Origin of the sequence: Pseudomonas sp. TUM22785 (assembly GCF_028198105.1) — a bacterium.
In the GTDB taxonomy this organism is placed as follows: Bacteria; Pseudomonadota; Gammaproteobacteria; order Pseudomonadales; family Pseudomonadaceae; genus Metapseudomonas; species Metapseudomonas solani.
Map to the genome: position 1 here is coordinate 4511643 of NZ_CP116239.1, position 56758 is coordinate 4568400.

Consider the following 56758-nt stretch of genomic DNA (forward strand, 5'->3'; position numbering starts at 1 on the left):
ACAACCGCCGCTGGAACACCCGCGCCCTGCTGGTGGACGATGACGTGCCGATCCGCGACCTGCTCTGCGACTACCTCGCCCGCTTCAATATCGAGGCCGTGGGCGTCGACGATGGCGAGGCGATGCGCGAGGCACTGGCCAGCGCCCCCTTCGACGTGGTGGTGCTGGACCTGATGCTGCCCGGCGAAGACGGCCTCTCTCTGTGCCGCTGGCTGCGCGGCGAGTCCGATATCCCGATCCTCATGCTCACCGCCCGTTGCGAGCCCACCGACCGCATCATTGGCCTGGAACTGGGCGCCGACGACTACATGGCCAAGCCCTTCGAGCCCCGTGAGCTGGTGGCGCGCATCCAGACCATTCTGCGCCGCGTGCGCGACGACCGCGAAGGCCTGCGGGCCGACCAGCGCGCCAGCATCCGCTTCGATGCCTGGCGCCTGAACGGCGTGCTGCGCCAGCTGCAATCCCCCGAAGGCCTGGTGGTGCCGCTGTCCAACGCCGAGTTCCGCCTGCTCTGGGTGTTCCTCGAACGCCCGCGCCGGGTGCTCAGCCGCGAGCAGTTGCTCGACGCCGCCCGGGGCCGCTCCATCGAAGCCTTCGACCGCAGCATCGACCTGCTCGTCTCGCGCCTGCGGCAGAAGCTCGGCGATGACCCCAAATCCCCACGTCTGATCAAGACCGTACGCGGCGAGGGCTACCTGTTCGACGCGAGGGAGATTGGCTGATGCGCCAGGCCGACACGCTGTTCGCACGCCTGTTCGGCATCTTCCTGGCCGCCATCGTCCTCGCCCACCTGCTGGCCTTCCTCTGGTTCCAGCAATACGGCAACCCGCCGCCGCAGCCCCAGCCCGGCCCGCCCCATGCCACCGATGGCCCGCGCCCCGGCCAGCCGCCGCCCCCGCGCCCGCTGTTCGGTGGCCCCCTGGTGCCGCTGACCTTCCAGCTGCTGACCCTGATCGTCGCCGCCTGGTACGGCGCCCGCGTGCTGTCGCGGCCCATCCAGCGCCTGGCCAGCGCCGCCGACCGCCTCAGCGAAAACCTCCAGGCCCCGCCCCTGGATGAACGCGGCCCGCGCGAGGTGCGCCAGGCCGCCCACGCCTTCAACCTGATGCAGCAGCGCATCCGCGAGCAGGTGGCCCAGCGCAGCCGCATGCTTGCCGCCGTCTCCCACGACCTGCGCACCCCCATCGCCCGGGTCAAGCTGCGCGTGGAGCAGGTGCCGGATGCCCAGCTGCGCAGCCGCATGGACCAGGACCTGGGGGAAATGGTCGCCATGCTCGACGCCACCCTCAGCTACCTGCACCAGCAGCGCGCCGACGAAGCGCTGCAGCTGTTCGATCTCCAGGCCCTGGTGGAATCCATGGCCGAAGACGCCCAGGACCGTGGCGCCGATGTGCGTGCGGAAGGCCAATGCGCGCCGCTGCGGGCCCAACCCATGGCGCTGCGCTCCTGCGTCAGCAACCTGGTAGAAAACGCCCTGCGCTACGCCGGCCATGCGCGGGTCCGCCTCAAAGACGGCCCCACCGAGGTGCGCATCCACGTCAGCGACCGTGGCCCCGGCATCGCCGCCGAACAACGCGAAGCGGTGTTCGAGCCGTTCTTCCGCCTCGAAGGCTCGCGCAACCGCAGCTCCGGCGGCGTCGGCCTGGGCCTGACCATCGCCCGCGAAGCCGCCCGGCGCCAGGGCGGCGACCTGGTGCTGGGCGAAAACCCCGGCGGCGGCCTGCTGGCCACCCTGAGCATCCCCCGCGCCTGAGCCCCGTCTCCACGCTGATACAAAGCGCATAAACCCCCGACACGCTTGCGCCTGAACCTGCGAGAACCGGAGAACCCACTCCGGCCTTGCCATCACGCACAGGAGTGACTCCCATGATCAGTGGCGTCAGTGGTTACTCGGGCTATAGCAGTTACAGCAGCTACAGCTCGGCGCTCTCCTCGAAAAGCACCGCCAGCAGCAGTAGCAGCAGTGGCGGCTGCGCTTCGGGGCAATCGAAACTGCAGGAGAAGCTGTTCAGCCTGCTGGACAGCAACGGCGACGGCAGCGTCGCCAAGGACGAACTGAGCACCGCGCTGGCCAACGCCAAGGAAAGCGACAGCGGCATCACCATCGATATCGACGAGTTGTTCGCCCAGCTGGATGCCAACAGCGACGGCTCCATCGACCTCGACGAAACCGCCGCCCTCACCCCGCCCCCACCGCCCCCTCGCGGCGGCCCAAACCCCGAGGACCTGTTCGCCGAACTGGATGCCGACGGCAATGGCGCCATCGACCAGAGCGAGCTGACCAGCGCCCTGGGCGACGACAGCGGCATCGACAGCAGCGAGCTGTTCGCCAGCCTCGATGCCAACGGTGACGGCAGCCTCAGCGTCGACGAAACCGCCGCCCTCGCCCCGCCGCCTCCACCGCCGCCGGGTGCGGGCTTCGGTGGCGACAGCGACGAGCTGTTCAGCTCCCTGGATGCCGATGGCAACGGCAGCATCAGCCAGGACGAGTTGAGCAGCCTGTTCGGCCAGAGCGGCAGCCAAAGCGACACCAGCAGCACCAGCGCCAGCAGCGACGATGTCTACGCGCGCCTGGCCGCCGCCCTGCTCAAGCAGTACGAAAGCAGCGCCGGCACCTACGAGGCCCGCGTCGGCAGCCAGCTCAGCATCGCCGCCTGAGCCCGTCCCGCGAAAAGAAACCGGCCGCTGCGTGAGTGCGTAGCGGCCGGTTTTTTGTTTCGGCGATCAGCCCGATGGTGGCTTCGAATCGATGGGTTTCGCTGCGCTCTACACCATCCTACGGAAGTGGTTCCACGGAGTTCGTAGGATGGGTAGAGCCGTGCGAAACCCATGCTGTGTTGGCCGACACTCGCGGTGTGGCTGATGCATTCGAATCGATGGGTTTCGCTGCGCGCTACGCCATCCTACGGGGCGGTATTCCACCCATGAAAAAGGGCCGGCGCCTGGTGGCGGCCGGCCCTCTGGGAATACCGAGGGAGGGTTATTCCTCGATCGGCATCGGGGTTTCTTCGTCCGGGAAGGCCGGCTGCTCGCCGCCCATGGCGCCGCCCAGGCCACCGGCGCTGGCCATGACCAGGCCGGCGAATTCCTCGACCGTCATCTTCTTGCCGTTGAAGTCCACCTGGCCGTCGGCGTAGTGCAGGCGGGCGCGGATGTCGTTGCCTTCCAGGGCCACGAGCTGGGTGGACAGGAGCATGCCGCTGGCCATCTCGGTGGTCATGGAGGCCTGCTGGGCGATGGCTTCCTGGTCGTCCTGGCCCTGAAGCACGGCCTGCACGCTGACCAGATCGCTGATCATCGGTTTGGACAGGCTCAGGTCCAGGTCGAGGCTGGTGATGGCTTCACGGGCGATCTGGTCCGGCGGCAGGTCGAAGGACGCCGGCTTGGCCAGTTGCATGGCCAGGCTGAAGCGGCTCTCGCCATTGGCGGTCTTCAGGCTCAGGCGCTCGAGGGCGAACTGCGGCTTGCCTTCCAGCAGCTTGATGAGGTCGGCCTTGGCCTGCTCCTGCTGGGCTTCGGTCAGGTCCTCGAGGGTCGACTCGCCGGCCTGGCCAACCTGGCCGACCTGCTGGTACAGCGCGCCGTAGAAGTCCGCCAGGGACTTCAGCGCCACCGAGTCGAGGCTCTTCATGGTCCAGACCATCTGCGCGCTGCCGATGGGCTTGTCGGCGTAGCTGATGCTGCCGGCGTCCAGGGTCAGGCTGCCTTCGATGTTGCTGCCGTTCTCGCGGGTGTCCTGGCGCTGGGCCAGGTCGGCGAGCACCACGGCCGGGTTTTCGCCGATGGCGACGTTGGCGGTCTTCAGGCTGAAGTCGCTCTTGCCCACGTACAGGCCACTGGCGGCGCGGCTCTGGTCGCTGGCCAGGGACAGGCCCTGGAACAGCACGTGCACCGGCTCGCCCTGTTCGGAAACGGCGTCGACCTTGAGGCTGTCCATGGTGCCGATGGCGGCGACGCGGTTGCCGCCGGCATCGCTGCGCACTTCCAGGTTCAGCCCGGAGAAGCTCAGGTGGGACTCGTCCTCCATCTGCATGTCCAGGGGCAGCAGGGTCAGGCTGCCGCTCATGGAGCGGTCGTAGCCGATGCTGACGTCACCGACCAGGGGCGAGGCGCCCTTGCTGGCGGCGAACCACTTCTCGACGCTGGGGCTGGATTCCAGGGCGTAGTTGCTGGCGGCCATCACCGGCGCCAGCTTGAAGGCCTTGAGGCGCGACAGCGGGAAGGGGCCGTGCTCGATCTTGTCGACGAACAACAGCTCCGCGCCCTCGCCTTCCCCACCGACGTGCACGCGGTAGTGCGCGGTGCTGGTGAACACGCCCTGCTCAAGGGAGACCAGTTCCAGGGTGGCGGAGGTGCCGAAGGCCGGCGCGGACTGCTTCAGTTGCGCGTTGGCTTCCTTGATGGAGGTGTCCAGCACGGCGGGCAGCTGGGTGCCGGTGTACCAGGCACCGGCGCCGGAAACGGCGGCGATGGCGACGACTGCGCCCAGGGCGATCTTTGCGGTTTTGCTCATGGTTCGACTCGCGGAATATCCGTGTGAATTGTTGCTTCCCTGCATCCGCAAGCGGAGCCGATGCAAAGCGGCGCGGAAAAATGCGGCGAAAAGGCTATCACCGTGCCACTGCGCTTCCAAGCCAGCAGAGCCCCCAGATTGCGGTTCTGCTGGCCAGTCGTGGTTTAGCTGGGGTCCGGCTCCCGGGGCTTGTCGGTCGACTCGGGCAGGGGCCGGCCGATCCAGTCGGAAATCAGGCTGTAGGCCACCGCCAGCAGGGTCGGGCCGAGGAACAGCCCCATGAAGCCGAAGGCGAGGATGCCACCGAACACGCCGAGCAGCACCACCACCAGCGGCAGGTTGCCGCCCCGGCTGATGAGGTAGGGCTTCAGCACGTTGTCCACGCCGCTGATGATGAAGAAGCCCCAGATCGCCAGGAACACGCCGTAGCCGTACTCGCCGTGCCAGAACAGCCAGGCGGTGGCGGGCACCCACACCAGCGGCGGGCCCATGGGGATCAGGCTCAGGGCGAAGGTGACCAGGCCCAGCACCAGCGCCCCCGGCACACCGGCGATCCAGAAGCCGATCAGCGCCAGCAGGCCCTGGGCGGCGGCGGTGCCGATCACGCCGTTGACCACCCGCTGCACGGTGCCGGCCACCAGCTCCAGGTAGTGCGGGGCGCGGTCGCCGATCAGGCGTTCCAGGGCGCGCTCGGCGAACAGCGCCATGCGCGGGCCGTCGCGGTAGAAGAAGAACACCAGCACCAGGCTCAGGGCCAGCTCCAGCATGCCGCCGCCGAGCTGGGCGCTGCGCGCCAGGATCCAGTTGCCGGCCTGGCCCATGTAGGGTTTGAGGCTGGTGAAGAAGGCCGCGCCCTGGGCGTCCACACGCTGCCACAGGGCCACCAGGCGGTCGCCCACCAGGGGCATCTCGGCCAGCCATTCCGGCGGCTGCGGCAGGCCTTCCACCTGGACGTTCTTCACCAGTTCGTTGGCATCGCGGATGTGGTCGGCAAGGTTGAAGCCCATCCACACCAGGGGCACCGCCACCAGCAGCATCCAGCCGGCGGTGAGCACGGCGGCGGCCAGGGACACGCGCCCGTCCAACCCGCGGGTGAGCAGGCGCATCAGCGGCCAGCTGGCGAAGGCCAGCACGGCGGCCCAGAACAACGCCGACCAGAACGGCGCCAGCACCCAGATACAGGCCCCCAGCAAGGCGAGCAGGAGTATCTGCACCAACAGGCGATCGTTATTCAGCATGAACAAAACACTCCGTGGAAAAACGCAAACGTGGCGCCATCGGGCGCCACGTCAAGCAAGCATGGACGCTGTGCCTCAGCGCAGCCACTCCAGGTGCAGGCCGTCGTTGGCCGCATCCCCCAGTTCCAGGCGCGCGGCGCGCACGCCCTGCTCCACCAGGGCCTGCCTCCAGGCTTCGGCGCCCTCGCCGGAGAGGCTCGCGCGCAGGGTGCTGTCGAGGTTGAGGCTGCGTGCCAGCAGCGTCGCCCAAGCGGGGGTCGGCGCTGCCGGCAGGCCGGTCAGGTGCAGCTCGCCGCTGGTCTTCAGCTCGCGCATCAGGGTGGCGGGTGTGGGCAGGATTTCGCCCAGCGGTGTGGCGGCGTCCAGTTGCTCGGCATGCAGGTAGGCGCGGCGGTTGCCCCGGGTGATGGCGTAGAGCGCCAGCAGGCTGTCCTGCTGCGGCTCGGCCAGGCGCACCAGCAGGTAGGCCTGCTGTTCGTCCGGGCCGTAGAGGCGCGCGTTGCCGAACACCGAGTTGGCCCACAGGCTGCTGGAGCCGCAATCACGGCCCTGGCACCAGTAGAGCGGCACCGCGCCCTTGTCGAGCAGGGCGGTGCGTGCGCCGTCGAAGGCCTCGCCCGAGCTGTGGCCGCTGGGCAGCAGGTAGGTGACCGACGTCTGCCGGCCCTGGGCGTCGATCTTCTGTTCGAAGCGCAGCTGGTTGCTGATGCGCCGGATCGAGCCCTGGGGGTAGATGCGTTCCTGGTCGGCGGCTTCCTTGAAGTCGACGATCTCGGCGTGGGGGAAGCGCGGCAAGGCGCTGAGGTCGTGGCTGTCGGGCAGGTCGGCGGCGTGGGCGGCAGCCACCTGCAGGGACGCGGCCAACAGCAGGCCGGTAACGATGAGAGAGCGCATGCGCATCCTTAGCGAATCAACATGGACTGGCCGGTCTTGACCACCGTGTCGGCGGACTCCTGGCGCTTGGGTACCTGCAGGCCGCGCTGAACCGCCGGGCGGGCCTCGATGGCCGCGAGCCAGCGTTGCAGGTGGGTGAGCCCCTCCACCGACACACCGGCCCAATCGTGCAGGCGCACCCAGGGGAAGGTGGCGATATCGGCGATGCCGTAGTCGCCCGCCAGGTACTCCACCAGCGCCAGGCGCGAGTCGAGCACCTCGTACAGGCGGCGGGTCTCGTGCTGGTAGCGGTCGATGGCCGGTTGCAGGGTTTCCGGGAAATAGCGGTAAAAGACGTTGGCCTGGCCCTGCATCGGCCCGACCCCGCCCATCTGGAACATCAGCCATTGCATGGCCACGGAGCGGCCCTTGGCGTCGCCGGGCAGCAGTTGGCCGGTTTTTTCGGCCAGGTAAACGAGGATGGCGCCGGATTCGAACACCGCGAAGTCGCCGTTATCGCGGTCGACGATGGCCGGGATGCGGCCGTTGGGGTTGATCTCGAGGAAGGATGGCGCCTTCTGTTCCTTGCGCTCGAACGAGAGGCCATGCGCCCTGTAGGGCAGGCCCAGTTCTTCGAGGGCGATGGAGACCTTGTGCCCGTTGGGCGTGGCAGCGGTGTAGAGGTCGATCATCCGGGCTCTCCTTGGGAAGGCGCCCAGCCTTCCCGGTTGCCCCGATCAAGTCAAGGCGAGGCGAAGAAGCTATTGAAACAGTCTGCTACGGCCTGGGCGCCGTTTTCATCATTGAGGTGCAGGTGATGGCCACCGGGTTTGTGATGCACCTCGAAGCCTAGACCCTGGAGCAGCTCGGCGATACGCGGCTCGGCACGGATCTGCCCCTCCTCCGCCAGCACCAGGGACGTGGGGCAGCGCACCGCGCGGACGAACTCGGTGGCGTGGGCGAAGGTCAGGCGCATCAGCGACGGCAGGGTCAGGCGCATGTCGGTGCGCCAGGTGTAGCCACCCGGCACCGGCATCAGGCCGCGCCCGGCGAGCAGTTCGGCGGCCTCGCGGCTGACCGCCACCACACCCTTCATACGTGCTTCCACGCCGCGCTCGACATCGGCGTACACCGGCTTGCGCTTATCGCGCAGCGCCAGCCGTGCCTTGAGCGCATCGCCCAGGCGCTTGGGCGCGCCGTCGGCTTCGCCGGTATAGGGGATCAAGCCGTCGATCAGCGCCAGGCGCTCGATGCGCTCGGGCAGGGAGCCGGCCACCAGCACCGAGACGATGGCGCCCAGGGAGTGGCCCATCAGCGAGAAACGCTCCCAGCCCAGTTGCTCGGCCACCAGCAGCACGTCCTCGGCGTATTCCCACAGCTGGTAGCTGGAGCCCGGCGGGTAGTGCCCGGAATGGCCATGGCCGGCGAAATCCAGGGCGACGATGCGCAGCCCCTGGAGCTTCGGCGCCAGGCGCGCGTAGGTCATGGCGTTGTCCAGCCAGCCGTGCAGAGCCAGCACCGGCTGGCCGTCCTCGGGCCCGAAGATGTGTGCCGCCAGCTCGACATGGGGCAGGTTCAGGCGGATTTCCTCGACGTGCGCGCTCATGCGGGCTCCCGGTCGGTGCGCTGGCCCTGCCAGCGGTTGAAGAGGTTCTTCAGCAGTTCGGCGGTGTCCTGCGGGCGCTCCAGGGGGAACATGTGGCCGCCGGGCAGGGACAGGTATTCGCCCTTGGGCACGCGTTTCACCAGGCGCGCATGGTGGGGCAGCACCACGCGGCTGTGGCGCCCGCGCACCACCGCCAGAGGTACGGCGAGCTGCTGCGGGCGGCCCGGGCTGCTGTGGGGCACGCTGCGGTAGATGCTGATCTCGGTGGCGGGGTCGAACTTCAGCCGCAGGCCGCTGCCTGTTTCGGTGAAGCCGTGGCGCACGTAGGCGTCCAGGCAATCCGGGTCGAAGCGGCGGAACAGCGATTTGCCGGAGAAGTACAGGCGCGCCTCGTCGAGGTCGGCGAACTCCTCGCGCCGGCCCAGGGTGCGCCCGGCCGGGGTGATGCGGTCGATGAAGCCGAAGCGCTTGGCCGCGCGGATGACGATGCGGTCGGCCAGGGTCAGCACCGGCGAATCGAGCATGGCCACGCCGCGGTACAGGTCCGGGCGGCGCAGGGCCGCGTGGTAGTGCAGCACGCCGCCGAGGGAGTGGCCAACGCCGAACACCGGCTCGCCCTGGGCTTCGAGGTGGTGGATGAGCTCGTCCACCAGGTTTTCCCAGTTGTCGTTGACCGGGAAACGCGGGTCATGGCCGTGCTGCTCCAGGTGCTGGATGCGGAAGTCCGGGCCCAGCGCCGCGAACAGCTTGGCGTAAGTGGCCGACGGGAAGCCGTTGGCATGGGCGAAGAAAATCGTCTGGGACATGGCAGTGCCGGCTGTTTGGGGACTGCCGGGGATTTTCCGGCAGCCCGGCGATGCCGGCAATGACCGTAACTGCCAGTGATGATGGCGCTATTGCCACCGCCGGGGTGCGTCAGTGCCCGGCGCGCAGGCGAGCGGGCGGCAGGCCGTAGGTGCGGCGGAACAGCCGGGAGAAGTGCGCCTGGTCGTAGAAGCCCAGCTGCAGCGCCACCTGGCTCAGGGGCTGGGTGCCGCGCAGTACCAGCGGCAGGGCCCGTTCCAGGCGCAGCTGGGTCAGCCATTGCTGGGGCGGCAGGCCGCAGTGATGGCGGAAACGCCGCAGCGCCTGCCAGGGGCTGAGGCCGCAGAAACTCGCCAGCTCTTCCAGGGACGGCGGCGACTCCAGGCGTGACTCCAGCCACTCGCGCAAGCGTTGCCAGGTCAGTGCATCGAACCCTCGCTCCGGCTCACGCACCCGCAGCGTCGAGCCCTGCCCCAGCAGGCAGGCCAGGGCCGGCCACAAAGCGCTTTCCAGGGCCAGGGCCGAGCCCCCGAAGAACCCCGCATGCACCGCCTGCAGGTGCCGCTGCAGCACCGGCTCGCGCAAGGTGCTGCTGGTCAGGCGCGGTGCGCCCTGGTGGCCATCGCTGAGGCTGCGGCTGGCGGCGTCCAGCCAATCCGGTTCGATGGCCAGGATGCGGATGCGGTAGCCCTCCCCGCCCAGGCTGGCGCCGTCGTGGATCTGCTCCGGCGCCATCAGCACGGTATCGCCACGCCCGGCCAGGCAGCGCTCGCCACCACTGACGAAGCGCTGCTGCCCGCTCAGCAGCAGGCCCACGTGGTACTCCAGGTGGAAATGCCGCGGAAAGGCGAAGTCGTGGTACTCGGCGTCGATCAGGCGGACGCCGGGCAGCGCGCTGGGAAGGTGGCTGGTGTGCTCCATGGCGCCACTCTACCGTGCGGAACGGGTGCTCGGCTTGGATGAAATTGCAGCCGCCCCCCACTCACCCCTTCGGCGGCTGCTCGCCCAGGGGGACGATGGCCATGGTCAGGCGCGAGATGCAGCTGGGCTTGCCGTCGTCGCCGCTGAGGCGGATGTCCCAGACGTGGGTGGTACGGCCCAGGTGCACCGGGCGGGCGACGGCGGTGACGCGGCCGCTGCGCAAGCCGCGCAGGTGGTTGGCGTTGACCTCCAGGCCCACGCAGTAGAAGCGGCTGGTGTCGATGCAGAGAAAGCTGGCGGTGGAGCCGAGGCTCTCGGCCAGCACCACCGAGGCGCCGCCGTGAAGCAGGCCATAGGGCTGGTGGGTGCGGCTGTCGACCACCATGCTGGCGGTGATGGATTCGTCGTCGAAGGCTTCGAAGCGGATGTCCAGCAGGCCACCGATGGTGCCCTGCTGGGAGGCGTTGAGTTTTTCGAGGTCAGGGGTCTGGCGCCACAGGCTCATGTCGGCTCCTTGGAAGTTTGCCGCCGGGGCGGCCAGGGCACCCGGCGGTCAGGGGTCACTCGTGCCAGAGCACCGCCTGGCGGCGCTCGATCCATTCGGGGAAGCGCGAGCCGTAGGTGCCCTCCACCACGCTGCGCTTGATCTTCAGGGTAGGCGTGAGGAAGCCGTTGTCGACCGCCCAGACCTCCTTCACCAGCACCAGGCCGAGCAACCGCTCGTGCTTGTCGAGCGCCTCGTTCACCTGCTCGAGCAATTCGCGGAGGCTGCCCTCCAGCTCGGCGCGGGTACCGTTGGCGGCCTCGTGGCGACCCACATCGGAAAGCACGCACAGCGCCATCGGTTGCGGCAGGCCATCGCCCACCACGCACACCTGTTCGATGCGGGTGTGCACCGCCAGGCGGTTCTCGATGGGCGCCGGGGCCACGTACTTGCCCTTGCTGGTCTTGAAGATTTCCTTGATGCGACCGGTGAGGCGCAGGTTGCCGGCGGCGTCCTGCTCGCCCTTGTCGCCGGTGCGCAGGAAGCCGTCGGGGGTGATGGTCTCGGCGGTCTTCTCCGCATCCTTGTAATAGCCCTGCATGGTGGCGCCGCTGCGCACCTGCACTTCGCCATCGTCATGGATGCGCACTTCGACGCCGGGGCTGTTGCGACCGATCCAGCCGGTCATCTGCTCACCGGGGCGGCACACGTGGGAATAGCCACAGTTCTCGGTCATGCCGTAGACCTCGAGCACGTCCAGGCCCAGGCGCTTGTACCAGTGCAGCAGCGCCTCGGGCACCGGCGCGGCACCGCACAGGGCCACGCGCACGGCATCCAGGCCGAGCCCGGCGAGCACCTTGCGGCCGACGATACGGCCGATGATCGGCAGCTTGAGCAGGCGCTCGAGCTTCTGCGCCGGCATCTTCGCGTAGACGCCCATCTGGAACTTGGTCCAGATGCGCGGCACGCCGAAGATGGCCGTGGGCCGCGCACGCTTGAGGTCTTCGAGGAAGGTATCCAGGCTTTCGGCGAAGAACACCGTCTGCCCGGCATAGAGGGAAGCCATCTCGACGAACATGCGCTCGGCCACGTGGCACAGCGGCAGGTAGGACAGCAGGCGGTCTTCTTCGCTGGTCTTGAACAGCTGCACGCCATGCCCGGCGGCGAAGGCGAAGTTGCCGAAGGTCTGCATCACGCCCTTGGGCGTACCGGTGGTGCCGGAGGTGTAGATGATGGTGGCCAGCTGATCGGCGCTGGTCTTGGGGTTGTCGCGGATCGGCGACTCCGCCTGCAGCTCGCTCCAGTGGTAGCTGAAGTTACCCTCGGGGTGGATCGGCAGCGCGATGGTGGCCACGCCTTCGGGAATGCCACCGGCCATGGCGGGCCAGTCGTCCAGCTTGCCGATGAAGGCCAGCGCCGTTTCCGAGTGGGCCAGCACCTGGTTCACCGACTCGGCGGTGAGGTTCGGGTAGAGGGGAACGGAGATGTGCCCGGCCATCCAGATCGCCAGGTCCGCGACTATCCAGTGGGCGCAATTCTTGGAAATGATGGCGATTCGGCTGCCGGGCGGCAGGTCGCGCCCTCTCAGCCAACTGGCGGCGCGTCGCGCCTGGTCGCCGACATCACCCCAGGTCAGCTCCTCGACCCTGCCGCCGGACAGCGGTTGGACCAGGTAGCGTTTGTTGGGATGACGTGCTTCTCGCTCGAAAAACATCTCAAGCGGCAAACGGACTGCATCAGCCACAGGGCCTCCTCCTTTTTTGTTTTTCTGGGGACAACCAAGCACTTGCTTGGGCGAATATTCCACGCAGTACGGAGCGGCGCAAGTTAAGAAATGTATCGGGCTCGGACACAGCTTCCGAGAGGCTCTGGGGCGGGGGTTTCAGCGGGAAAATAGAAGAAAATCGATGGTTGTGCGGAGATTGCGTCGGCCCGATCGAGGCGGCGCAGTGACGTGTTTCGCGGAAGGAAACACGTCACCTCGCGGTTGCAGGGGCGTTCGAGCACGCCCGGTATGAGCGCCCACATCGAACACATACCCATGACCCCTACAGCATGGGTTTCGTACCTCTACCCATCCTACGAATCATGGCGACGCGCCCGTCCAGCCGTAGCCGGGATCAGTTCGAGGGGGCGATGAACCAGGCTTCCAGTCCGGGTTTGTCGGTCTGCTGGCCAGGCCGGTAGATGTAGCCGGAGACCCGTGCGTAGTTATCCCAGTCGGTGCGCCAGAGCATGGTGCCCTGGTACTCCTGGCCGTTGCGCTTGAAGTCGATGCGCAGCCCCGAGGCGCCGTCCACCAACTCGGAATCCTCGAAGTGCGCCTTGCCGGTCCAGCTTTCCTCGCCCACGGTCCAGGCCAGGGACAGTTCGCCCTCGTCCTGGTAGATGTCCAGCTCGCCGGTGTAGGGCTTGCCGGTGTCGATGTCGCGGCCGACGATCCAGTAGTTGCCGATGAAGAAGGAAGCATCCGGATGGTCCGCCGCCTGCACGGCGGAACCGGTGAACAGGGGTACCAGCGCCAGCAGGGCGCGGAGGGTGATGCGTCTGAGCATGGGGGTCGTCCTTGAGGGCGTGGTCAGATCCGGTGGGCGTGGTGCAGGGAGCGCAGCTCCATCAGCCCCGCCAGGGCCATGTCGCCCTCCAGCTCGGCGAGGCTGGCGGTGCCCATGGGCAGCGGCTGCTGGCGATGGCCGTGGAGCAGCAGGCCGGCGAGTTCACCGACGAAGGGGTTGTGGGTCACCAGGAGCAGCTCGCCCTCCTCCCGCTCGGCCAACTGTGCGAGGGCTTCGCGCGGGTCGCTTTCGGGCGTCAGCCAGGGCAGCGTGATGATCGCGCCCTGGAAATCCAGCGCCTCGCGCACCAGTTCGGCGGTCTGCTGGGCACGCAGGTAGGGGCTGGCGATGATCCGCTGCAGCGGCCGGCCGGCCAGGCGTGCGGCGGCATGCAGCACTTCCTGGCGGCCATTGCGGGTCAGCGGGCGTTCGGCATCCGTGGCGGCGCGGGGCTCGGCCTCACCGTGGCGCAGCAGCCACAGCCTCACAGCTTGGGCTCTTCGTCTCGTACCGGGTGCGGCGCCGGCGGCACCGAGTGAGCGGCCTCGCCTTCCGGCGCGCGTGGTGCGGGCCAATCGGCGAAGGGCCAGGGCTTCTCTTCGGTGTTGAAGGTGCCGAAGCGGCCGATCTGCATCAGGTACTGGCTGAGGCTGTCGCCGAAGCCCATCAGGCCGCCATTGGGTGCGCCATAGAAGGCGCGGTAGCCAAGCTGCGCCAGGACCACCACGCCGAGGACGATCTCGGCCAGTTGCCAGACGACGACGAAGATCAGCATCCACAGCACGCGCAGCAGGATGGACTCGCGCTGCAGGTCTTCGCGCTCTTCACTCATGGGAATCTCCTTGTCCTTGATCGGCAGGGCTCAGAAGCCGCTGGTGGGAATGAAGTCGACATCGGTCTTCGGCTCGGCGCGCATCAGCGCTTCGATCACCTGGGCCAGCGTACGCCCCTCGAAAAGAATGGCATGCAGGCCCGCGACCAGCGGCATGTACACCTGCAGCTCTTCGGCACGCGCCTTGAGCACCTTGAGGGTGTTGACGCCCTCGGCCACCTCGCCGAGGCGGGCGACGGCGTCTTCCAGGCTCAGGCCTTCGCCCAGGGCATGGCCGACCTGGTAGTTGCGGCTCTTGGGCGAGGAGCAGGTGACGATCAGGTCGCCGACGCCGGCCAGGCCGAGGAAGGTCATGGGGTTGGCGCCGAGCTTCACCGCGAAGCGGGTCATTTCCGCCAGGGCGCGGGTGATCAGCATGCTCTTGGTGTTCTCGCCCATGCCCAGCGCGGCGGCCATGCCGGCGATGATGGCGTAGACGTTCTTCAGCGCGCCGCCCAGCTCGACGCCGAAGCGGTCGGCACTGGCATAGACGCGGAAGGTCTTGCCGTGCAGCGCGGCCTGCACCTGCTGGCACAGCTCGGCGTCCTCGCTGGCGACCACGGTGGCGGTCAGCGCGTGGTCGGCCACTTCGCGGGCCAGGTTGGGGCCGGACAGCACGCCGATGCGCGCCTCGGGGGCGATGTCTTCGAGTATCTGGCTCATCAGCAGGAAGCTCTGCGCCTCAATGCCCTTGGTCAGGCTGACCAGCATGCGGCCCTTCAGCTGGCCGGCCACCGGCTCGAGCACCTTGCGCAGCGCGCTGGAGGGGATGGCGACGAAGATCAGCTCGCAGCTGGCGAGCACCGCATCCAGGTCGGTGGTGGGCTCGACGCCGGGGTGGATCTTCACCCCCTTGAGGTAGCGCGGGTTCTCGCGGTTGGCGCGGATCGCCTCGGCCTGCTCCGGGTCGCGCATCCACTGCTGCACGCTCTTGCCGTTCTCGCCCAGGAGGTTGGCGATGGCGGTGCCGAAGCTGCCGCCGCCCAGCACCGCGATCGATTGCTGTTGAGTCATAACCAGTCCATGTAGAGCCATCGGGGATGGCGGGTTGCGCGCATTATACGGAGGGCCGAGCGACCAGCCAGTCTCAAACTCGCCATCTGCCACTGGTCAAGTCCGAATCCAGGCACGACAATCCAGCCCTCTATGACCGCAGCGGACGAACGAGGTGCCACACCCGCCGCGACGGATGCCATTCGACCAGAGCGCAGGCCCAGCTAGAGTTTCACCATGCCATCACCTTTTCCATGGACGAGCCTGTCACGAGGCACACGGATGATCCGCCGCCCAGCTCTCCCCCGCTCCACCGCCAGCGCCCGTGCCGGGAGCTGCCGATGAGCCTGCGCCGCGGCTGGGACATCCACACCCGTACCCAGCTGATCAGCCTGGGCCCGGCCCTGCTGCTGACGCTGCTGCTCACCGGCTTCTTCACCTTCGCCCGCCTCCAGGACCTGCGCCAGGAGCTGAACCACACCGGCCAGCTGATCGCCAACCAATTGGCGCCGGCCGCCGAATACGGCGTGATCGCCGGCAACCTGCCGGTACTCGAAGGCCTGCTCAAGGCCACCCTGGACACCCCCCACGTGCGCTTCCTCGAAGTGCGCGACCGCGAGGACAACATCCTCGTGTATGTCGAGCAGCCCGGCAGCCTGGATCGCGCCGGGCCCCAGGTGGAGGTGTTCCACGCGCCCATCCGCATGCAGCAGATGAAGCTGGACAGCGAAACCCTGTTCCACAGCGAACGCAGCAACGGCAAGCTCGCCAGCGGCTACCTGGGCCGCGTGGTGGTGGGCATGTCCAACGATGCGTTCAGCAGCCGCCAGCAGGAAATCCTCCTCAAGGCCACGGTGCTCGCCCTCTTCGCCCTGGTGCTCACCTTCCTGTTGGCGCGGCGCCTGGCCACCCGCCTGTCGCAGCCCATCAGCGCCATGGGCGAAGCGGTGGAGGCCATCCAGGGCGGCAACTACCAGGCCAGCCTGCCGGTGGTGGACGAAGGCGAGCTGGGCGACCTGGCCCGGCACATCAATAACCTCGCCAGCGGCCTGGACAAGGCCAGCCGCGAGCAGCAGCAGGCCATCGACCAACTGATCACCGCCCGCGAAGAGGCCGAGCAGGCCAACCGCGCGAAATCCGACTTCCTGGCGATGATGAGCCACGAGCTGCGCACGCCCATGAACGGCGTGCTGGGCATGCTGCAACTTCTTGAAACAACGGAACTGAACCAGGAGCAGGCCGAATACGCCGCCCTGGCCGCCGAGTCCACCGAGCACCTGCTCAAGGTGATCAACGACATCCTCGACTTCTCCCGCATCGAGCGCGGCGCCCTGGAGTTGGAGCGCATCTCCTTCAACCTGCTGGAGCTGGTGCAGGGCTCGGTGCAGGTGTTCCAGCACAGCGCCTCGCAGCGCGGCCTGGCGCTGACCCTGGAGACCCAGGAAGGCCTGGAGCAAATCGAGGTGCAAGGCGACCCGACGCGCATCCGCCAGATCCTGGTCAACCTGGTGGGCAACGCGCTGAAATTCACCGAGGACGGTGGCATCCGCGTGCTCACCCAATGGCAGCCGCTGGACGACGAGGTGCTCTGGCTCACCTGCGCCGTGCACGACAGCGGCATCGGCATCCCGCCGGAACGCCTGGAGCACATGTTCGACGCCTTCCAGCAGGCCGACAGCTCCATCTCCCGGCGCTACGGCGGCACCGGACTGGGCCTGCCCATCGCCCGCACCCTGGCCGAGCGCATGGGCGGCACCCTGCGCGCCGAGAGCCTGGAAGGGCGGGGCTCGATCTTCACCCTGGAAATCCCCCTGCCGTTCCGCCAGCAGGAGCACCGCGCCAGCCAGGGCAACGGCAACGAAGCCAGCAACGGCGCGGGCCAGCAGGTGCTGCTGGTGGAAGACAACCCGGTCAACCAGACGGTGATCGAAGCCATGCTGCGCAGCCTCGGCTACCGCGTCAGCCTGGTGGGCGACGGCGCCCAGGCGGTGCAGAGCGCCTCGCGACAACACTTCTCGGCGATCCTCATGGACTGCCGCCTGCCGGTGCTCGACGGCTACGAAGCCACCCGACAGATTCGCAAGATGAATGGTGGCGCCCGCACGCCGATCATCGCCCTCACCGCCAACGCCCTGCAGGGCGACCGCGAAGCCTGCCTGGAAGCCGGCATGAACGACTACCTGGCCAAGCCCTTCAAACGGGCCGACCTGCAGCGCGTCCTGCAGCGCTGGCTGGGCGGCGCGACGGATTGCCCCCCCGACCTTCGGTGAGTGGGCAACAGTGCTAAAGTGCGGCAGGCTTGCGTCACAAAAGCGCCAGGGCAAAGGCGCAAGCGTCCCTGATTCAAGTGAACGACTGTACTCTGTGACTTTCACCGCAACGCAACAGTCTATGACTAGTCTGCCGATTCGACGCCTGTGCGCGCGGCGGTGTGGACGTAATGCCAAGCCCTGCGTACGGGGACCATTGAGGAGCTCGCATGACAAAACAAAACGCCTATTCCCGGGAAGATCTGCTGCGCTGCAGTCGCGGTGAGCTGTTCGGCCCCGGTAATGCGCAACTGCCCGCCCCCAACATGTTGATGATCGATCGCATCGTCCATATCAGCGAAACCGGCGGGAAGTACGGCAAGGGCGAAATCGTCGCCGAGCTCGACATCAACCCGGACCTGTGGTTCTTCGCCTGCCATTTCGAAGGCGATCCGGTGATGCCGGGCTGCCTGGGCCTGGACGCCATGTGGCAACTGGTCGGCTTCTACCTCGGCTGGCAGGGCAACCCCGGCCGCGGCCGTGCCCTGGGTTCGGGCGAAGTGAAATTCTTCGGCCAGATCCTGCCCACGGCGAAAAAGATCACCTACAACATCCAGATCAAACGCACCATCAGCCGCTCGCTGATCCTCGGCATCGCCGACGGCACCGTCAGCGTCGATGGCCGCGAAATCTACAGCGCCGAAGGCCTTCGCGTCGGCCTGTTCACTTCCACTGACAGCTTTTAAGGGTTATCCGCATGCGTCGCGTCGTGATCACCGGCCTGGGCATCGTTTCCTGCCTGGGCAATGACAAGGAAACCGTTTCTTCCAACCTGCGTGCAGGCCGGGCCGGCATCCGCCACAACCCGTCCTATGCCGAAATGGGCCTGCGCAGCCACGTTTCCGGTTCGGTCGACCTGAACCTCGAAGAGCTGATCGATCGCAAGATCTTCCGCTTCATGGGCGACGCCGCCGCCTACGCCTTCCTGGCGATGGAACAGGCGATCAAGGACTCGGGCCTGCAACCCGAGCAGATCTCCAACCCGCGTACCGGCCTCATCGCAGGTTCGGGCGGTGCGTCCACCGTCAACCAGATGGAAGCCATCGACACCCTGCGCGAGAAGGGCGTCAAGCGCATCGGCCCATACCGTGTGACCCGCACCATGGGCAGCACCGTATCCGCCTGCCTGGCCACCCCCTTCCAGATCAAGGGCGTGAACTTCTCCATCTCCTCCGCCTGCGCCACCAGCGCCCACTGCATTGGCCAGGCCATGGAGCAGATCCAGCTCGGCAAGCAGGACGTGGTCTTCGCCGGCGGCGGTGAAGAAGAGCATTGGAGCCAGAGCTGCCTGTTCGACGCCATGGGCGCCCTCTCCACCCAGTACAACGACACCCCCGAGAAGGCCTCCCGCGCCTACGACGCCAAGCGTGACGGTTTCGTCATCGCCGGCGGCGGCGGCATGGTGGTGGTCGAGGAGCTGGAACACGCCCTCGCCCGCGGCGCCAAGATCTACGCGGAAATCGTCGGCTACGGCGCCACCTCCGACGGCTACGACATGGTCGCGCCGAGCGGCGAAGGCGCGATCCGCTGCATGCAGCAGGCGCTCTCCACCGTCGACACCCCGATCGACTACCTGAACACCCACGGCACCTCCACCCCGGTCGGCGACGTCGCCGAAATCCGCGGCGTGCGTGAAGTGTTCGGCGACAAGGCCCCGGCCATCAGCTCCACCAAGAGCCTGTCCGGTCACAGCCTGGGCGCCGCCGGCGTGCACGAGGCGATCTACTGCCTGCTGATGATGGAAGGCAACTTCATCGCCGGCTCCGCCAACATCGACGAGCTGGACCCGGAAGTGGCCGACCTGCCGATCCTGCGCGAGACCCGCGAGAACGCCAAGCTGGACACCATCATGTCCAACAGCTTCGGCTTCGGCGGCACCAACGCCACCCTGGTGCTCAAGCGCTTCTCGGCCTGACGCCAGCGCCGCAAGGCGAACGCAACACCCGCCATGCCCGTATCGCTCGATACGGGCATGGTCGTTTCAGGGCCATGGAAAGTCCCGCCACTACCGTCCCAGAGGCTCGCAAGCCCAGCGCAGCGGTGAAGTTCACGCGTAACTCACAGGGCTTCCTATACTTTTTCCGAGCCTCCCTGGTTCGTCCCGCAGCCCCCCGGAGAAGTAACCCATGTTCCTGCGCCAGTTCCCCATCGCGCCACGCGCCGCCTTCGGCTTCGCCATCATCACGTTGCTGCTGGTGTTGACCGGCCTGTTCTCGCTCAACCGCATGTCGGTGATCAACGACGCCTCCACCGAGATCAGCCAGAGCTGGCTGCCCAGCGTGCGCACCATCGCCCAGATCAACCTGTCGCTGACCGAACTGCGCCAGGTGCAGCTCGGCCATGTCCTGGCGACGGATCAGTCCTCCCAGCAGTTCCTCGAAACGCGCATGCGCGAAATCATCGCCCAGCTCGACAAGGCCGAAAGCACCTACAAGGCCAGCATCGACCCGGGCCGCGACCAGCAGCTGTTCGACCGCTACACCCAGGAGCGCCAGGGCTTCATCGCCGGCGTCGACAAGCTCCTCGCCATGTCCAAGGGCGGTGAGAAGGCGGCCGCCACCGAGCTGATCCAGGGCCCGCTGCTGGACAACTACCGCACCACCCTCAAGGCGCTCAACGAACTCTCCGACTACAACACCCAGGGCGCCGACGCCGCCAACGCCCAGGCGGACGCGAACTACGCCAGTGCCACCACCGCCGTCATCAGCGTGCTGGTGATCGCCGCAATGGTCACCGTCGCCCTCGCCTGGGCCCTCACCCGCAGCATCACCCTGCCCCTGAGCGAAGCCGTGCAGGCGGCCGGCGTGGTGGCCAGCGGCGACCTCACCGGGCGCATCGACACCGCCGGCAAGGACGAACCGGCGCAGCTGCTCACCGCCCTGCAACGCATGCAGCAGCAACTGCGCGGCACCATCCAGCAGATCGGCACCTCCGCCACCCAGCTGGCCTCCGCCGCCGAGGAGCTCAACGCGGTGACCGAGGAAGGCAACCGCTCCCTCACCCGCCAGCACGACGAAATCGAGATGGCCGCCACCGCCGTCAACGAGATGACCGCCGCCGTGGAAGAGGTCGCGCGCAACGCCAGTTCCACCTCCGACGCCTCCCGTGCCTCCGAGGAATCGGCGCAGGACGGGCGTGACCGCGTGCAGCAGACGGTGCAGGCGATCCGCAGCATGAGCCAGGAAGTCGCCCACACCTCCACCCTGGTGGAAGGCCTGGCCGACCGCGCACAAAGCATCAGCAAGGTGCTGGACGTGATCCGCGCCATCGCCGAGCAGACCAACCTGCTGGCCCTCAACGCCGCCATCGAGGCCGCCCGTGCCGGCGAGCAGGGCCGTGGCTTCGCCGTGGTCGCCGACGAGGTCCGCGCCCTCGCCCACCGCACCCAGGAATCCACCCGCGAAATCGAGCAGATGATCGGCAGCATCCAGAGCGGCACCGGCGAAGCCGTGGGCGCCATGAACCAGAACGACCAGCGCGCCCGGCAGATGCTGGAAATCGCCGAAGCCGCCGGCCGCGCCCTGGTGGAGATCACCGAGCAGGTCAGCCAGATCAACGAGCGCACCCTGGTCATTGCCAGCGCCGCCGAAGAGCAGGCCCAGGTGGCCCGCGAAGTGGACCGCAACCTGGTGAACATCCGCGACATCTCGGTGCAGACCGCCACCGGTGCCAACCAGACCGCCGCCGCCAGCCACGAGCTGTCGCGCCTGGCCGTGGAGCTCAACGGCATGGTCGCGCGCTTCACCGTCTGATCGCACCCGCATGGCCCGCCGCCAGGGAGGCGCAGGGCAGGCTGCAAACGAAGAACCCCAGCACCTCGCGGTGCTGGGGTTCTTTCGTATCGGCCGTGCACGCATCCAGGCTAAGGCCTCGACGCAGGGCGGACCGGGCGGTCCACTTAGGCGGCACGCACCGGGTCGATCGGTGCCCCGGCCTTGCGCGAGGCCACCAGCACCGGACGCCGGGGGTGGCTCGCTTCAGGTTGCTTGGCCCCCTCCTGCGGCTGGCCATCGAGCACCCGGCGCCGAACCAGGTAAACACCCAGGCTCGCCAGCAGCGCCAGCACCAGGTGGGTGACGCTCAGCTCCGGCGTAGCCCACGCCAGCAGCAGCACGCCCAGGCTCAGCGCATCACCGCGCTGGCGACGCCATTCCTCGCGCGCCTCATCGCTGCCCTCGTCGGCCAGGCCGAACAGGCGCCGCGCGGCGGCATGCAGGCCGCCTGCGGCCAACTGGTCACTGAGCAGCACCCCATAGAGCAGCAAGGCCCCGCCGAAACCGAAGGCCGCCGCCAGCACCTGGCGCAGCGCCGGGTTCTGCAGACGCCATGCCTCGCCGCTCAGCGGCTGCCACAGCACCAGCAGCGCCAGCACCGCCAGGCTGCTCAACAGTACCCGCCCGTTCTGGGTAACACCGCGGCTCGCCCAATAGACCAGGCCAACGGCGACGAGCAGCGCAGAGTCGACGGCCAGCGCCCAACCAGGCGCCAACAGCGGCTCGCCGTCGAGACGGGCCGGCGCCCAGGGAAGATTGGCCACGAAGGCGATGGAAAGGCTGAACGCGGCGAGAAAGACCAGGTAGCTGATAACGCCGAAGGTAAAGGTCGCGGTACGTCCGAGTGTGCTGTTCATGATGCGGTCCTGCCAGGGGTCTGGGGCTGCAGGGCTCTGCAGTCAGGGCCAGATTGCCGCCCCCCTGTATCTGCCCGATGGCAGTAACCGCTCAGTTTGTTTCAGTCTGGTATCCGTGGCCTGCCGCCGGCAGCCAGTTGCGCAACAGGCGATGCAGGCGCGCCTGGTCCAGCGGCTTGGTCAGCAGTGCCTTGACGCCCTGGGCCTGCACCTCGGCCTCCACCAGGCTGTCGCTGAAGCCGGTGTAGAGCACGATGGGCAGGTCCGCCCGCGCTGCCAGCAGGCGTCGCGCCAGCTGCAGCCCGGTGAGGCGCGGCATGCTCTGGTCGAGGATGACGAAGTCCCAGGCATAGGCGTCGGCGCACAGCTGCCGGCTGGCCTCTTCCGGGTCGCCGAACAGGTGCGCGGCCACCCCCCAGTTGGCCAGCAGCTCGCCCATGAACTCGCCGACCATGGGGTCGTCGTCCACCACCGCCACCCGCCCGCGCAGGGCCGAGCGCGGCGGCAGCGCCTCATGGCAGGCGATGACGTTGAACGCAGCCTCCGGCGCCTGGTGATGGGCCGGGATGAGGATGCGGAAGGTGGCGCCCTGCCCCGCCGGGCTGTCCAGCTGGATGTGGCCGCCGTACTCGTGGACGATGCCGTGCACCATCGACAGGCCCATGCCGCTGCCCTGGCCGCTGGCCTTGGTGGAGAAGAACGGCTCGAAGATCTGCGCCCGCAGCGCCCCGTCGATGCCCGGCCCGCTGTCGCTGACGGTGAGGGTGACGAACTGCCCGTCGATGCGCTGCTGGCACGAGGCGCACACGCCCGCCTGCACCTGCACCTGGCCCAGCCCAACCTGCAGGCGCCCCACCCCACCCATGGCGTCGCGGGCGTTGATGCACAGGTTCATCAGCACCTGCTCCAGCTGCACTGGGTCCACCAGCACCGCCGGCAGGTCGTGGGCCAGGCGCGTCTCCAGTTCCACCGTGGCCGGCAGGGTGGAATCCACCAGGCGGATGAAATTGCCCAGCAGCAGGTCCAGCGCCACCACCCGGGGCGTGCCCCGGCTGCCACGGCTGAAGGTGAGCATTTGCTGGATCAGGTCGCGGGCCTTCTCCGCCGAGCGCTGCACCCGCGTCAGGTACTTGCCCAGACGCTCGTCATGGAGGGATTCGGCGTGCTCCTGGGCCATTACCGTGTAGCCCAGCATGCTGGTCAGCAGGTTGTTGAAGTCGTGGGCGATGCCGCCGGTGAGGTGCCCGATGGCCTCCATGCGCTGGGCCTGGCGCAGCTGTTGCTCCAGGCGCGCCTTTTCCTCTTCGGCCTGGCGCCGCTCGGTGATGTCGCGCAGGTAGCAGATGTAGCGCGGGCCCTCGTCGCCGCGCACCTGGGTCAGCGCCAGCTCGGCGGGGAACTCCTCGCCCGAGGCGCGCTGGGCCACCACCTCCATGCGCTTGCCGAGGAAGTCGCCGGTGCCGGTCTGGGCGTAGCTCTCGAAGGCGCGCTCGTACACCTCATGGAAGCGCTCGGGGATGATCAGCTTCAGCAGCCACTGGCCCAGGGCGTCGTCACGGGCGATGCCGAAGCAGCGCTCGGCCGCCGGGTTGAAGGCGAGGATGCGCCCGGCGCGGTCCATGCCGATGAAGCAGTCCAACGCCGTGTCGGCGATGGCGCGGTGTTGCTGCTCGCTGGTGCGCAGGGCCTGCTCGGCCTCCTTGCGCTGGGTGATCTCGCGGCAGAACACCAGGATGCGGTCGACGCCGGACAGGGTCACGCGCTTGAGCGAGACGTCGTCCCAATGCAGGCTGCCGTCGCGGTTGCGCCGGTGCCACTCGAAGCGCTGCGGCTCGCCGGCCGCCGCGCGGGCCAGGAAGCCGGCGGCATGCCTGGCCGTGTAGGGCTCGTAGCCGGCGCTGAAGGCGTCCATGTCCAGCCCGAGCATTTCCTCGTAGCTGTAGCCGACGGTGGAACAGGCGCGGGGGTTGGCGTCCACCAGGGCGCCGCTGTCGATATCCAGCACCAGGATGGCGTCCTCGGAGCCGGCGAAGATCGCCCGGTAGCTGGCTTCGGCCTCCAACCGCTCCATCTCCGCCGCCGCCCGCACCGAGAAGATGCGCAGCACCGATTCGGCACGCTCGCGCTCCTTCATCGGCCCCAGGCGCCCGGCGGCGATCAGCCCCAGCGGGCGGCCGTCGCTGGCGAACAGCGGGTAGCCGGCGAAGCTGTCCACGCCCGAGGCGCGGAACACCGCATCCCCCGGGTAGCACTCCAGCAGGTTGCTGCCGACGAAGTGGAAGGCCTTGCCCAGCACGTCGCTGCAGGCCGTGCCTTCCAGGTCATAGGTGGAGTTGGCACGCAGCTCGCCGGCGTAGTACATGGCCAGGGTGGTGAGCTTGTGCGGGCCCTCGTCGCTGATGCGGCTGACGTAAGCGAAGTCGGCGTGCAGCGAACGCACCATGTAGCGGGCGATGGCCTCGAACACCTCGTTGCCGGTAGCCGCCGAGATGCCCAGGGCGACGTAGCGCAGCACCTCTTCCACGCTCTTGCGTGAGCTGATGTCGGTGGAGATGCCGCACACGGCGGTGACCCGGCCCTCGCTGTCGAACAGCGGGAACTTGCTGGACAGGTAGGTGCGCACCACGCCGTTGAACGGCAGGCGCTCCTCGAACTCCTGCTCCTGGCCCAGCTCCGCCACCTTGAGGTCGTTGGCGCGCAGCACATCGGCCAGTTCCCTGGGGAAGTACTCGTGGTCGGTGTGGCCGATCACCTCCTCCGCACGTACCCGGAACAGCTGCTCGAAGGCACGGTTGACCAGGCGCAGGCGGCCTTCCAGGTCCTTCACGTAGATGACCGCGCTGCTGTTGTCGACGATCTGGCGCAGCTGGTGCTCGGCGGCGCCATCGAACAGCGGGCGGGGTGCCGTCTGGCTCATCGGAAGGCCTCCACGAGCCTGGGTGATGGCTGGAGTATAGAGAGCCGGCCCCGGTCTTTTGAGGGGGTACAACGCGGTTGAAACAATTGAAACAAAGGCGGCCAACCGGCGTCCTGAAGCTGCGGGGAACACCGGAGCTTCGCGAGCAGAGCTCGCTCCTACGGGGAGGTTGGCGGAGAGGCCGGCTGATCAGCCCGGCACGAACATGTAGCCCACTCCGCGCAGGGTGCGGATCACCTGGGGTTTGTCGGGGTCGGTTTCCAGCTTGCGGCGCAGGCGGGCGATGCGGATGTCGATGGAGCGGTCGAAGGGGTTCCAGTCGCGGTTCTGGGTGAGGTTGAGCAACTGGTCGCGGGACAGCGGCCGGTTGGGGCGCTGGGCGAAGGCCTGGAGCAGGTCGAACTCCATGGCCGTGAGGGGGATTTCCGCACCGTTGCCGTCGAACAGTTGGTGGCGGTCCAGGTCCAGCCGGCAGGCGCCCAGTTGCAGGCTGTTGCCGGCGTCGACAGGGATCGTGGGAGCGGCGGCGGCCGGCACCCGCTGGTAGCGGCGCAGCACGGTCTTGACCCGTGCCAGCAGCTCGCGCGGGTCGAAGGGTTTGGCCACGTAGTCGTCGGCCCCCACTTCCAGGCCGATGGTGCGGTCCACCGGGCTGCCGGCACCGGAGACCATGATCACCGGCAGGTCGTGGTGCTCGCGCAGGTAGCGGGCCAGGCTGAGGCCGTCCTCGCCGGGCAGGCCGACATCCAGCAGCACCAGGTCCGGCAGGCCAGCGGCCAGGGCCGCGCGCATGCCGGTGCTGTCGCAGGCCGGCTCCACCTGGTAGCCGTGGCCGCCCAGGTAGTCCTGCAGCAACTCACGTATCTCGGCGTCGTCGTCCACCACCAGAATCTTGACCTGCCCGGCCATGGGTCCCTCGCTCATCGGTCAATGCGAACGCGGGGAATATAGCGCGCCATTGCGGCGACGAGCAGCCTCCCGCTCGAATGGCTAACTGAACGATGACCACACCACCGTAGCCCGGACTTCAGCCCGGGAGCGCAGACGATTCCGCTCCCCGCGCTGAAGCACGGGCTACATGGGCCTCGTCAACGCGAGGCTTTGCGTCGCAAGGCGGCCGGGTTGAAGGAGGCATCCCCCGGGGACGGCTTGCTGAAGTCCACGGTGCCGGCCTCTTCGTTGTCCAGCCACTGCACGCCGTAGCGACGTGCCTGCAGGTCGTGGAAGGTGTCCAGCGCGGTCCACACGGTGGGCAGCTCGTAGAAGTTCTTCAGGTAGGCCAGGGAGACGCGCCACAGGTCGCCACGACCGTCGTACTGGTCCACCACCGCCGCGCCCCAGCTGTCCTCGTCGAGGTAGAGGGTGCGCTTGGAGTAGATGTGCCGCGCACCGGCCTTGAGCTTGCCTTCCACCACCCAGACGCGGTGCAGCTCGTAGCGGGTGTATTTCGGGTTCACGTGGCCGGGCAGCAGCAGGTCCTTGTACGTCACCTCGGGGCTGGTGATCTTGTAGTTGTTATAGGGGATGTAGATCTCCTTCTTGCCCACCAGGGTCCAGTCGTAGCGGTCCGGCGCGCCGTTGTACATGTCGGTGTCATCGGCGGTGCGCAGGCCGTCGGTGGACTCGATGGGCGTGTCGTAGGCCAGGGTCGGCGCACGGCGCACGCGGCGCTGGCCGGGGTTGTAGCCCCAGGCCTGGCGGGGCTCCTTGACCTGGTCGAGCATCTCCTGCACCAGCGCGCCGTTGCCAGCCAGACGCGCCGGGGCGGTGGTGAAGGTCATGTAGTAGAACAGGGTGTTCTGCAGGTCGGCGTAGCTGCCCTTGGGGTCGTAGAAGCGGAACAGCGCCTCGTCCTCGGAGGTGACCAGGGAGTAGGCGCCGTTGCGCTGCACCCCCGCCTCCGCCGAGCGCCGCACGATGTAGGTGCCGCGGTAGCGGGTGATGTGGTTCCAGATCGCTTCCAGGCCGTTCTGCGGGATGGGGAACGGGATGCCGCCATAGGCGTCGGCGAAACCGTTGCCGCCATTGAGCAGCTTGCCGGTGGTGGCGTTCTTCAGGGTGTTGTCGTAGACCCACTGCGGCGCCGAACCGGAGCGCCGGGTCGGGTAGACCGGCATCTGGAAGCTGTCCGGGTAGGCGTTGAACAGGGCGATCTCGCCGTCGGTGAGATTGGCCTTGTACTGCTCGAGGTTGGCCTTGGTGATGGTGAACAGCGGCTGGTCGGCGGCGAAGGGATCAACGTGGTGCTGGCCCGAGCCCTTGTAGCCCGCCGGGGCCTGGGTGATGCCGCCGGTCCATTCCGGGATGGTGCCGGCAGCGTTGCCGGCGCGCTCCGCCCCCAGCGGGGTGAGGGTCGACTTGAGCGTGGCGGCCTGCTCGGCCGAGACCGCCGCCAGGGCGTCGGTGGCGCTGCCGGCGAGCACGATGGCGGCCAGCAGCAACGAGTATTTCTTCAACATGGGGTGCATCTCCCTGTCTTGTACGGCCCGGCGTTCTGCCGCCAGGCGCTCGGCATCAGAACGAGTACTTGGCGGTGAGCGAGACGTTGTCGCGGTCGCGGGTGCTGTTGTTGCGCCCGGCGCCGTAGTACTCGGTGTACTGCAGGCCCACCTCGAAGCTGTTCAGGTAGGTGGCGTCGATCCCCAGGGTGTGTGCCTTGCGGCCTTCGATGAAGTTGCCGGTGCGGTCCGAGTTGCCCTGGAAGTCGTGCTGGAAGACGGCGTACGGGGAGAGTTTCACCCCCGCGTAGACATCGTTCCAGCTGCCGGAAACCAGCAGCGTGTAGCCGTAGCTGTCGCGGCTGATCTGGTCGCTGTCGGTGGTGCGCTCATCCTCGTAGGACTTGTCGGTGGCGCTGGAGAACTTGCGCACCGAGCCGTCGAAGGCGGTGTACTTCAGGCTGCTGCCACGGATGTGCTGCGAAGCCACCTCGGCGACGCCGATCACCGAGTCGAAGCTCAGGGCCGGGCCGAAGTTGTAGATGGTGGACAGGGAGATGTTGTAGGTCTCTGCCCGCTCGTAGTTGTCGAAGATCGAACTGCGGCAGAGCTGCTTGCCGGAGACGGCGGCGCAGGCGGCATCGTTGGCGACCCCGGAATTGACCAGGTCGGACCCATTGATGCCCTGGAGCAGCAGATCGCTCAGCAGGTCATCGGTGGCGGAAATGGCGATGGGCGCATTGGGCCGGTAGGAAAGCTCACCGGAAACCGATGCATCCCCCACCGTGGTGTTGAAGCTGAAGCCGTACATGCGGATGTCTTCGACGTAGCGGCGACGGGCTTGGGCGTTGCTGGCCAGGTCGAAGGTCGCCAGCGCGCCGGCATACTCGGGCGGCAGGCTGTTGCCCGCCAGTGCACCGCCCAGGGTGGCCAGGTCGACGCCCTGGTAGCCGTTCAGGTCGATGGCGATCTGCGGTTCCTTGGCGTGGTAGTTGACGAAGTAGAAGCCGAATTCGGTGGAGTTCAGTTCCTCGGCTATGTAGCGGAAGGCCACGCCGAACTGGCCGCTGTCGTCCGCCTGCAGGTCCTTGCCGATATTGGCCACCTTGAATACACCGGTATCGCCATTGAGGTAGGCGTTCGGGCCATTGGCGCCGTTGCCGAGCAGGCCGGCACCAGCGAACAGGTCATACAGGGGCATCAACGGCGCCAGGTCCGTCGACGTCGTATACGCCGTATGCCCCCCATCGGCGAACAGATCGGTCTCGGAGAAGTAGGTGCCCACCGGGTCCAGGCGGGTCTCCTTCCACTTCCACTGGTAGAAGGCTTCCATGGACAGGTTGTCGGTCAGGCCCAGGTTGAAGCTCAGCGCCTCCATGGGCACCAGCACTTCCTTGAGTTCGGAGCCGGGCAGGTGGAACTTGGCCGCGTCCACCGGGTTCACCGTGTTGACCCCACCGCGGTAGAACACGCCCTCGCCCCAGTTGATCACCTGGCGGCCCACCTTGGCGCCCAGGGGCATGGCGCCCACATCCCAGCTGCCGTAGAGGTAGGCGTCGAGGATCTCGCCCTTGCGCCCGGCGATGTGGCGGGTGTCCTGGGTGAAATGGTCGTCATCGGGGAAGGACTGGCTGGGCCGCTCCACGCCACCGGTGGTGCCGTAGTAGTCGTTGCGCTTGTCCATGATCTGGGTGTCGTAGTACGCCGTGCCACGGACGAAGGCGCCGTAGTTGTCGTACTTCAGCGAGAGGTCGGAAGTGGCCTTGTACACCTCCGATACCAGGCCGGTATCGAAGTTGCGGTTGCCGTCATCGGCGTTGATGTCGCTGATGTTGTCCGCGTCGCGCCCCTGCACCCGCCACATGGCGCCGTAGGAGAGCGTGGTGTCGATGGAGCCGCTGAGCTGGTTGTCCAGCAGGCTGAACTCGACGGCCTGCGCGGAGCCGGCGATCAGCAGCGGCAACAGCCCGAAAGCTGCCCCCGCCTGCAGGGGCCTGCACCCGATCGCGGATAAGCGGATATGCCTCTTCATAGCAAACGTACCTCCCTTGACGGCCAAGATTTCTGGGCTGGATCTGTGTCCGGCCCTTTTGTTGTTTTCTCTCGGCTGCGGAGCGGCGTCCGGGCAGTTCAGGCAGGCCTCGGCGATGCTCTCGCAGGTATCCATCTTCGTCGCGGGAATGCACGCCGGCGACGGTCACGCTGTTGTTCTTGTAATGAGCGGGAATCGTTAATTGGTACGATAGTGCAGGCAAGGTAACAAAGTGTGTACGCACTGCCAACCGTCCATTTCAGCTAGGAACGGTAAATTTTCAAGAAAGAACTCACGGGAAAATTCCGCTTAAAAGCAGTGCAGTCAGTGATAAGCGGCCAGCGCCCTCTTCCACCGGTTGAGCCGCCCGAGCAACCGCGCAGCCCGCACCCACACGGGGCAAGGGGTGAATCGCGGCCGCCGCCCGCCAAAACGAAAAGACCCGGCGCATGGCCGGGTCCCGTTCGACTCGAGGGTCGATCAGCGCACGTCGAAGCTCTTCTCGGCCAGCAGGCGGTCACCCTGGAACACCAGGAAGCGCCACTCGCCGGGGACCACTTCGTGGGTCTCGGTGAACTCGTAGGCCATCACGTCCTGGGGCGCGCCGGGTGCCATCTTCTGGATCACCTCGAACTTGTCGTGGCGCACGCCGTCGGGGGTGGTCACGCCCGGGGTGAGGTACAGCAGGGTCAGCGGGGTGTCGTTCTCGTGCTTGCCCACCAGCTTGTAGCGCATGCCGAACTTGGTGCCGAGCTTCGCCGGAACCTGGTCGGTGGGCAGGATGTTCTGGGTGCTGCTGGTGAGCACGCGCTCACCGGGCTGGTAGTCCTGGTAACGGCTTTCGAATACGCCGAACTCGATCGGCCCTTCGACCCGCACGTCGGCCATCGCCACGCCGGATGCCAGGCCGAGGGCGATCAATGCACTCAGTCGGGTTGCTTTCATGTCTCGCTCCTTGGTTGGGATGGCGCGAGGCTATGACACCTTCATGACTAACTGATGACAGGTTGAGACCCGGCTGCGAGGCTGACCGGTGCGTAGGGTGGATGGCGCTCTTTTAATCCACCGGCGGTGCTGCAGGGAAACACGGCTTCCGTAGGTTGGGTTGAGGTACGAAGCCCAACGCGCGAAGTTGATCCCCGCACCGTTGGGCCTCGCTGCGCTCGGCGCCAACCTACGGCACGGTGCCGTTGTAGGTCGGGTGCAGCCCGGCAAGGACCGTGCACAAGGGCAACCCTGCGGGCTGCTTGGCGACTGAAGTCGCCCCTACGAATGTGCCGCCTGAAAATTCCTACGTGGCAACTGCATTGCCGGCCTACAAGAGGCTTGGCTAGGGTTCCCGCCGTTGTGCCCCTCGGGGCACAACCGGGTGTGGAAGCCCGCTACATAGCCAATCAATCGCCATAGCGACATGCAACACGTCGGCAGTCTATGGCGGACTGTGCGAGCGGGCTTCGGCCCGGCCCGGTTTTGATTGGCCCGGTACTTCCACACTCGCACGGTCCGCCACCCTTCAAGGATTCGGTGGCGGCTCCCCAGCCTATGGACGGAGCATTGCCATGTCCCTTCCCCAGATCACCCCGCGCAATTTCCTGCGCTACCGCCGCCAGTTGCGCGCCTTTCTCGTCGGCCACGAAGCCTGGTTCTCCACCCGCGACCTGCGCCGCCTGCTCAACACCGATATCCACGAGCGCCTGCTCGCCAACCTCTGCGACGACCAGCGCCAGCGCGTATGCCTGCGCACCGCCAATGGCGGCTTCGAAGAGGAAACGGTGGTGAGTGAATCCGGCCTGCACGCCCTGCTCCTCACCTATTGCTACCACCCGGAAAACCGCAACCTGCGGCGCTGGGTCAGCCAGGCCGTGGTACCGGAGCTGTGGGCCTCCCGCGCCCCGGGCTGAAGCCCGGGCTACACACCGTTGTAGCCCAACGCGCGGAACCGAGCCTGGCACCGTTGGGCCTCGCTGCGCTCGGCGCCAACCTACGTCACGGTGCCCGACCGGAACCACGAAACCGACCGGTGCGTAGGGTGGATGGCGCTCTTCTCATCCACCAGCGGAGTAGCCGGGAACGCTGTGCGAGGGCAGCCCTGCGGGCTGCTTGGCGACTGAAGCCGCCCCTACAGCGTCTGCAGGGGCGCTACGGGGCGGCGACATGTTGCAGGTGCTTGGGGTTGCGCGGCAGCACGGCGAGGAAGTTGTCCCGGGCCACGCGCTTGGCGACGTCTGCAGGCAGGGCGTCGAGGAAGGGGTCGTAGGCGCGCAGGTAGTCGCCCAGGCCTTCGAAGCGGCCCACCACATCGGAGCCGAGCATGAAGCGCTCGGGGTACTTCTCCACCAGCTTGAGCCACTCCGGGTCGGGCGTGCCGTTCTTGTCCACGAGGTAGGGCTGGAGCACGGTCCAGGAGAGGTCGACGTAGAGGTTGGGGTAGTCGCCCAACATGCGCTTTAGGGTGGGCAGGAGGAAGTCGAGCTTCTTCTGATGGCGGTGGATTTCCATGCTGGTGCCGGCGTGGGCCCAGATGAAGCGCACGTGCGGGTGGTTGCGCAGGGGTTCTTCGATCTCCTGCAGGTACAGCGGGTTGCGCTCGCGCTTGGAGGTGATGTTGGAGTGCAGCATCACCGGCAGGTCGTACTCGGCGGCGAGGTGGTAGATGCGCGCCATGGCCTCGTTGTTGGCGCGCGGGGTGTCGCCGTCGATCAGCGCGGTGAGGTCGTCGTGGCGGGTGAAGACCTCGCCTATGCCCTGCCACAGCCCCGGGTCCAGCTCCAGCATGCGGCGGATGTGCGCGTCGGAGTTCTTGTCGTTGGGGTTGAAGCCGCTGAGGAAGGGGTGGAAGCGGTGGCGCTGGTCTTCGGGCAACTTCTTCACGGCGGCGGCCACCAGCACGTCGGTGGCGGTGTACCAGTAGGCATCGGCATCGTCGCCGGCGTAGTAGCGCGGGCGCTTGGGCTCGTCTTCATGCCACTTCTTGGCCACCGGGATGCCGGAGATCATCACGTGGTCGATAGCCCCTGCATCCATGGCCTTGAGCAGCCCCTGCATGCCCTCGCTCTCCTGGAAGAAATCCACGTAGTGCAGGTGCGAGTCGCTGTAGTGGTAGTCCCGCGCCTGGCTGGCGCAGGCACTGAGGGCGAGGATGGCGGCGAGGCAATGGCGGGCGATGGGCAAGGGGCGTCCTCCTGACGATCATTCATGGCAAAGGTAGACCGGCGACACGCTTGACGGGTTCAGGCGGATGCTCTGATGGCCTTCTGAGACTATGCTGCAGCAGGCCCGCCACAAGAACGCCAACATGCCGCGCTGCGCCTTTCTCCTGCTCTGCTTCGTCGCCCTCGCCTCGACCGCCGGCGAGCGCCTGGTCTATCCCCTGCACTCCAAGGGCGAAGACCCGGAAGCCTACGTGGTCGAGTTGCTGCAACTGGCCCTGGCGCACAGCGGCAGCGACTACCAACTCGAGCCCACCCTCGAACCCATGCCGCAATCCCGCGCGCAGCTGTCCCTGGAGCGCAACGACGGCCGCGTGCAACTGATGTGGAGCATGACCACCCGCGAGCGCGAAAGCGCCCTGCTGCCGGTGCGCATCCCCATCTACAAGGGGCTGATCAGCTGGCGCGTGTTCCTGGTGCGCGCCGACCAACGCGACCTGCTCGCCGGCGTGACCCGACGCGAGCAGCTGCAGGCCCTGCGCATGGGCCAGCGCCACGACTGGCCCGACACCGCCATCCTGCGCGCCAACGGCCTCAACGTGGTGACCACGCCGGGCTACGAGAGCCTGTTCCGCATGCTCGACGCCGGCCGTTTCGAGCTGTTCCCCCGCGAGGTGGTGGTGGCCTGGGACGAACAGCGCCGCGCCGAAGCCGATGGCCTGCACCTGGCCGTGGACGAGCACCTGGTGCTGCACTACCCGACGGCCTTCTACTTCTTCACCTCGCGCCAGCGCCCCGAGCTGGCCGCCGCCATCCAGCGCGGCCTGGAGGCGGCCATCGCCGATGGCAGCTTCGAGCGCCTGTTCCAGCGCTACCACGGCAAAACCCTGCGCCGCGCACGCATGGACAAGCGCCAGGTGATCGAACTGGACAACCCCGACCTGCCGGAAAAAACCCCCATCGACCGCGAGGCGCTCTGGTACCGCCCGCTTGCACCCAAGTAGCGCCTGAGCGCCCCGGCCGACCCGTGCCGGTGCAGCGCGCACCCTCCCCCGCCACGCAACGCCTGGCTCCAACGTAATGGCACTTCGCTTGCAACGCGCCTCGAAAACCGAGAAGAAAGGGAGATCGCCATGCTGCAGCTTCTGCGTCCCGCACGCCGCGCCACGGATGAAGGCGCGCTCGACGCGTTGTTCACCGCCCACGACCTGACCACCCGCCTACCCGCCGGCAGCCCGCTGATGGGCCGCCTCAACGGCTTCGTCGAGGGCCTGCAACAGCGCATCCGCACCAGCCTCGGCGCCGCCGTCGGCATCGCCGCCCACGCCCCGGAGCTGGCGCGCATCGCCGCCGCCAACCAGCAGAGCGGGCAGCTGCTGGCGCAATCCTCCGAGCTGATCGCCAGCGCCAGCGAAGAGGTCACCACCACCCTCGACGCCGAGCTGGTGCCCGGTGCCGCCGAGGTGGCACGGCTCTCCGGCGACGTTTCCAGCACCCTGCGCCAGTGCCAGCGCAACGGCCAGGACGTGCTGCGCCAGGTGGACGCCATCGGCACCAGCGAGCAGCAGCTGGGCTGCGTGATCGGCAACCTCACCGGCCAGCTGGAGGAAGTCAGCAAGGTGATAGGCGTGATCGCCAGCATCTCCCAGCAGACCAACCTGCTGGCACTCAACGCCGCCATCGAGGCCGCCCGCGCCGGCAGCCACGGCCGTGGCTTCGCCGTGGTCGCCGAGGAAGTACGACGCCTGGCCGGGCACACCACCGACGCCACCACCCAGGTGAGCGGCATCATCGAGCGTTTCCGCGATGGCATGGCGCAGCTGGCCGACGCCGGCGAGCGCATGCACCAGGCGGTGGCCGAGGGGCACCAGGGCATGCTCCAGGTGGGCGCCGGGCTGGACAGCACCCGCGCGGCCATGGACAAGCTGGACGGCCGCGTCGGCCAGATCGCCTCCGGCACCGAGCAGATCGGCCAGGCCGTGCGCTCGATCAACGGCGACGTGCAGAACATCGCCCAGGTGGCCGCCGAGCTGCTGGGCAAGGCCGGCCAGGTGCTGCGCCACAGCCAGGCCGTGCGTGAGGATGGCGACCGCCTGTTGCAGGGCCTGGGCGGCTTCCGCCTGGAGATGCACCGCGACATCCAGCGCAGCATCGAGCGCCTGGCCTGCGAGCCGGCGCTGCTGGGCGACGCGGCCCAGGCCGAGGGGCTGCTGGCCGATACGTTGAAGCGCGATGCGCGCATCGAACTGTTCTACCTGGTGGACCGCACCGGCACCCAGCTCTCGGAGAACGTCTTCGCCCTCGACGTGCCGCACCAGGGCGAATCCTGCAAGGGCCGCAACTGGGGGCAGCGCCCGTGGTTCCGCGCGGTCGCCGATGGCCTCGCCAGTCACATCACGCCGGTGTACCGTTCGTCCGCCACCGACGACTTCTGCTTCACCGTCTCGGTGCCGGTTTTCGGACCCCGTGGCGAACTGCAGCGCGTGCTCGGTGCCGATGTGCGCCTCAGCGCGCTGATCTGAACGGTCACGGGAACACTCAGGAGGTGGGCGGCCTCTAACCAGCAGGACCGCCTACCCAAACCACGCAGAGGACTGCCCATGACCATTACCGTCACCACCGAATCCGCAGACGGCTACCGCCACAGCATCAACGTCGGCGACGAGCACCAGCTGTTCACCGACCTGCCCAAGGCCCTGGGCGGCGAAGGCAGCGCGCCGGAACCCCACGACTATTTCGACGTCGCCCTGGGTGCCTGCAAGGCCCTCACCGTGACCCTCTACGCCCGCAGCCACGACATCCCGCTGACCGGCATCGGCGTCGACGTGACCCACGACAGCAGCCAGGAGAAGCAAGGCCAGTACGGCATGAGCGTGAAGCTGACCCTGCGCGGCGCCCTCACCGACGACCAGCGCGCCACCCTGCTGCGCATCGCCGACAAGTGCCCGCTGCACAAGCTGATGACCACCACCGAAGTGACCATCGAGACCCGCCTGGCCGAAGGCGATTTCAGCCAGTAAGCCCGCCCCTCTGGGCTTCCCGCGTGGACGCGTTATGCTTGCGCCTCCACCGCGCCGGAAGCCCAGCATGAACGACATCCTCACCCTCCGCCCCCGTGCCGAAGAAGTCGCCGGGCTGCCCATCCTCCGCCCCCTGCCGTCGGCCCAGTGCCGCAGCGTCGGCCCCTTCGTGTTCTTCGACCACATGCTCGCCAGCGCCTACCCGGCCGGCCAGGGCATGGACGTGCGCCAGCACCCGCACATCGGCCTGTCCACCCTCACCTACCTGTTCGAGGGCGAGTTGCAGCACAAGGACAGCCTCGGCTCCGACCAGCGCGTGCAACCCGGCGATGTGAGCTGGATGACTGCCGGCGCCGGCGTCGCCCACGTCGAACGCACCCCGGCGGAACGCGTGGCCAGCGGCTCGCGCATCCATGGCCTGCAGGTGTGGCTGGCGCTACCCCGCGAGGAAGAGGAACGCGCGCCCAGCTACAGCCACCATCCCGCCGCCAGCCTGCCGCAACAGGACGCCCTGGGCGTGCGCATCCGCCTCATCGCCGGCACCGGCTTCTGCCTGGAGTCGCCGGTGCCGGTGCTCTCCCCCACCCTCTACGCCGACGTGCAGATGGAGGCCGGCACCACCCTGCTGGTGCCCACCGAACACCCACAGCGTGCTGTCTATTTGCTGGAGGGCGAGGTGCTGCTGGACGACCAGCCCCTGGCCATCAACACCCTCACCGTGCTGCCCGAAGGCGTGGAATACAGCCTCGCCGCCTGTGGCAGCGCGCACCTGGTGATCATCGGCGGCGCGCCGCTGGACGGCCCCCGGCGGATGAACTGGAACTTCGTGTCCAGCGACCCGCAGCGCATCGACGCGGCACGCGCCCGCTGGGCCGCCGCCGACTGGCCGCAGGTGCCGGGCGAGACCAGCCGCATCGAACTGCCGCGCTAGCCGCGCAGGCGATTGCCGTAGGCGCCCGGCGTGCAGCCGTAGTGGCGCTGGAACAGAGCGATGAAGGCCGAGGTGGAGTCATAGCCGAGCTCGCTGGCCAGGGTGGTGACGCTCATGCCGTCGGCCAGCAGGGGCAGCGCCGCCAGCAAGCGCAGGCGCTGCCGCCACTCGCGGAACGACAGCTGCGTCTCGGCCTGGAACAACCGCACCAGGGTTCGCCGTGACGCCCCCACCTGCCCGGCCCACGCCTCGATGCCCCGGTCGTCCGCCGGGTCGGCGCGCAGCGCATCGGTGATCCGCCGCAGCCGCGCATCCCGGGGCAGCGGCAGGCTGAAGGGCGCCGCCTCCAGGTTGCGCACTTCGTCCACCAGCACCCGCAGCAGCCGGGCCTCGGCGCCCTGCTCCGGGTAGTCGCGGGGGAAGCCCGAGGCACGCTCCATCAGCTCGCGCAGCAACGGCGTCACCTGCAGCACGGCGCAGTCGCGCTGGTAGCCGTCCAGCACCGAGGCGTCCAGGTACAGGCTGCGGAATTCGATGGCCCGTTCGCTGTAGGCGGTGTGGCGCACCCCGGCGGGAATCCACAGCGCGCACTGCGGCGGCAGCAGGTAGCTGTGCCCCTCGGTGAGCACCTGCATGACCCCGGCGCGGGCGTAGGTGAACTGCACCCAGTCGTGGCTGTGCATCTCGATGGGGTGGCCGGCGGGGATGTCGAACATGCGCAGGTACACCGGGCGCGGCAGGCGCGGGTACTCCGGGATCGGGGGAATGGCGGGCGGCACTTGTCTCGCTTGCGGCATCGACTGTCCCTTTTGCTCAAGTGAGCGGGAAAACGCCGATGGTAGCCTGCGCCACGCCAATCCGTGCACTGCCCAGGAGTCCCCCATGAGCACCCATGCCCCCATCGCCCGCCTTACGGTCCCGGCCATCCGCCAGCGCAAGGGCGCCGGCAGCCTGGTGTCGCTGACCGCCTACAGCACGCCCATGGCGCGCTGGGTGGATGCCCACGCGGACCTGATCATCGTCGGCGACTCCGTCGGCATGGTGCTCTACGGCATGCCCAGCACCCTGGGCGTGACCCTGGAGATGATGATCGCCCACGGCCAGGCGGTGATGCGCGGCTCCAGCCGCGCCTGCGTGGCGGTGGACCTGCCCTTCGGCAGCTACCAGGCCAGCCCCGAGCAGGCCTTCCTCAACGCCGCGCGGTTGCTACGGGAAACCGGCGCGGCAGCGGTGAAGCTCGAAGGCGGCGAGGAGATGGCCGCCACCGTGGCGTTCCTGGTGAACCGGGGCGTGCCGGTGCTGGCCCACATCGGGCTGATGCCGCAACAGGTCAACGCCATGGGCGGCTTCAAGGCCCAGGGGCGCGATGCGGCCAGTGCCGAACGGGTGCGCCGCGATGCGTTGGCAATGCAGGCGGCCGGCGCCTTCGCCGTGGTCATCGAGGGCACCGCCGAGCCCCTGGCGCGGCAGTTGAGCGAGGAGCTGGAGATCCCCACCATCGGCATCGGCGCATCCCCCGCCTGCGACGGCCAGGTGCTGGTGACCGAAGACCTGCTGGGCCTGTTCGGCGATTACCAGCCGCGCTTCGTCAAACGCTATGCCGAGCTGGCGCCCAGCATCGAGCAAGCGTTGGCTGTCTATGCAGGGGACGTGCGCGCGGGGCGCTTCCCGGAGCTGGGGCATTGCTTTGGCGTGAAGGCTGTTTCGGGGTGAAGCGGCGGTGGGTCGAAGCGGAGCGCTGCCCGGCCCACCCTACGCGACTGCCTGCCGGCGGCGGCTACGCCACCCGCCCTTCGGCCCAGCGTTCCTTCACCTCCAGCACCGCCGGCATCTGGTTGATGAACAGCTCCACCAGGCTCGGATCGAAGTGGCGGCCGCTCTGCTCGCGGAGGAAGGCGATGGCGTCCTCCACCGACCAGGCCTTCTTGTAGGGGCGCTCGCTGGTGAGGGCGTCGAAGACGTCGGCGATGGCGACGATGCGGCCCTCCACCGGGATGGCCTCGCCCTTGATGCCATTGGGGTAGCCGCTGCCGTCCCACTTCTCGTGGTGGGTCAGGGCGATGCTGCGGGCCATGCGCAGTAGGCCGCTGGGGTGCTCGCCGATGATCTCGGCGCCGATGCGCACGTGCTCGCGCATCACCACCCATTCGTCGTTGTCCAGCTTGCCGGGCTTGAGCAGCACCGCGTCGGGGATGCCGATCTTGCCGACGTCGTGCATGGGTGCGGCGTTGAGCAGGTCTTCGCAGGCGGCTTCGCTCCAGCCCAGGGCGCGGGCGAGGATGCGCGCGTAGTGGCTCATGCGGATGACGTGCAGGCCGGTCTCGTTGTCCTTGTATTCGGCGGCCAGGCCGAGGCGCTGGACGATCTGCAGGCGCGTCTGCTTGAGTTCGTCGAGGCGCACCAGGGACAGGTGGGTGCGCACCCGCGCACGGACGATGGGCGGGCTCACCGGCTTGGTGATGTAGTCCACCGCGCCCACTTCGAAGCCGCGCGCTTCGTCTTCGACATCGGCCAGGGCGGTGACGAAGATCACCGGGATGGAGGTGGTGGCTTCGTCGGCCTTGAGCCGCGCGCAGACTTCGTGGCCGGTCATGCCCGGCATCATCACGTCCAGCAGCACCAGGTCCGGCGCCTCGCGCTGGGCCAGTTCCAGGGCCTTGGCCCCGTCCTTGGCGAAGAGCAGGCGGTAGTCGTCCTGGAGGATGTGGCGCAGCACCTGGAGGTTGGTGGGCTCGTCGTCCACCAGCAGCAGGCAGAGCCGGGAATCGGCGGTTGTAGCGGTCATGCAGGTCACTCTCCTGTCTCGAGCCAGCCCAGCAGGCCATGCAGGTGCTCAAGGGCCTGGTCGAAATCGAAATCATCCAGTGCGCGCTGCAGGTCCTGCAGCCGCGCATGGCCGGGCCGGCCTTCGAGGCCACGCTGCAGCACCTCCAGCGCCGCGTCGTCGAGGCCGCCACGGGCCAGCTCCTGGGCCAGCGCCTGGCCGGCCTGCAGCAGCCCGGCGCGGTACAGCTCGGCACCGGCGCCTGCGCTCGTCTCGCTGTCGGTAGGGAACAATGGTAGTGCTTCGCGCACCGTGTCGAGCACCCGCTCCAGGGCGTGCAGCAGCGGCTCCAGGTCTGCCAGCTTGCCGGCCAGGCCGCCGCGCTCCAAGTCGCCGGCGCACCCGGCCATCTGGCTGAGGCCGAGGTTGGCGGCGGCACCGCGCAGGCGGTGGGCCATGGCGGCGACATCGTCCAGGGCGTGGCGTTCCAGGGCGCTGCGCAGTTGGCTGAGCAGGTCGTCCTGCTCGCTGAGGAAGCGGCCGATGGCGGCGGCCATCTGCACCGGGCCACCCCAGAGTTCCTTGCCGCGGTTCCAGTCGAACAGCGCGGCGGCCTCACGCTCCATGGGTGCGGTGTCGAGGGCCGTCGCAAGCTGGCGGCCCTCCAGCAGGCGCGCCATTTCAGCCACCAGTTCGGGCACGTCCAGGGGCTTGCTGGCGAAGCCGTTCATGCCGGCGTCCAGGGCGTTCTGCCGATCGCGGTCGAGCACGCTGGCGGTCAGGGCGATGATGGGAACGGCCGGGCGCTGTTCGCGCTGCTCGAATTCGCGGATCAGGTGCGTGGCTTCCAACCCGTCCATGCCGGGCATCTGCACGTCCATCAGCACCAGGTCGAAGGGCTGCGCAGCGTAGGCGTCCACGGCGGCCCGCCCATCGTTGACACTGTGCACCTCGTGGCCAAGGCGCTGCAGGTTGAGTTCAAGCAATTCCAGGTTCTGCGCCACGTCGTCGGCGGCGAGGATGCGCAGGCGCGCGAGCACCGGCACCGCCGAACGCTCGCTCTGGCGCACATGGGTGCCCCGGCTGAGGGGCAGCTCGACGGTGAATACGCTGCCCTCGCCTTCCCGGCTCTGCACGCGGATGTGCCCGCCCATCAATTCCACCAACTGGCGGGAGATGGTGGTGCCGAGGCCGGTGCCGCCGAAACGCCGGCTCATGGAGGCGTCGGCCTGGGCGAAGGGGTCGAAGATCTTTTCCAGGCGGTCCTCGGCGATGCCGATGCCGGTGTCGTGGATGGCCACGCGCAGCGCACCGGGCGCGCCGTCCACCACCAGACGCACCTCGCCGCGCTCGGTAAACTTCACGGCGTTGCCCAGCAGGTTGGTGATCACCTGCTGCAGGCGCAGCGGGTCGCCCTTGAAGAAGTCGCCCAGGTGCGCGGCGTATTCCAGGTGCAGGGCCAGGCCCTTCTTCTCGGCGCCCAGGCGCTGGGCCGCGCAGACCTGCTCGCAGAGTTCGCGCAGGGAAAAGTCCAGGTGCTCCAGCTCGATGGCGCCGCGGTCCAGCTTGGCGGTGTCGAGGATGTCGTTGAGCAGCCCCAGCAGCGAGCGCGAGGAGTGCTGCACGGTGCGCAGGTGGCGGCGCTGGCTTTCGCTCAGGGGCGTGTCCAGGAGCAGCTCGGAGAAGCCGATGATGGCGTTCATCGGCGTGCGGATTTCGTGGCTCATGTTGGCCAGGAAGCTGCTGCGCGCGGCGGCAGCCTGCTCGGCGCGGTCGCGGGCGTTGCGCAGGTCCTGCTCCATGAGGCGCCGGGGCGTCAGGTCGGTGGCCAGTTTGACCACCTTGAAAGGCCTGCCGTCGGCATCGAGGATGGGGTTGTAGGTAGCCTGGATCCAGACGTCGCGGCCGTCCTTGCCGATGCGCCGGTACTCGCCGGAACGGAACACGCCCTGGCGCAGGTCGGCCCAGAAGCTGCGGTAGCGCTCGCTGTGCACCAGCGCCTCGTCACAGAACAGGGCGTGGTACTGGCCGATCAGCTCTTCGCGGCCGTAGCCGAACAGGTCGAGGAAGTTCTCGTTGGCCTCCAGCACGCGCCCCTGGAGGTCGAACTCGATCATCGCCATGGCCTTGCTGATGGCGGTGACCTTGCCCTCGTACTCGGCATTGCGCAGCTTGGTTTCGGTCTGGTCCAACAATACGCCGTCGATCCAGCGCGGCTCGCCGCTCTGGTCGTATTCGGCGCTGCCGCTTTCCCAGACCCAGTGCTCGCGGCCGTCGCGGTCGAACAGGCGGTACTCGATCACATAGCTGCGCCCCTTGGCGACGGCGGCGTACACCTCGTCGATCACCCGCTCCAGGTCGTCGGGGTGGTACAGGGCAGTGAAGGAGCGACCGTTGATGAACTCTTCCGCCGGCCAGCCGGTGAGGCGCTTGACCGCATCGCTGATGAACAGCGTGGTCCAGTCGTCATTGAGCAGGCAGCGGAACGACACGCCCGGGATGTTGCGGATCAGCGAGCGGTACTGCTGCTCGCTGTCGCGCAGGGCGGCCTCCATGGCCTTGCGCTCGCCGATGTCGGCGACGAAGACCACGAACCAGGGCTTGCCGTCCCGGTGGGTGACGCCGAGGCTGAGGCGCACCGGTATCTCGCGGCCGTCACGGGCGAGGCCCATCAGCTCCAGCTCGGAGCCGGACAGCCGGGGCTCGCCGGTGCGCATGTACTGCTCCAGGGCATCGCCGAATTCACGGGCGTACTCCGGTGGCAGCAGCAGGCTCATGTGCTGCCCGATCAGCTCCTCGGGCTGCCAGCCGAACAACTCGAACACCGCGTGGTTGACCGAGCGCACCATGCCCTGGTGGTCGATGGTGAAGATGGCTTCGAAGGCGGCGTCGAGCAGCGAGCTGAGGTGATTGCGCCCGGCCTCCAGCTCGCGGAACAGGTGGCGGTAGCGCAGCAGGCCGTTGGCGGCGGCGACGAACACGCTGAGGGAGATGGTGGCCATAGCCACCGCGAGCGCCAGGTAGAAGCTGCCCCGCACGCCCTGAGGCACGGCGAACTCCTCGACACCGACGAAGCGGGCGGCCGCCATGCCGGTGTAGTGCATGCCGGCGATGGCCAGCCCCATGACCACGCCGCTGAGGAGGATCGCCACCCATCCCTGCACCCAGCGACGCAGGCCGAAGCGTACCCAGAGGGCGATGATGGCCAGGACCACGGCCACCAGTATCGACAGGCCGAACATCCAGGGGTCGTAGCGCAGCAGCGGTGCCATCTGCATGCCGGCCATGCCGCTGTAGTGCATGGCGCCGATGCCGGCGCCCACCAGCACGCCGCCACCGATGAACTGGGCAGCGCTAACCTGGCTGCGCGCCAGGAGGTTGAGCGCCACCCAGGAGGCGAAGAAGCTGGGCAGCGCCGAGAGCACGGTAACGGCCGGGTCGTAGCTCACCGCGGCGCACAGCTGGAAGGCCAGCATGCCGATGAAGTGCATGGCCCAGACACCGCCGCCCAGGGCGATGGCGCCCGTGGCGATGGCCACCTGGCGGTAGAGCCGGCTGCTGCTGAGGCGGGCGACACCCGCCAGTTGCAGCGCCATGGCCGAGGTGAAGATGGCGATGAGGACCGACAGCAGCACCATCCAGGGATTGTGCTCGCCGAAGACCAGCAGGGTGGGCTGGCCGGCGTCGAAGAAGAACAGGGACAGATCGAGCATCGAATCCGGGTCTCGCGGCAGGGCGAAGGGCGTGGAATTGAATCAACACTGTCCCGGCGCGGCAGTCAATGCTGGCGCCGATTCAGGAAGCCCATCGAGAAACGGCAAAATGCCATCATCCATGGGCGATTGCAAAACCTCCTGTCCGATCGGTCAGGTGAAGGCTTCGTCCAGCAGCGCATCCATGGCGGCGAACGCGCGCCGAGCCACCCTGGGGTTGTACTCGGCCACGCCGGGGCGCTTGGCCTCGGGGTCGGTAAATGAATGCACGGCGCCACCGTAGCTGAGCAGTTGCCAGTCCACCCCGGCGGCACTCATCTCGGCGGCGAAGGCCGGCAGCTGCTCACGGGGCACCAGCGGGTCGGAGGCGCCGTCGAGCACCAGCACCGCGCCCTTGATGCGCTTGGCGTCGGCGGGGTCGGGCGTATCCAGCGCGCCGTGGAAGGAGACGAAGGCCTTGAGGTCCGCGCCGGCGCGGGCCAGCTCCAGGGCACAGGTGCCACCGAAGCAGAAGCCGAAGGCGGCCTGGCGGGCCGGGTCGATATTCACCGCGTGCTGTTCGCGCAGGGCCTGCAGCGCGGCGACCATGCGCCGGCGCAGCAGTTGGCGGTCTGCCTTGAGCGGCGCCATCGCGGCCCCCGCTTCGTTGGCATCGGCAGGCCGCACCCCGGCACCGTAGAGGTCGACCACCAGCACCACCCTCCTCTCCTCGGCCACCTGGCGCGCGGTGTCGATGGCGCTGTCGGTGATGCCGAACCAGTTGGGCGCCATCAGCAGGGCCGGCCGCGGGTCTTCGACATTGGGGTCATAGACCAGTTGCCCCTCGAAGACCTGGCCGTCGACTTCATAACTGATGGCGTGGGCGCGGATCTGACTCATGGATCACCTCGTTTACCGTGGATGGGATCGGCCGTCCGCTCTGGCCTGGGGCTTCTGGCCCAAGCGCAGGAGCTTAGCCGTGCTTGGCGGCGAACGCACGGATTGGCTGACGATTGCTCGGCCCGGGAACTGCGGGACCGATCGCGTTTCGGGGGCAAGAACGGAACGGCGACTTGCGATTGCGCCATCAGAACGGCATCATCCCGCCGCCGGTTTTCCGGCACCGATGATTTCCAACCAAATTCTTCTCACAAGGAGCGTGATATGAAGGGGCCTTTCGCCGCTGTCCTTCTTTCCCTGTCCCTGCTGGGTGGCTGCGTGACCGTGCCCCAGGGCACCGACTTCCCCGCCCCCGACAAAGCCGCCAGCCCTGCCCAGCAGAGCGTCGCCCTGGCTCCGGTCGAAGTGACCGACAAGACCTTCGTCAAATGGAATGCCGGGCAGACCCAGTCCAGCGGCATGACCCTGAGCCTGGGCAACTACCTGAAGGCCAGCAACCGCTTCAGCAACGTGCGCATGCCCGGTCAGACCCTCGCGGCCGATGACCAGGTGCTGTCGTTCAGCTTCGACACCTACAACGTCCACCGTCGCCCCTATGGCGGTTACTTCCCCTTCGCCCTCGTCACCCTCACCGGCTACATCTGGTTCGGCGGTACCTCCCACATCGACGAATCCAACGTCAGTGGCCGCCTCCAGGTGAGCGATGCCCAGGGCAAGCTGCTGCACAGCTACCAGACCCGCCAATACGGCGAGCGCAGCATCTCGCTTTATTCCATGGGCCCGGTGAACGGCAGCCCCGAGCGCCAGAGCGCCGTTGCCGACCTGCTCGACCAATACCAATCCGATCTTGGAAAACAAACAAAATGACCCAGTTCCTGCGTATCACCACCCTCTTCCTGGGCCTGGCCCTGCTCACCGGCTGCGCCGGCTTCCGCTCGGGCGAAACCGCTGACCTCGGCACCTGGCCGCAAGCCAAGGAACAGAAGCCCTCGCTGCGCTACGTGGTGGAAGGCAAGGTCAAGATGAACGACGAAGACGGCGCCGTGCCGCCGGCCACCGTGAAGGCCTGGTCCGACATCACCGGCAAGGCGTACAAGGAATCCAACCTGTTCTCCTCGGTCAATGAAGGCTTCGGCGACGCCGACATCACCGCCGAAGTGAAGGTGACCAACGACGGCCATGGCAGCATGGCGCTGGCCTTCATCAGTGGCCTGACCCTGATGGTGATACCGTCCACCGCCGAAGATCGCGTGATCACCCAGACCACCTACCGCAACCGCGACGGCAAGGTGCTGGCCGAGGTGACCAAGCAGGACAGCGTGCGCACCTGGATGCAGATCCTGCTGTTCCCCGGCGTCGTGGTCGCCAACCCCTTCAGCAAGATCAACCAGATCCACTACGACAACAACAAGGCGACCATCCTCGACGCCAGCAAGAACGGCGTGTTCTGAACGCCCGCCATGCCATGAAGAAGGCCCGCACTTGCGGGCCTTTTTTCGTTTGGGGTGATGTGCCGGCGAATAGGTGAGCATGGGGCTTTGCAATGGTGGGTTTCGCTGCGCTCTACCCACCCTACGAAGAACACCGTCACTCTGCGCCCATGAAAAAGGCCCGCTGATGCGGGCCTTGTTCTTGAGCCTTGCAAGCCTTAGGCGGAGAGTTCCACCAGCAGCTTGTTGAGGCGGCGCACATAGGCGGCCGGGTCTTTGAGGCTGTCGCCAGCGGCCAGGGCAGCCTGGTCGAAGAGGATGTGCGAGAGCTCGCCGAAGCGGTCTTCGTCCTGCTCGCCATCGAGTTTCTCGATCAGCGGGTGGGCCGGGTTGAACTCGAAGATCGGCTTGGAATCCGGGACTTTCTGGCCGCTGGCTTCGAGGATCTGGCGCATCTGCAGGCCGAGGTCCTGTTCGCCGATGGCGAGGATCGCCGGGGAGTCGGTCAGGCGGTGCGAGACGCGCACTTCCGAGACTTCCTCGCCGAGGGCGGTCTTGAGGCGCTCGACCAGCCCTTCCTTGGCCTTGGCGACTTCTTCCTGGGCCTTCTTGTCCTCTTCCGAGTCCAGCTTGCCGAGGTCGAGGTCACCGCGTGCCACGTCGGCGAAGTGCTTGCCGTCGAACTCGGTGAGGTAGCTCATCAGCCACTCGTCGATGCGGTCGGTGAGCAGCAGCACTTCGATGCCTTTCTTGCGGAAGACTTCCAGGTGCGGGCTGTTCTTCACCTGGGCGTAGGATTCGCCGGTGAGGAAGTAGACCTTGTCCTGGCCTTCCTTCATGCGGCCGATGTAGTCGGCCAGGGAGACGCTCTGCTCGCCGCTTTCGTCGCTGGTGGAGGCGAAGCGCAGCAGGCCGGCGATCTTCTCCTTGTTGGCGAAGTCTTCCGCCGGGCCTTCCTTGAGGACCTGGCCGAAGTTCTTCCAGAAGCCCTTGTATTGCTCGGGTTCGTTCTTGGCCAGCTTCTCCAGCATGTCCAGCACGCGCTTGGTCAGCGCGGACTTCATGGAATCGACCACCGGGCCGGTCTGGAGGATTTCGCGGGAGACGTTCAGCGACAGGTCGTTGGAGTCGACCACGCCCTTGATGAAGCGCAGGTACAGCGGCAGGAACTGCTCGGCCTGGTCCATGATGAACACGCGCTGCACGTAGAGCTTGAGGCCTCGCGGCGCTTCACGCTGGTACAGGTCGAACGGCGCACGGGCCGGGACGTACAGCAGCGAGGTGTATTCCAGCTTGCCTTCGACCTTGTTGTGGCTCCAGGACAGCGGGTTTTCGAAGTCATGGGCGACGTGCTTGTAGAACTCCTGGTATTCCTCGTCCTTCACCTCGGTGCGCGGACGGGTCCACAGGGCGCTGGCGCGGTTGACGGTTTCCCACTCCGGCTCGGCCGGCTTGTCCTTCTCTTCGCCGTAATGTTCCTTCGGCAGCTCGATGGGCAGGGCGATGTGGTCGGAGTATTTCTTGATGACGTTGCGCAGGCGCCAGCCATCGGCGAACTCTTCTTCGCCGCTCTTCAGGTGCAGGACGATGCGGGTGCCGCGCTCGGCCTTCTCGACGCTGGCGATGTCGAACTCGCCCTCGCCTTTCGACGACCAGTGCACGCCTTCGCTGGCGGCGAGGCCGGCACGGCGGCTGTAGACATCGACCTTGTCGGCGACGATGAAGGCGGAGTAGAAGCCCACGCCAAACTGACCGATGAGGTGCGAGTCCTTCTTCTGGTCGCCGGAGAGGTTCTTGAGGAAATCGGCGGTACCGGACTTGGCGATGGTGCCGAGGTGGGCGATGACTTCATCGCGGCTCATGCCGATGCCGTTGTCTTCGAGGGTGACGGTCTTGGCGTCCTTGTCGAAGCTCACGCGGATCTTCAGCTCGGCGCCGCCTTCGAGCAGCTCGGGCTTGGCCAGCGCTTCGAAACGCAGCTTGTCGGCGGCGTCGGAGGCGTTGGAGATCAGCTCGCGCAGGAAGATTTCCTTGTTCGAGTACAGGGAATGGATCATCAGGTGAAGCAGTTGCTTCACTTCGGTCTGGAAGCCCAGGGTTTCTTTTTGAGTCTCCACACTCATGGTCATCTAACTCCACGGATGATTAGGCCGCGACTGCGGCGGATGTCACCCAGATGGGGGCTAGCTGTTCAATTTCAAGGGCTTGCACGGAGACGGCCGACGACCGCCTGGGCAGGCGGTCGTGACAGGTTGGCTCAGGGCTCGAGCAGTTCGATGCGGGCGATTTCTTCAGGGCGCAGCACGAAGCTGGCCTCGCCCTGCCCGGAGATGTTGCGGCGGATGATGATCTGGCCATCGGCGTTGATGCCGTTGAAGCGCCCCTCCGCCAGGCTGCCGCGCTGGGTCTGCACGCGCATGGTGAGGTTCTGGTAGTGGTTGGGGTTGTTCAACAGGCGCTCCAGGGAGAAGCGCAGGCGGCGATCGGCTGGGCGCGAGGGGCGTTCGGCGGGTGCGGGCTCGGCGTCGGCGGTTTCGGCCTTGGCCTGCACGCTGGGCAGCGGTGGGAAGTGGTCGCCCTTGATGGCCCAGCCGCGCAGGTCGCTGCGGGTGAATTGCAACGGCAGGTGCTGGGCGCTGCCATCGATGCGCGCATCCACTTCCAGCTCCAGTTCCCGCGCCGGCAGGCTCACGGCGGGCAGCCGCGCAAGTTCGACGTTGCGGGTGGCGAAACGGCGCTGCAGGTAGTCACGGGCGACATGCTGCAGGGTGTCCACGGAATCGTGGCGCAGGTCGACCTGGCCGTCCTGGTAGCGCAGGCGATCGGTGAACAGTTCGACCTCGCCGCTGAGGGTAGTCTTGAACTGCGGCGGCAGCACCAGGTGGAAGGCGCCGGCGAGCACGTTCGGTCCCTGGCGCTTGAGGTCCAGGTGCAGGGTATAGCCCTTGGCCAGGCGCCGCGCTTCGGGCAGTTCCTGCTCCGGCAGCAGCCAGCTGATTTCCACTTCCGGCTTGCTGCCGGGGTCTTCGGGCAGCACGTCCAGGCGCAGCTCGCCTTCGGGTTGCTGCGCCAGGCGGATGCTCACCTCGCGCCGGGCAAAGAAGTCCTGGCCTTCACGCAGGCTCAACACGCCGTCGATGAGTTCCGCCTGTTGCGGCTGGAACGGCTGGCCGTTGAGTTCGCCACGCAGGTGGATGGCCAGCTCGCTGGGCTCCCGGCGCTCGCCCTTGAGCCACTCGAGGTTGACGATGGCGTGCAGGCGCTCGGGGTCGCTGTAGGCCAGCAGGGTCAGCCCGACGATCAGCGGGATGAAGCCGAGGGCAACGAGCATCACCGCCTTGCGCGCGGTGCGCCAGTGCGCGGCGATATAGCCGAGGGTGATTGGCGGCAGCAGGCTGCCGATTCCCCACAGCAGGCTGGTACCGAAGGCGAGCATGACCAGCCAGACGAGACCGGCGAGGATCAGCAACAGCCCGCCGAGGATCAGTAGTGCATCCATCCAGGATTCCTTGATGCAGGACCGGGCGCATGGTGCCCGGCCACGGGTCAGGGTTCGTCGACCTTGAAGTGGGCACGGGCGGTGGCGATGGGCTCGGTCTGGTTGGTCTGCCAGGCGGTGATGGCGACGTTGGCGACGCGGCGCCCCTGTCGCCAGACCTGGCAGGTGGCGAAGGTGTCACGATAGTGCCCGGCGCGTAGGTAATCTATCGAGAAGTCGATGATTTTGGGCAAATGTGGGATGCCCATGAACATCAGCAGGTGGAGCATCGCGGCATGCTCCATGAAGCCGGCGATGACGCCGCCATGGATGGCCGGCAGGGTCGGGTTGCCGATGTTGTCCTTGTTGGCCGGCAGGCGGAACACCATGTCCTCTCCCAGGCGCAGGCATTCGATGCCCAGCAGCTTGGCGTAGGGGATCAGGCACACCAGCGAGTCGTAGTCGTTCTTGTCGTGGGCTTCGCGCACCAGGGCGTCGAGGTCGAGCTTCATGCCGCACCTCCCTTCTTCAGCTGGCTGGGCTTGCCCATGCGCATGAAGGCGCCAACCACGTGGGCGATGGGCTGTTCGGGGTCGTCCTGGTAGGCGTAGCCACGGGTGAAGATGACGTTCGGCGTGACGCGGTAGCACTCGGCAAAGCCGTAGACGTCCTTGTTCGGTTCGGCCGGGTGCATGTAGTCAATGCGCAGGTCGAGGGTCGGGCAGATCTCGAACTCGGGCAGCACACAGACGGTGGAGATGCCGCAGGTGGTGTCCATCAGGGTGGTGATGGCGCCGCCATGGATGACGCCGGTTTCCGGGTTGCCGATGATCTGCTCGCTGTAGGGCAGGCACAGGGTCAGGCCCTTGCTGTCGGCGCTCTGTACCCGCAGGCCGAGCACCTGGCAATGGCGCAGCACCGAGAGGAAGCGCTGGGCGTTGTCGAGAATGGGGTTGTCGCTCATCCGGTGGTTCCATGGCGTTGGCGTGAAGGCGCGCATGATACCGCGCGGCCCGCCGCTGGGGCGATCCGGCTGAACTTCGAGGGCCAGGGAGGCTCGAAAGGTCGTCGTGCAACCACCAAGACCTAGGAGAATTCCCATGCACAAGTCCTATGCCTATGCGCTTCTGATCGCCACCAGCCTGGGCCTCGCCGCCTGCGACAAGCCGGCCGACGACAAGGCTGCGCAGCCGAGCGAAACCCCGCCCGCCGCCACCCAGCCGGCCCCCAGCGGTGCACCGCAGACCCAGGCACCGGCACCGACCCCGGCCGCCCCCACCACCGCTCCCGAGCCCGCTCCCCAGGGCGGCCAGCCCAGCGGCCAGCAGTAACCCCCGCTCTCCGCCAGCCCCTGCTACCCGGGGGCTGGCGGCATACCGAGGAACTAAAGCGAAACGCCTGGGCTCCAAAACGGCACGAGGTGAAGCCACTCACCCGATCCATGTCGAACCAGGAGAAACACCGTGCGCAAGACCCTTTCCTATGCCCTGATGCTGGCCTTTACCCTGGGCCTGGCAGCCTGCGAAAAAACCCCGGAAGACAAGATGGAGTCGGCCAAGGAGTCGGCGTCCGAAGCGATGGAGTCCCTGGGGGATGCCGCCAAGGAAAGTGGCGAGGCGGCCGAGCAGAAGGCCGATCAGCTCACCGGCCACGAACCCACCGCGGGCGAGAAGGCAGAAGATGCCGCCGACGATATCGGCGATGCCGTGGAAGGTGCCGGCGACGAAGCCAAGGACGCCATCGACGGCAAGTGAGCCGCGCAGCAATCGCCATAACGCAAAGGCCCGCATGATGCGGGCCTTCTTGTATCTGCGAGGTGCCTTCAGTGGCCGATGAACAGCGTGATCAAAGCACCGGGCTGAGCATCAGCAGCAGGCAGCAGACCAGCCCGACGACCCATACCAGGCTGCGCAGCAGGTGGATGTCGTTCCAGTAGAGGAACAGGTAGATCACCCTGGAGACAATGAACACCAACGCCAGCAGGTCGATCAGCCAGCCACGGGTGTCTGTGGTATGGGCCATCAGTACACCGGCGGCGAACAGCGGGAAGATTTCTAGGCTGTTGAGGTGCGCCCCCAGCGCGCGACCGCCGAAGCCGGTCAGACGGGATTGCTGAGCCCGGGGGTGGTGATTGTCATAGCCGCCACCCTCCTCCTTCATGGCCCTGGCCACGGGAATCTTGGCGATGTAGATCAGCAGGGCAGCGAAGAATACGCACCAGAACGGAATACTCATTCGTTTTTCTCCTTCGGCGGTTCCACCGCCTGTGTCGTCGGGGTGTACACCATCACCTCTAGCACAGCGGAGTGGAACTCGCGTCGGTACAGCACGAAAACCACACCCGCGGTGATCAGCATGAAGAACCAGGGATTGATGAACCAGGCGAGCATGGCCAGGCCGAAGTAGTAGCTGCGCAAGCCCAGGTTGAACTGGTTGGCGGCGAGGGAGATGACCCGCGCGGTGCGCGTGGCGAAGTCCTTGCGCTCCTGCTCGCCGACGTTGCGCTCGCCGATCATCGGCGCCGAGCCCACCAGCACGGCGGCGAAGTTGTACTGGCGCATGCACCAGCTGAAGGTGAAGAACGAGTAGACGAACACCACGGCGATGGCCAGCAGCTTGAGTTCGGACATGCCACGGCTGGCCGGCTCGACATAGGGCAGGTCGGCGAGGATCGAGACGGCGCGGTCGGTAGAGCCGAGCACGGTGAGCACGCCGGCGAGGATGATCAGGGTGCTGGAGGCGAAGAACGAGGCGTTGCGCTCGAGGTTGCCGATCACGCTGGCGTCGGCGATGCGGTTGTCGCGCAGCAGCAGGCGGCGCATCCAGTCTTCGCGGTACAGGTGCATGACGGAGGCGAGGCAAGGGGTGTCCCTACCCTTCCAGGTGGCGTAGCGCGTGTAGCCGCCCCAGCAGAGGGTGAACCAGAGGATGGCCAGCAGGTTCCACAGGGCGTGGAAGTCGATCAGCTCGGAGATGTCGGTCATGGGTGTCCTGCGCCGGTTCGTGGCCGGCTGGGGTCCGGGGAAATGGAAAACGGCAGGTAGACGCCACCAGGCCCCGTGGAAGACACCCCATGGCGACGATTGCGCGCCGCGAACCCATTTTCCTATGGACGCGGTGCCATGGCGACCATGAAAAAGGCCGCCCGAAGGCGGCCTCTGATGCAGCGTACGCTGGCTCAGGCCGGCGCGACGGCGGGACGGCCGGCCAGACGGTCGACGATGACGGCCAGTACCAGTACCACCAGCACCGGCAGCAGCCAGGCCAGGCTCTGGCTGGAGAGCGGCAGGTGCTCGATGAAGGACGGCACCAGCGACTTGAAGCCGGCGGCGCCCAGGCCATCGATGAGGCCGAAGAGCAGGGCGACCAGCATGGTGGGCACGAAAACGCGGCGCGACGACAGCCACAGGCGGTCGCACAGGCTCAGCGCCACCAGGACGATAGCCAGGGGGTACAAACCGACCAGCACGGGCACCGAGAAGGCGATCAGCTGGGTCAGCCCCTGGTTGGCCACCAGCAGGCTGAACGCGGCGAGCCCGAGCACCACGGTGCGGTAGGAGACCGGCAGGATGCGGCTGAAGAACTCGCCGCAGGCGGTGAGCAGGCCCACGGCGGTGGTCAGGCACGCCAGGGTGATGACCACGGCCAGCAGCAGGCTGCCGATGGTGCCGAAGGTGTGCTGCACGTAGGCGGTGAGGATCTGCACGCCGTTCTGGGCCTCGCCGGCGATGCCCTGGCTGGTGGCACCGAGGTAGAAGAGCGCGAGGTAGACAATGGCCAAGCCAGAGGCGGCGATGATGCCGGCGATGACCGAATAGCGGGTGACCAGGCCTGCGTCCTCGACGCCGTGGTCGCGGATGGCGGTGGCGATGACGATGCCGAATACCAGGGCGCCCAGGGTGTCCATGGTCAGGTAGCCCTGCAGGAAGCCTTCGACCAGCGGCGCGGCCTGGTAGGCCTGCGAGGTGCTGCCGATGGGGCCCGCCGGCATGCTCAGGGCGGCGCCGCCGAGTACCAGGAGTGCCGCCAGCAGCACGGGGGTGATGAACTTGCCGATGCTGTCGACCAGCTTGCCGGGGTTGAGGGCCAGGAACAGCACAGCTACGAAATACAGCGCGCTGTAGGTGAACAGAGCGATACCGCTTTCACCGGTGAAGGGCGCCACACCCATCTCGAAGGAGACCACGGCAGTACGCGGAGTGGCGAACAGGGGCCCTATGGCCAGGTACACGGCTACCGCGAAGGCCAGGCCGGCGGCCTTGCCGAGCGGCGCGGTCAGGCGGTCCATGCCGCCACCGACGCGTGCCAGGGCGACCACGGTGAGCAGCGGCAGGCCGACACCGGTGAGCAGGAAGCCCAGCGCGGCGCGCCAGACGTTGTCGCCTGCGGCCATGCCGGCGCTGGGCGGGAAGATGATGTTGCCGGCGCCGAGGAACAGCGCGAATGTCATGAAGCCGAGGGCCAGGAGGTCCGAGCCTTTCAAACGAGTCATAGGGGGGAATACCACAGGCAGAATTTCATAGTTTCAGAGGGTTTCCCCGGGGTATGGGAAACGTCATCCATCCGTTTTGGGATCGACCATGGGTGCCCGTTACCTGCCCTTGTGGAGCCTGGCGAGCTTGAGGGGTGCAAGACTAGCGATTTGTGCAGCGGACCGGCACTGACATGCATCAGCCTGTCGACTGGAATTAACTATCTGTCGCCTGGAGGACAGGCGCAGGACAAACACAAAGGCCACCCGAAGGTGGCCTTTGCTCAGTTCGGAAAGCCTTAGGCCTTCTTCACTTCCCAACCGGTCAGCTCGGCCAGGGCCTTGCCGATGTCAGCCAGGGAACGCACGGTCTTCACACCCGCGTCCTGCAGGGCGGCGAACTTCTCGTCCGCAGTGCCCTTGCCGCCGGAGATGATGGCGCCAGCGTGGCCCATGCGCTTGCCGGCCGGAGCGGTGACACCCGCGATGTAGGACACCACCGGCTTGGTCACGTTGGCCTTGATGAAGGCAGCGGCTTCTTCTTCAGCGGAACCGCCGATCTCACCGATCATGACGATCGCTTCGGTCTTCGGGTCTTCCTGGAACAGCTTCAGGATGTCGATGAAGTTGGAGCCCGGGATCGGGTCGCCACCGATGCCCACGCAGGTGGACTGGCCGAAGCCGGCGTCGGTGGTCTGCTTCACGGCTTCATAGGTCAGGGTGCCGGAGCGCGACACGATGCCTACTTTGCCCGGCAGGTGGATGTGACCCGGCATGATGCCGATCTTGCACTCGCCGGGAGTGATCACGCCCGGGCAGTTCGGGCCGATCAGGCGTACGCCCAGCTCGTCGCACTTGACCTTGGCTTCCAGCATGTCGATGGTTGGGATGCCTTCGGTGATGCAGACGATCAGCTTGATGCCGCCGAAAGCCGCTTCGAGGATGGAATCCTTGCAGAACGGAGCCGGAACGTAGATCACCGAAGCGTCAGCGCCGGTGGCTTCCACGGCTTCCTTGACGGTGTTGAACACCGGCAGGCCGAGGTGGGTGGTGCCGCCCTTGCCGGGGGTCACGCCGCCGACCATCTTGGTGCCGTAGGCGATGGCTTGTTCGGAGTGGAAGGTACCCTGCGAGCCGGTGAAGCCCTGGCAGATTACTTTGGTGTCTTTATTGATCAGGACGCTCATTACTTACCCTCCGCGGCCTTGACGACCTGCTGGGCAGCGTCGGTCAGGCTGGTCGCAGCGATGATGTTCAGACCGCTTTCGGCCAGGACCTTGGCGCCGAGCTCGGCGTTGTTGCCTTCCAGGCGGACGACCACCGGGATCTTCACGCCGACTTCTTTCACTGCACCGATGATGCCTTCGGCAATCATGTCGCAACGAACGATACCGCCGAAGATGTTCACCAGAACGGCAGCGACGTTGCTGTCGGACAGGATGATCTTGAAGGCTTCGGTCACGCGCTCTTTGGTAGCACCGCCGCCGACGTCGAGGAAGTTGGCAGGCTTGCCACCGTGCAGGTTGACGATATCCATGGTGCCCATGGCCAGGCCAGCGCCGTTGACCATGCAGCCGATGTTGCCTTCCAGCGCGACGTAGTTCAGTTCCCACTTCTGCGCATGGGCTTCACGAGCGTCGTCCTGGGACGGGTCGTGCATGGCGCGCAGCTTGGGCTGACGGTACATGGCGTTGCTGTCGATGTTGATCTTGGCGTCCAGGCAGTGCAGGTTGCCGTCGGCCTTGATCACCAGCGGGTTCACTTCCAGCAGGGCCAGGTCGTAGTCCTGGAACAGCTTGGCCAGGTTCACGAAGATGTGGGTGAACTGCTTGATCTGGTCGCCTTGCAGGCCCAGTTGGAAGGCCAGTTCACGACCCTGGTAAGGCTGAGCGCCGACCAGCGGATCAACGGTGGCCTTGAGGATCTTCTCGGGGGTCTCGTGAGCGACTTTCTCGATGTCCACGCCACCTTCGGTGGACGCCATGAACACGATACGGCGGCTGGAACGGTCTACCACGGCGCCCAGGTACAGTTCCTTGGCGATATCGGTGCAGGACTCAACCAGGATCTTGGTGACCGGCTGGCCATTGGCGTCGGTCTGGTAGGTCACCAGGCGCTTGCCGAGCCAGTTGGCGGCGAACGCCTTGGCGTCGTCCTTGCTCTTGACCAGCTTTACGCCGCCCGCTTTACCGCGGCCGCCGGCGTGGACCTGGGCCTTGACGACCCACTCGCTACCACCGATTTTTTCGCAGGCTTCTGCGGCTTCTTCCGGGGTGTCCACGGCGAAGCCCTTGGATACGGGCAGGCCGTATTCAGCGAACAGCTGCTTACCCTGATATTCGTGGAGATTCATGCTTGTCTACCGTCTTCGTTTGGGTATTGCCCATTCGGCGCTGCATTCGTGGTGCCGCGCCACCTGTGACTGCTTAAAGGCAGTCCGGCGGGCTTTCCGCGGTGAGCCCCTGGGGACTCACGACGGGTAGCCCGCCGTGGTTCTTCTTTCAGGAATCCGCTGGAGATGCCACGCACAGGCGCGGCATCACCGGCTGATTTCTCAACGCTTCTTGCGGTTGGCGATGTGGATCGCGTGGCCGTTTACGGCCAGGGCCGCTTCGTGCAGCGCTTCGGACAGGGTCGGGTGCGAGAAGACCATCATGCCCAGGTCTTCGGCGCTGGTGCCGAATTCCATGCCGATGGCGCCCTGCTGGACCAGTTCCGCAGCGCTTGGGCCGATCACGTGGACGCCCAGGACGCGGTCGGTCTTGGCATCGGCGATGACCTTGACCAGGCCGGTGGTGTCGTTGGCAGCCATGGCACGGCCGCTGGCCGCGAAGGGGAAGGTACCGATGTTGATTTCGACGCCTTCGGCCTTCAGGGACTGCTCGGTCTTGCCGACCCACGCGATTTCCGGGTGGGTGTAGATCACCGACGGGATCAGGTCGTAGTTCATCTGGGCTTTGTGGCCGGCGATACGCTCGGCGACCATGATGCCCTCTTCCGACGCCTTGTGAGCCAGCATGGCGCCACGGACCACGTCACCGATGGCGAAGACGCCCGGAACGCTGGTCTTGCAGTGGTCGTCGACATAGATGTAGCCACGCTCGTCGAGGGTGACACCGCTGTCGGCAGCCAGCAGCTCGGTGGTAACCGGACGACGGCCAACGGCAACGATCAGCTTGTCGAACACCTGCTTCTGCTCGCCTTCGGCGTCGGTGAAGCTGACGGTGACCTGCTTCTTCTTCACTTCGGAACCGGTGACGCGAGCGCCCAGGCGGATCTTCAGGCCTTGCTTGGTGAGGACCTTCAGGGCTTCCTTGGCGATCTGCTCGTCAGCGGCCGGCAGGAACTTGTCCAGGGCTTCGAGCACGGTGACTTCGGCGCCCAAGCGGGCCCAGACGGAACCCAGCTCGAGACCGATCACGCCAGCGCCGATCACGCCCAGCTTCTTCGGTACGGCCTGGAAGTCCAGGGCACCGGTAGAGTCGACGATGACGTCCTGGTCGACCGGGGCCGGCGGGATGTCGACCGGACGCGAGCCGGACGCGAGGATCACGTTCTCGGCCTGGACGATCTGGGTCTTGCCGTCGGAACCGGTGACTTCGACCTGCTTGTTGGCCAGCAGCTTGCCGTGGCCTTCCAGCAGGGTGACGCCGTTGGCCTTGAACAGGGTGCTTACACCGCCGGTCAGGTTCTTAACGATGCCGTTCTTGCGGGCGACCATGGCCGGTACGTCAATGCT

At 67.1% G+C, this 56758-nt stretch carries 51 protein-coding genes (2 of these 51 only partly in view); 17 read left to right on the top strand and 34 right to left on the bottom strand.

The window, feature by feature from the left end:
- From PI990_RS20505 to PI990_RS20515, 3 genes are all read left to right on the top strand, one after another.
- Nucleotides 1–722: the 3' portion of a response regulator gene (locus tag PI990_RS20505; protein ID WP_431482196.1), read on the top strand. The gene continues 43 nt to the left of window position 1, outside the view; the window shows 722 of its 765 coding nt (coding positions 44–765); the start codon falls outside the window, past its left edge; it ends in the stop codon at nt 720–722.
- Nucleotides 719–1753, top strand: a complete 1035-nt coding sequence (locus tag PI990_RS20510) for an ATP-binding protein (RefSeq protein WP_271661332.1) — start codon at nt 719–721, stop codon at nt 1751–1753. Before PI990_RS20505 ends, PI990_RS20510 begins: the two co-directional genes overlap by 4 nt.
- Nucleotides 1754–1866: 113 nt before the next feature.
- Nucleotides 1867–2658: an EF-hand domain-containing protein gene (locus PI990_RS20515; RefSeq protein WP_271658296.1), complete on the top strand. Its 792-nt coding sequence runs from the start codon at nt 1867–1869 to the stop codon at nt 2656–2658.
- 322 nt (nt 2659–2980) lie between these two features.
- On the opposite strand, the gene PI990_RS20520 is transcribed toward PI990_RS20515, so the two are convergent.
- The 13 genes from PI990_RS20520 to PI990_RS20580 all read right to left on the bottom strand — a co-directional run bounded on the left by PI990_RS20520 (nt 2981) and on the right by PI990_RS20580 (nt 14879).
- Nucleotides 2981–4513, bottom strand: coding sequence for a YdgA family protein (locus PI990_RS20520; protein ID WP_271658297.1), 1533 nt, complete (start codon nt 4511–4513; stop codon nt 2981–2983).
- A 164-nt stretch (nt 4514–4677) separates the two neighbouring features.
- On the bottom strand, nt 4678–5751 hold the full coding sequence (locus PI990_RS20525) for an AI-2E family transporter (protein WP_021220678.1): 1074 nt from the start codon (nt 5749–5751) through the stop codon (nt 4678–4680).
- 75 nt (nt 5752–5826) lie between these two features.
- Nucleotides 5827–6651: a DUF4892 domain-containing protein gene (locus tag PI990_RS20530; RefSeq protein ID WP_431482199.1), complete on the bottom strand. Its 825-nt coding sequence runs from the start codon at nt 6649–6651 to the stop codon at nt 5827–5829.
- Nucleotides 6652–6653: 2 nt separating this feature from the next.
- Nucleotides 6654–7316: a glutathione S-transferase family protein gene (locus tag PI990_RS20535; protein WP_271658299.1), complete on the bottom strand. Its 663-nt coding sequence runs from the start codon at nt 7314–7316 to the stop codon at nt 6654–6656.
- A 50-nt stretch (nt 7317–7366) separates the two neighbouring features.
- The gene (locus PI990_RS20540) at nt 7367–8230 is read right to left on the bottom strand and encodes an alpha/beta hydrolase (RefSeq protein ID WP_021220681.1); all 864 of its coding nucleotides are present in this window, start codon (nt 8228–8230) and stop codon (nt 7367–7369) included.
- Nucleotides 8227–9036, bottom strand: coding sequence for an alpha/beta fold hydrolase (locus PI990_RS20545; RefSeq protein ID WP_184490847.1), 810 nt, complete (start codon nt 9034–9036; stop codon nt 8227–8229). Before PI990_RS20545 ends, PI990_RS20540 begins: the two co-directional genes overlap by 4 nt.
- Nucleotides 9037–9145: 109 nt before the next feature.
- Complete coding sequence (locus tag PI990_RS20550) at nt 9146–9955, bottom strand: AraC family transcriptional regulator (RefSeq protein ID WP_271658300.1); 810 nt, start codon at nt 9953–9955, stop codon at nt 9146–9148.
- Nucleotides 9956–10016: 61 nt separating this feature from the next.
- A complete protein-coding gene (locus PI990_RS20555; RefSeq protein WP_021220684.1) occupies nt 10017–10460 on the bottom strand; it encodes a hotdog fold thioesterase in 444 nt (147 codons plus the stop codon).
- Nucleotides 10461–10515: 55 nt separating this feature from the next.
- Nucleotides 10516–12183, bottom strand: coding sequence for an AMP-binding protein (locus PI990_RS20560; RefSeq protein WP_271658301.1), 1668 nt, complete (start codon nt 12181–12183; stop codon nt 10516–10518).
- A 376-nt stretch (nt 12184–12559) separates the two neighbouring features.
- Nucleotides 12560–12994 (bottom strand): hypothetical protein, encoded by a 435-nt coding sequence (locus tag PI990_RS20565; protein ID WP_271658302.1) that lies wholly within the window; start codon nt 12992–12994, stop codon nt 12560–12562.
- A gap of 23 nt (nt 12995–13017) precedes the next feature.
- A complete protein-coding gene (gene sixA / locus PI990_RS20570) occupies nt 13018–13482 on the bottom strand; it encodes a phosphohistidine phosphatase SixA (protein ID WP_021220687.1) in 465 nt (154 codons plus the stop codon).
- On the bottom strand, nt 13479–13826 hold the full coding sequence (locus PI990_RS20575; protein ID WP_021220688.1) for a DUF4389 domain-containing protein: 348 nt from the start codon (nt 13824–13826) through the stop codon (nt 13479–13481). Before PI990_RS20575 ends, sixA begins: the two co-directional genes overlap by 4 nt.
- Nucleotides 13827–13856: 30 nt before the next feature.
- Nucleotides 13857–14879: an NAD(P)H-dependent glycerol-3-phosphate dehydrogenase gene (locus PI990_RS20580; protein WP_043246165.1), complete on the bottom strand. Its 1023-nt coding sequence runs from the start codon at nt 14877–14879 to the stop codon at nt 13857–13859.
- A gap of 320 nt (nt 14880–15199) precedes the next feature.
- Here PI990_RS20580 and PI990_RS20585 point away from each other — a divergent pair, with 320 nt between their 5' ends.
- The 4 genes from PI990_RS20585 to PI990_RS20600 all read left to right on the top strand — a co-directional run bounded on the left by PI990_RS20585 (nt 15200) and on the right by PI990_RS20600 (nt 20919).
- Nucleotides 15200–17128 (top strand): ATP-binding protein, encoded by a 1929-nt coding sequence (locus tag PI990_RS20585; RefSeq protein ID WP_021220690.1) that lies wholly within the window; start codon nt 15200–15202, stop codon nt 17126–17128.
- Between the two features lie 209 nt (nt 17129–17337).
- Nucleotides 17338–17853, top strand: coding sequence for a 3-hydroxyacyl-[acyl-carrier-protein] dehydratase FabA (gene fabA / locus PI990_RS20590; protein WP_021220691.1), 516 nt, complete (start codon nt 17338–17340; stop codon nt 17851–17853).
- Between the two features lie 11 nt (nt 17854–17864).
- Nucleotides 17865–19082 (top strand): beta-ketoacyl-ACP synthase I, encoded by a 1218-nt coding sequence (gene fabB, locus PI990_RS20595; protein ID WP_021220692.1) that lies wholly within the window; start codon nt 17865–17867, stop codon nt 19080–19082.
- Nucleotides 19083–19293: 211 nt separating this feature from the next.
- Nucleotides 19294–20919 carry a methyl-accepting chemotaxis protein gene (locus tag PI990_RS20600; protein WP_271658303.1) on the top strand — a complete coding sequence of 542 codons (1626 nt, stop codon included), beginning with the start codon at nt 19294–19296 and terminating at the stop codon, nt 20917–20919.
- A gap of 146 nt (nt 20920–21065) precedes the next feature.
- On the opposite strand, the gene PI990_RS20605 is transcribed toward PI990_RS20600, so the two are convergent.
- The 6 genes from PI990_RS20605 to PI990_RS20630 all read right to left on the bottom strand — a co-directional run bounded on the left by PI990_RS20605 (nt 21066) and on the right by PI990_RS20630 (nt 30129).
- Complete coding sequence (locus PI990_RS20605) at nt 21066–21797, bottom strand: hypothetical protein (RefSeq protein WP_271658304.1); 732 nt, start codon at nt 21795–21797, stop codon at nt 21066–21068.
- Nucleotides 21798–21888: 91 nt separating this feature from the next.
- Nucleotides 21889–24714, bottom strand: coding sequence for a hybrid sensor histidine kinase/response regulator (locus PI990_RS20610; RefSeq protein WP_271658305.1), 2826 nt, complete (start codon nt 24712–24714; stop codon nt 21889–21891).
- Between the two features lie 189 nt (nt 24715–24903).
- The gene (locus PI990_RS20615) at nt 24904–25638 is read right to left on the bottom strand and encodes a response regulator (RefSeq protein WP_271658306.1); all 735 of its coding nucleotides are present in this window, start codon (nt 25636–25638) and stop codon (nt 24904–24906) included.
- Between the two features lie 164 nt (nt 25639–25802).
- Nucleotides 25803–27173 carry a DUF1329 domain-containing protein gene (locus PI990_RS20620; protein WP_184490830.1) on the bottom strand — a complete coding sequence of 457 codons (1371 nt, stop codon included), beginning with the start codon at nt 27171–27173 and terminating at the stop codon, nt 25803–25805.
- Between the two features lie 55 nt (nt 27174–27228).
- Nucleotides 27229–29184 carry a DUF1302 domain-containing protein gene (locus tag PI990_RS20625; protein WP_271658307.1) on the bottom strand — a complete coding sequence of 652 codons (1956 nt, stop codon included), beginning with the start codon at nt 29182–29184 and terminating at the stop codon, nt 27229–27231.
- 480 nt (nt 29185–29664) lie between these two features.
- On the bottom strand, nt 29665–30129 hold the full coding sequence (locus PI990_RS20630) for a DUF3859 domain-containing protein (protein WP_043246178.1): 465 nt from the start codon (nt 30127–30129) through the stop codon (nt 29665–29667).
- A 614-nt stretch (nt 30130–30743) separates the two neighbouring features.
- Here PI990_RS20630 and PI990_RS20635 point away from each other — a divergent pair.
- Entirely contained in the window at nt 30744–31085 is a 342-nt protein-coding gene (locus tag PI990_RS20635; RefSeq protein ID WP_271658308.1) for a hypothetical protein, read from the top strand.
- A gap of 238 nt (nt 31086–31323) precedes the next feature.
- Here the strand turns inward: PI990_RS20635 and PI990_RS20640 are convergent, their stop codons facing one another.
- Complete coding sequence (locus PI990_RS20640) at nt 31324–32355, bottom strand: amidohydrolase family protein (protein WP_271658309.1); 1032 nt, start codon at nt 32353–32355, stop codon at nt 31324–31326.
- A 91-nt stretch (nt 32356–32446) separates the two neighbouring features.
- Between PI990_RS20640 and PI990_RS20645 the strand changes: the two genes are divergently transcribed.
- The 4 genes from PI990_RS20645 (at nt 32447) to PI990_RS20660 (ending at nt 36284) form a co-directional block, all read left to right on the top strand.
- Nucleotides 32447–33337: a substrate-binding periplasmic protein gene (locus tag PI990_RS20645; protein WP_271658310.1), complete on the top strand. Its 891-nt coding sequence runs from the start codon at nt 32447–32449 to the stop codon at nt 33335–33337.
- A gap of 237 nt (nt 33338–33574) precedes the next feature.
- Nucleotides 33575–34855 carry a methyl-accepting chemotaxis protein gene (locus PI990_RS20650; RefSeq protein WP_442969347.1) on the top strand — a complete coding sequence of 427 codons (1281 nt, stop codon included), beginning with the start codon at nt 33575–33577 and terminating at the stop codon, nt 34853–34855.
- Nucleotides 34856–34933: 78 nt separating this feature from the next.
- Nucleotides 34934–35353, top strand: a complete 420-nt coding sequence (locus PI990_RS20655) for an OsmC family protein (protein WP_271658312.1) — start codon at nt 34934–34936, stop codon at nt 35351–35353.
- A 67-nt stretch (nt 35354–35420) separates the two neighbouring features.
- On the top strand, nt 35421–36284 hold the full coding sequence (locus PI990_RS20660) for a pirin family protein (RefSeq protein WP_021216871.1): 864 nt from the start codon (nt 35421–35423) through the stop codon (nt 36282–36284).
- On the opposite strand, the gene PI990_RS20665 is transcribed toward PI990_RS20660, so the two are convergent.
- A complete protein-coding gene (locus PI990_RS20665; RefSeq protein ID WP_271658313.1) occupies nt 36281–37081 on the bottom strand; it encodes an AraC family transcriptional regulator in 801 nt (266 codons plus the stop codon). The two genes, PI990_RS20660 and PI990_RS20665, sit on opposite strands and share 4 nt — an antisense overlap.
- A gap of 85 nt (nt 37082–37166) precedes the next feature.
- Between PI990_RS20665 and panB the strand changes: the two genes are divergently transcribed.
- Entirely contained in the window at nt 37167–37997 is an 831-nt protein-coding gene (panB, locus tag PI990_RS20670; protein WP_271658314.1) for a 3-methyl-2-oxobutanoate hydroxymethyltransferase, read from the top strand.
- Nucleotides 37998–38061: 64 nt separating this feature from the next.
- Here the strand turns inward: panB and PI990_RS20675 are convergent, their stop codons facing one another.
- The 3 genes from PI990_RS20675 to PI990_RS20685 form a co-directional block, all read right to left on the bottom strand.
- Nucleotides 38062–39069 carry an HD-GYP domain-containing protein gene (locus PI990_RS20675; RefSeq protein ID WP_271658315.1) on the bottom strand — a complete coding sequence of 336 codons (1008 nt, stop codon included), beginning with the start codon at nt 39067–39069 and terminating at the stop codon, nt 38062–38064.
- Between the two features lie 5 nt (nt 39070–39074).
- Nucleotides 39075–42761, bottom strand: coding sequence for a PAS domain S-box protein (locus tag PI990_RS20680; protein ID WP_271658316.1), 3687 nt, complete (start codon nt 42759–42761; stop codon nt 39075–39077).
- Between the two features lie 153 nt (nt 42762–42914).
- Nucleotides 42915–43640: a dienelactone hydrolase family protein gene (locus PI990_RS20685; RefSeq protein ID WP_271658317.1), complete on the bottom strand. Its 726-nt coding sequence runs from the start codon at nt 43638–43640 to the stop codon at nt 42915–42917.
- A gap of 264 nt (nt 43641–43904) precedes the next feature.
- Here PI990_RS20685 and PI990_RS20690 point away from each other — a divergent pair, with 264 nt between their 5' ends.
- The gene (locus PI990_RS20690) at nt 43905–44507 is read left to right on the top strand and encodes a hypothetical protein (RefSeq protein ID WP_263403575.1); all 603 of its coding nucleotides are present in this window, start codon (nt 43905–43907) and stop codon (nt 44505–44507) included.
- Entirely contained in the window at nt 44504–45091 is a 588-nt protein-coding gene (locus tag PI990_RS20695) for a hypothetical protein (protein ID WP_271658318.1), read from the top strand. Before PI990_RS20690 ends, PI990_RS20695 begins: the two co-directional genes overlap by 4 nt.
- Nucleotides 45092–45288: 197 nt before the next feature.
- Here the strand turns inward: PI990_RS20695 and htpG are convergent, their stop codons facing one another.
- From htpG to PI990_RS20715, 4 genes are all read right to left on the bottom strand, one after another.
- Nucleotides 45289–47193 (bottom strand): molecular chaperone HtpG, encoded by a 1905-nt coding sequence (gene htpG / locus PI990_RS20700; protein WP_271658319.1) that lies wholly within the window; start codon nt 47191–47193, stop codon nt 45289–45291.
- Between the two features lie 134 nt (nt 47194–47327).
- Nucleotides 47328–48569, bottom strand: coding sequence for an MFS transporter (locus tag PI990_RS20705; protein ID WP_271658320.1), 1242 nt, complete (start codon nt 48567–48569; stop codon nt 47328–47330).
- 47 nt (nt 48570–48616) lie between these two features.
- Nucleotides 48617–49060, bottom strand: coding sequence for a PaaI family thioesterase (locus PI990_RS20710; protein WP_021216861.1), 444 nt, complete (start codon nt 49058–49060; stop codon nt 48617–48619).
- A complete protein-coding gene (locus PI990_RS20715) occupies nt 49057–49512 on the bottom strand; it encodes a PaaI family thioesterase (RefSeq protein WP_021216860.1) in 456 nt (151 codons plus the stop codon). Before PI990_RS20715 ends, PI990_RS20710 begins: the two co-directional genes overlap by 4 nt.
- A gap of 136 nt (nt 49513–49648) precedes the next feature.
- On the opposite strand from PI990_RS20715, the gene PI990_RS20720 reads away from it, so the two are divergent.
- Together PI990_RS20720 and PI990_RS20725 are read left to right on the top strand one after the other, a co-directional pair.
- Nucleotides 49649–49879 (top strand): hypothetical protein, encoded by a 231-nt coding sequence (locus PI990_RS20720; RefSeq protein WP_271658321.1) that lies wholly within the window; start codon nt 49649–49651, stop codon nt 49877–49879.
- Nucleotides 49880–50011: 132 nt separating this feature from the next.
- On the top strand, nt 50012–50302 hold the full coding sequence (locus tag PI990_RS20725) for a hypothetical protein (RefSeq protein WP_021216858.1): 291 nt from the start codon (nt 50012–50014) through the stop codon (nt 50300–50302).
- 91 nt (nt 50303–50393) lie between these two features.
- Here PI990_RS20725 and PI990_RS20730 read toward each other — a convergent pair whose 3' ends face one another.
- From PI990_RS20730 to lpdA, 6 genes are all read right to left on the bottom strand, one after another.
- Nucleotides 50394–50783 carry an MAPEG family protein gene (locus PI990_RS20730; RefSeq protein ID WP_021216857.1) on the bottom strand — a complete coding sequence of 130 codons (390 nt, stop codon included), beginning with the start codon at nt 50781–50783 and terminating at the stop codon, nt 50394–50396.
- On the bottom strand, nt 50780–51532 hold the full coding sequence (locus PI990_RS20735) for a DUF599 domain-containing protein (protein ID WP_184490807.1): 753 nt from the start codon (nt 51530–51532) through the stop codon (nt 50780–50782). Before PI990_RS20735 ends, PI990_RS20730 begins: the two co-directional genes overlap by 4 nt.
- Nucleotides 51533–51726: 194 nt before the next feature.
- Nucleotides 51727–53040: a branched-chain amino acid transport system II carrier protein gene (brnQ, locus tag PI990_RS20740; RefSeq protein WP_184490806.1), complete on the bottom strand. Its 1314-nt coding sequence runs from the start codon at nt 53038–53040 to the stop codon at nt 51727–51729.
- Nucleotides 53041–53318: 278 nt separating this feature from the next.
- Nucleotides 53319–54206 carry a succinate--CoA ligase subunit alpha gene (gene sucD / locus PI990_RS20745; RefSeq protein WP_021216854.1) on the bottom strand — a complete coding sequence of 296 codons (888 nt, stop codon included), beginning with the start codon at nt 54204–54206 and terminating at the stop codon, nt 53319–53321.
- Entirely contained in the window at nt 54206–55372 is a 1167-nt protein-coding gene (gene sucC, locus PI990_RS20750; RefSeq protein ID WP_021216853.1) for an ADP-forming succinate--CoA ligase subunit beta, read from the bottom strand. Before sucC ends, sucD begins: the two co-directional genes overlap by 1 nt.
- Before the next feature lie 201 nt (nt 55373–55573).
- On the bottom strand, nt 55574–56758 hold the 3' portion of the coding sequence (lpdA, locus tag PI990_RS20755) for a dihydrolipoyl dehydrogenase (RefSeq protein ID WP_271658322.1). The gene runs 252 nt beyond the window's last position; only the last 1185 of its 1437 coding nucleotides appear in the window; its start codon lies beyond the right edge, outside the window; it ends in the stop codon at nt 55574–55576.

Bases quoted from the DNA above. Each gene is read 5' to 3' on its own strand.
- PI990_RS20730 (WP_021216857.1), bottom strand. From the start codon at position 50,783: ATGAGTATTCCGTTCTGGTGCGTATTCTTCGCTGCCCTGCTGATCTAC.
- PI990_RS20600 (WP_271658303.1), top strand. From the start codon at position 19,294: ATGTTCCTGCGCCAGTTCCCCATCGCGCCACGCGCCGCCTTCGGCTTC.
- PI990_RS20630 (WP_043246178.1), bottom strand. From the start codon at position 30,129: ATGAAAGCAACCCGACTGAGTGCATTGATCGCCCTCGGCCTGGCATCC.
- fabB (WP_021220692.1), top strand. From the start codon at position 17,865: ATGCGTCGCGTCGTGATCACCGGCCTGGGCATCGTTTCCTGCCTGGGC.
- PI990_RS20515 (WP_271658296.1), top strand. From the start codon at position 1,867: ATGATCAGTGGCGTCAGTGGTTACTCGGGCTATAGCAGTTACAGCAGC.
- PI990_RS20535 (WP_271658299.1), bottom strand. From the start codon at position 7,316: ATGATCGACCTCTACACCGCTGCCACGCCCAACGGGCACAAGGTCTCC.
- PI990_RS20705 (WP_271658320.1), bottom strand. From the start codon at position 48,569: ATGGATGCACTACTGATCCTCGGCGGGCTGTTGCTGATCCTCGCCGGT.
- PI990_RS20525 (WP_021220678.1), bottom strand. From the start codon at position 5,751: ATGCTGAATAACGATCGCCTGTTGGTGCAGATACTCCTGCTCGCCTTG.
- PI990_RS20555 (WP_021220684.1), bottom strand. From the start codon at position 10,460: ATGAGCCTGTGGCGCCAGACCCCTGACCTCGAAAAACTCAACGCCTCC.
- sucD (WP_021216854.1), bottom strand. From the start codon at position 54,206: ATGAGCGTCCTGATCAATAAAGACACCAAAGTAATCTGCCAGGGCTTC.
- PI990_RS20655 (WP_271658312.1), top strand. From the start codon at position 34,934: ATGACCATTACCGTCACCACCGAATCCGCAGACGGCTACCGCCACAGC.
- PI990_RS20530 (WP_431482199.1), bottom strand. From the start codon at position 6,651: ATGCGCATGCGCTCTCTCATCGTTACCGGCCTGCTGTTGGCCGCGTCC.
- PI990_RS20710 (WP_021216861.1), bottom strand. From the start codon at position 49,060: ATGAAGCTCGACCTCGACGCCCTGGTGCGCGAAGCCCACGACAAGAAC.
- panB (WP_271658314.1), top strand. From the start codon at position 37,167: ATGAGCACCCATGCCCCCATCGCCCGCCTTACGGTCCCGGCCATCCGC.
- PI990_RS20695 (WP_271658318.1), top strand. From the start codon at position 44,504: ATGACCCAGTTCCTGCGTATCACCACCCTCTTCCTGGGCCTGGCCCTG.
- PI990_RS20620 (WP_184490830.1), bottom strand. From the start codon at position 27,173: ATGTTGAAGAAATACTCGTTGCTGCTGGCCGCCATCGTGCTCGCCGGC.
- PI990_RS20520 (WP_271658297.1), bottom strand. From the start codon at position 4,513: ATGAGCAAAACCGCAAAGATCGCCCTGGGCGCAGTCGTCGCCATCGCC.
- PI990_RS20685 (WP_271658317.1), bottom strand. From the start codon at position 43,640: ATGAGTCAGATCCGCGCCCACGCCATCAGTTATGAAGTCGACGGCCAG.
- PI990_RS20625 (WP_271658307.1), bottom strand. From the start codon at position 29,184: ATGAAGAGGCATATCCGCTTATCCGCGATCGGGTGCAGGCCCCTGCAG.
- PI990_RS20550 (WP_271658300.1), bottom strand. From the start codon at position 9,955: ATGGAGCACACCAGCCACCTTCCCAGCGCGCTGCCCGGCGTCCGCCTG.
- PI990_RS20540 (WP_021220681.1), bottom strand. From the start codon at position 8,230: ATGAGCGCGCACGTCGAGGAAATCCGCCTGAACCTGCCCCATGTCGAG.
- PI990_RS20645 (WP_271658310.1), top strand. From the start codon at position 32,447: ATGCTGCAGCAGGCCCGCCACAAGAACGCCAACATGCCGCGCTGCGCC.
- PI990_RS20580 (WP_043246165.1), bottom strand. From the start codon at position 14,879: ATGACTCAACAGCAATCGATCGCGGTGCTGGGCGGCGGCAGCTTCGGC.
- PI990_RS20585 (WP_021220690.1), top strand. From the start codon at position 15,200: ATGAGCCTGCGCCGCGGCTGGGACATCCACACCCGTACCCAGCTGATC.
- PI990_RS20735 (WP_184490807.1), bottom strand. From the start codon at position 51,532: ATGACCGACATCTCCGAGCTGATCGACTTCCACGCCCTGTGGAACCTG.
- fabA (WP_021220691.1), top strand. From the start codon at position 17,338: ATGACAAAACAAAACGCCTATTCCCGGGAAGATCTGCTGCGCTGCAGT.
- brnQ (WP_184490806.1), bottom strand. From the start codon at position 53,040: ATGACTCGTTTGAAAGGCTCGGACCTCCTGGCCCTCGGCTTCATGACA.
- PI990_RS20690 (WP_263403575.1), top strand. From the start codon at position 43,905: ATGAAGGGGCCTTTCGCCGCTGTCCTTCTTTCCCTGTCCCTGCTGGGT.
- PI990_RS20720 (WP_271658321.1), top strand. From the start codon at position 49,649: ATGCACAAGTCCTATGCCTATGCGCTTCTGATCGCCACCAGCCTGGGC.
- PI990_RS20565 (WP_271658302.1), bottom strand. From the start codon at position 12,994: ATGCTCAGACGCATCACCCTCCGCGCCCTGCTGGCGCTGGTACCCCTG.
- PI990_RS20605 (WP_271658304.1), bottom strand. From the start codon at position 21,797: ATGAACAGCACACTCGGACGTACCGCGACCTTTACCTTCGGCGTTATC.
- PI990_RS20665 (WP_271658313.1), bottom strand. From the start codon at position 37,081: ATGCCGCAAGCGAGACAAGTGCCGCCCGCCATTCCCCCGATCCCGGAG.
- htpG (WP_271658319.1), bottom strand. From the start codon at position 47,193: ATGAGTGTGGAGACTCAAAAAGAAACCCTGGGCTTCCAGACCGAAGTG.
- PI990_RS20615 (WP_271658306.1), bottom strand. From the start codon at position 25,638: ATGAGCGAGGGACCCATGGCCGGGCAGGTCAAGATTCTGGTGGTGGAC.
- PI990_RS20680 (WP_271658316.1), bottom strand. From the start codon at position 42,761: ATGCTCGATCTGTCCCTGTTCTTCTTCGACGCCGGCCAGCCCACCCTG.
- PI990_RS20635 (WP_271658308.1), top strand. From the start codon at position 30,744: ATGTCCCTTCCCCAGATCACCCCGCGCAATTTCCTGCGCTACCGCCGC.
- PI990_RS20660 (WP_021216871.1), top strand. From the start codon at position 35,421: ATGAACGACATCCTCACCCTCCGCCCCCGTGCCGAAGAAGTCGCCGGG.
- PI990_RS20650 (WP_442969347.1), top strand. From the start codon at position 33,575: ATGGGCCGCCTCAACGGCTTCGTCGAGGGCCTGCAACAGCGCATCCGC.
- PI990_RS20610 (WP_271658305.1), bottom strand. From the start codon at position 24,714: ATGAGCCAGACGGCACCCCGCCCGCTGTTCGATGGCGCCGCCGAGCAC.
- PI990_RS20715 (WP_021216860.1), bottom strand. From the start codon at position 49,512: ATGAGCGACAACCCCATTCTCGACAACGCCCAGCGCTTCCTCTCGGTG.
- PI990_RS20675 (WP_271658315.1), bottom strand. From the start codon at position 39,069: ATGACCGCTACAACCGCCGATTCCCGGCTCTGCCTGCTGCTGGTGGAC.
- PI990_RS20575 (WP_021220688.1), bottom strand. From the start codon at position 13,826: ATGAGTGAAGAGCGCGAAGACCTGCAGCGCGAGTCCATCCTGCTGCGC.
- sucC (WP_021216853.1), bottom strand. From the start codon at position 55,372: ATGAATCTCCACGAATATCAGGGTAAGCAGCTGTTCGCTGAATACGGC.
- PI990_RS20545 (WP_184490847.1), bottom strand. From the start codon at position 9,036: ATGTCCCAGACGATTTTCTTCGCCCATGCCAACGGCTTCCCGTCGGCC.